We start from the raw sequence: 57495 nt of genomic DNA, 5'->3' as shown, positions 1-57495 counted from the left end.
GACGAACTTGATCGTCACATTCTCGAAGGCCGGCTTGCCGCCCCAGTAGTTGGGATTGGCTTTCAACCGCAGGAAGGCGTTGCGCTCGAATTTTTCGACCATGTAGGGGCCGGTACCGATCGGCGCCTTCTCGAAACCTTCGGCGCCGACCTTCTCGTAATAGGCCTTCGGCATGATGTAGCCGGTCAGGAACGACATCCATTTGAAATAGACCGGGTCGAACTGGACGACGTCGCCTGATATCTTGTTGCCGTCGATCTTGAAATTGCTGACGTTCTTCCAGACGAACTGGATCGGGTTCCCGGTCTTCTCGTCGCCCGCCCGCTGCAGCGACCAGACCACGTCTTCCGGTGTGAACGGCGAGCCGTCATGCCATTTCACGCCTTCGCGCACTGTCATCATGATCTTGGTGCGGTCCTCGTTCCAGCCCCATTCCGTCAAAAGGCCAGGCGCGAAGGACAGGTCAGGCTTCTGCGGGATGAACTGGTCGAACACCGACTGGTAGAGGCCCTGGATGGTCGGGTTGACGGCCGACGGTCCGGTGGTCGGATCCCAGGACGGCAGGTTGACGTTGTAGGCGATGGTCAGTTCGCCGGCGGCAGCCCGGGCGATCTTCGGCAGGCCGACGGCGGCCACGCCAAGTGCCGCGGCACTGTATCCCAGCAATTCGCGTCTGTTGATTGTCATGGTCGTTCCCCTTGTTGGTTATTGTCGTTGCGCAGCTTCGTCCGGTTATTGGTTCGGCTTCGTCGGCAGCAGCGCCTTGCCTCTCGTCGCCTTCATGAAATCGTCTGGCCTACCTCCCGCCAAGCTGTTGCGCGAGCATGAAGCCCGAGGCGGCACCCGTGCCGGCACCGGGCCATGTCGCGGCGCCGGTGAGATGCAGATTGCTGACCGGCGTGTTCCAGCCGGCATGGCCGCGCGCCGGACGGAACAAGAAGTTCTGCGCCAGATTGTGGCTGCCGCAGAGCTGGTCGCCACCGACGAGGTTCGGGTTCTCGCGCTCGAGATCGATGGGCGAAAACACCGCGCGATCGAGGATTTTTGCGCGCAGGCCGGGCGCGTAGGTTTCGATGATGTCGAGCACCCGGTCGGCGTAGGCCTCCTTGACCTCGTCCCAATGCGCTGGCGCGATCTTGGCCGAGGCGTCGCCCGCGATTTCGGCGGGCAGCATGCGCACCTGCACCCACAGAACATGTTTGCCTTCAGGTGCCCGGGAAGGGTCGACCGCCGTCGGCTGGCCGACGACCAGCACCGGTTCGTCAGGCAACATGCCTGCCACCGCCTGTTGATAGGTGCGCGACATCTGGTCGAGCGACGGCGCCAGATGCACATAGGCGAACTGGCGCAACTCTGCCCCGGCGCGCCAGTCCGGTAGATCGTCCAGCGCCAGGTGGATCATCATCGTGCCCGGCGCATGCCGAAACTTCTGCATCGCCATGTCGAAGCCGGTGTCGCCGGAACCGCCGGGCAGCAGCTTGCCGGACAGCGCCTTGGGCGCCACGCCTGCAATCACCGCCCTGGTGGCCGTATGCGTCTCGCCGGAAGCAAGCCGCACACCTGTCGCCTTGCCGCCGGAGACCGTGATCTCGGCCACCTCGGCGCTGGCAATGATCCTGCCGCCGGCGGATGTCACCATGCCGGCCAGCGCCCGGATGATCGTATCGGCGCCGCCCTTGCCCAGCACCATGCCAAAACTCTGGTTGGCCATCGATTCCAGATAGGGAAACACAGCACCGCCGGCGATGTCGGGCGCGAAGTCGAGATGCATGCCCCAGGTGGCGAGCGTCGCCCTGATGTGTGGAGACTCGAAATTTTCCTCCAGCCAGGCACGCGGCGAAGACAACAGCAGCCGGCCGGTGTCGAGCGCGCCCGAAACACCCTTCTTGCGCCACAGGTTCCATGCGGTGCCCGCAAGCGCCCGGGCGCTTATTGGCGATCCCAGCAGCTTGAACAAATGCTCGGCTTCGGCCGGGAAGGCGGCAACCAGCCTGCGCCATGTCGCGGCATCGGCGGCCGAAAAGGCAGCCATGCGGCCGGCGGTCTTTTCCAGATCGTTGCTGACGCCGAACCAGCGCCCATCCGGAAAGGTGCTGGCGAAACAGTCGGCGACCGGGGCGAATTCCAGCCCCTGCGCTTTCAATTCATTTGCATATTTCCGGTGGAACGCCGAGCCGGCGAACAGGCTCAGATTCATCGCGCCGAAATCGTGGCGGAAGCCTGGGAGGGTGAACTCGCGAGTCTGGACGGCGCCGCCGATTGTTGCGCCGCGTTCGAAAACCCCGGTTTTCCAGCCCTTGAGCGCCAGATGCGCGGCGCATGCCAGAGTGTTATGGCCCGCCCCGACAAAGATGGCGTCGAACTCGCTCACGCCCCGTTCCCATTTCCTTTATGCTTAAAGATAATTGCAGATGCATATGTTTTCGTCTAGTAGGATATTAAGGGCCGAGACGAGCCTTGATCATGTCAGCCAAGAGGGAACAGAGACCATGGACAGCCAAAAACTCCTCGGCGAAGTCGCCGCCCAGCTTCTTTCCGGCGCCATCAAGGTGGTCGACCTGACGGCGCCGCTCGGGCCGGACACACCGCTGATCAAGCTGCCGCCGGAACTTGCCGTCGACACGCCGAAGGTCGAGATTCATTCGATCTCCCGCTATGACAAGAACGGTCCATGGTGGGCGTGGAACTGGCTGAAGCTTGGCGAGCATTCCGGCACGCATTTCGACGCCCCGCAGCATTGGATCTCCGGCAAGGATTATCCGGACGGCGCCACCGACACCATTCCGGCGCAGAATTTCATCGGTCCGGTCAATGTCATCGACTGTTCGAAGGAGGCCGCCGCCGATCACGATTTCCTGCTCACCGTCGACCATATCAAGGCCTGGGAAGCCAGGCATGGCGCGATCAACGCCGGCGAGTGGGTGGTGATGCGCACCGACTGGTACAAGCGCAACGGCTCGGAAGCCGAATTCCTCAATGCCAACGAAACGGGCCCGCACACGCCCGGCCCGACGGCGGAAGCCATCCAGTTCCTGATCAGCAAGGACATCAAGGGCTGGGGCTCGGAGACCATCGGCACGGATGCCGGCAAGGCCGGCGGCATGGAGCCGCCATTCCCGGCGCATACGCTGATGCACAAGGCCAACCGCTACGGCCTTGCCAGCCTCTGCAATCTCGACCAACTGCCGCCGAAAGGCGCGATCCTGATCGCGGCCCCGCTCAAGATCGAGCACGGCACCGGCAGCCCGATCCGCGCACTGGCGCTGGTTTCGGGCAAATAGGGCGAGGGCGGTCTTCGGGAGAAGATCATGGTTGCAGGTGATGGTGTAGTGACAAAGGGAACAAAGGGAGAGCGCCGGCCGCGTGGCGCTGGCGCTCTACGGCACCCCCCTCTGTCCTGCCGGACAGTCCGGCAGGACAGAGGGGGGCGCGAAGGAAAGCAACCTCGCGCACTTGAACTCCGCCTCCCGGCGGGGAGCGACCTTCAATGAACGCCCCCGATCACATCATCGTCGGCAGCGGCATCAATGCGCTGGTCTGCGCGGCGATGCTCGGCGGCAAGGGCGCCAAGGTGCTCGTGCTGGAGCGCAACGACCGCATCGGCGGCTGCATGCGCACCGAGGAGATCACCGCGCCCGGCTTCATTCACGACGTGATGGCGACGACTTTCGTTCTGTTCATCACCTCTCCGGCATTCGCGGCACTGGGCGCCGATCTCGCCCGGCACGGGCTGGAGTTCTGCCATACCGGCACGCCGACCGGAGTGCTGCGGCCGGATGGCAGCCACGCGGTGCTCACCACCGACCGTGCCGCCAACATCGCCGCGCTTAACAGGATCGCTGCTGGCGACGGCGACCGCCACGCGGACGATGTCGGCGGCATCGAGCGCAATGCCGGCCTGCTGTTCGGCCTGCTCGGCGGCGCGCTCTGGTCCTATCCGACCGCGAAGCTGCTGGCCGGCGACGCCTGGCGGCGTGGTCCCCGCGGGCTTGCCGCCTTTCTCGGCGACGCGCTGGTGCCGGCGCGTAGCTGGCTGGAAAGCACTTATCAGTCGGAGATAGTCCGTGCGCTCTGGGCGCCGTGGGTGCTGCATGCCGGGCTTGGTCCCGAAGACGCCTTTTCCAGCCAGATCGCCAAGGTGATCGCCTTCGCGCTGGAGGCGGCCGGCGCGCCGATCGTCAAGGGCGGGGCGCAGAACCTGCTGTCGGCTTTCGAGGCGCTCATCAAGGAATGCGGCGGCGTCATTTCCACCGAAGCGGACGTTGCCTCCATCCTCATGGCCGGAGGTCGCGCCACGGGTGTGCGGCTGGCCTCGGGCGAAATGGTTCACGCCGCCAAGAGCGTCATCTGCTCGGTCACGCCGACGCAGCTTTACGGTCGCCTGCTCGGCAAGGACGCTCCGAAGGGCGACATCGAAGCGACGCGGAAGTACCGCTATGGCAAAGGCAATTTCCAGATCCACTACGCCCTCGACAAGCCGCCGTCCTGGCGCGGCGAGGGCCTCGACAAGGTGGCGCTGCTGCATCTGACGCCTGGACTGGACGGCGTGTCGAAGGCTTGCAACGAGGCGGCGTGCGGCATGCTGCCCGAAGTGCCGACCATTTGTGTCGGCCAGCCGCATGCGCTCGACCCGTCGCGCTGCCCGCAAGGCAAGGCGATCCTGTGGCTGCAACTGCCCGAGGCGCCGCGCCACATCAAGGGCGACGCCGCCGGCAAGCTGCAGGCACCGGCTGACGGGCAATGGACCGAGGCGCTGCGCGAGGCCTATGCCGATCGCGTCGAAGCGATCCTCGCCAGCCATATCGACGGCTTCAACGACAGCATCATTGCGCGCGGCGCCTATTCGCCGGCCGATCTCGAAACGATGAACATCAACCTGGTCGGCGGCGACCCTTATGGCGGCTCCTCTGCTATCGACCAGTCGTTCCTGTGGCGGCCGTTCAAGACCAGCCGCAACCACCAGACCGGCATCAAGAACCTCTACCATATCGGGGCCTCGACCCATCCCGGTGCCGGTCTCGGCGGCGGCTCCGGTTTCCTGCTGGCGGGGAAGCTGTGATGGAACAGAAGGTCGCCGAAAAACGCCAGCGCATTTCGACCCTCGGTCAGATCGGCCTGCAGCAATTCGCGCCCTATCTGATGAACCGCATCATGGGCCGCTACAACGCCACCCTGCGTGATGATTTCCGCAAGCAGGGCCTGACGATTTCGCAGGTGCGCACGCTCGCCGTGCTGTCGGTCGCCGACGGCGTCACCGTCAACGACCTCTCGGTCTATACTGTCATCGAGCAGTCGACCTTGAGCCGCACGCTGGACACGCTGGAGGGGCAAGGGTTCGTGCGGCGCGAGCAGGGCGTCACCGACAGCCGCATCCGCCACGTGTTCCTGACCGACGAGGGCCGAGCCGAGTTCACCCGCGCCTGGCCGGCCATGCATGACGCCTTCGAGGCCATGTTCGACGATATCGACGACGCCGAATATGCAGCACTTATCGCCACGCTTTTGAAGATGCTGAAGAACATTCGCAAGCACGACATCTAGATGTACGCGCCGCCGGCTGTCGGCGGCAACGGAAGGAGGCAGAGATGGCTGAACGGTCTTTTGCCAAGGAAGTCGAAAAGCTGAGGCTCGGCGCCGGCGAGGAATTTGCCGGCGAGGGCATTCTCGCCATCACCAAGGCGCTGCTGCAATGCGGCGTCGGCTATGTCGGAGGCTACCAGGGCGCGCCGATCAGCCATCTGATGGATGTGTTGGCCGATGCGCAGGACATTCTGGGCGAGCTCGGCGTGCATTTCGAGGCGAGCGCCTCGGAAGCCACCGCCACAGCCATGTTGGCGGCCTCGGTGCACTATCCGATCCGTGGTGCCGCGACCTTCAAGTCGACGGTCGGTACGAACGTTGCTTCCGACGCGTTGGCCAATCTCGCGTCCGGCGGCGTCACCGGCGGCGCGCTGATCATCGTCGGCGAGGATTATGGCGAGGGCTCCTCCATCATGCAGGAGCGCAGCCATGCCTTCGCCATGAAGAGCCAGGTCTGGCTGCTCGACCCGCGCCCCAATTTGCCATCCATCGTCAAGGCGGTGGAGGATGGTTTCGAGCTGTCGGAAATCTCCAACACGCCTGTCATGCTGCAGGTGCGCATTCGCTGCTGCCACGTGCATGGCCATTTCATCGCCAAGGACAACAAGCGTCCGTCGATGACGGTTGCCGATGCACTCGATGCGCCGCGCCGCGACACCGGACGCATCGTGCTGCCGCCCGCCTCCTTCCTGCACGAAAAGGAGAAGGTGCAAAAGCGCTGGCCGGCGGCGGTGGATTTCATCACCAGGAACAAGATCAACGAGTTCTTCGGCTCGGACCACGGCTCGGTCGGCATCGTCATGCAGGGTGGCATGTACAATTCGGTCATCCGTGCGCTGCAGCGGCTCGGACTTGCCGACACCTATGGCGACACGGATGTGCCGCTCTACGTGCTCAACGCCGTCTATCCGCTGATCGACGACGAGTTCCTCGCCTTTTGCGAGGGCAAGCAGGCGGTGCTGGTGGTCGAGGAAGGCCAGCCCAACTATATCGAGCAGGCCTTTGCCGCGATGCTGCACAAGGCGGGGCGCGGCACCAGGCTGGTCGGCAAGGAGCATCTGCCGATGGCCGGCGAATATACCGGCCAGGTCATGCTCGACGGCATCGGCGCCTTCCTGCGCGCAGAAGCCCCGCATCTTTTGCCGGGCGAGGTGCGCGCGCCCAACAAGGTTGGCGACGGCGTCGACACGGCTGATCTGATCAACGTCGTGCCAGGCCGTCCGCCCGGCTTCTGCATCGGTTGCCCCGAGCGGCCGATCTTCGCGGCGACCAAACTGGTCGAGCAGGAACTCGGCAAGCACCACATCGCTTCCGATATCGGTTGCCATTTGTTCTCGATCATGCCGCCTTTCGAGCTCGGCTCCACCACGATGGGCTACGGGCTGGGGCCCGCCTCGGCCTCGGCGTTCAATTCGCCCGACGCCAAGCGCCGCTCGATCTCCTTCGTCGGCGACGGCGGCTTCTGGCACAATGGCCTGACCTCCTCGATCGGCAATGCGGTGTTCAACAAGAATGACGGCGTCATCGTCATCGTCGATAATTTTTATTCGGCAGCCACCGGCGGGCAGGACATCCTGTCGTCGCGTGCCGGCAATAGGACCAAGTCGACCAAGCATCCGATCACCGAGGCGGTGAAAGGCATGGGCGTCAAATGGCTGCGCCATGTCGACCGCACCTACGATGTCGGCAAGATGCAGGACACGTTGCGCGAGGCGCTGACGACGGACGAGAAGGGGCCAAAAGTCATCGTCGCTTCGTCGGAGTGCATGCTCAATCGCCAGCGCCGCGAAAGGCCGCTGGTCGACAAGGCGATCAAGGGTGGGACGAGGGTCGTCAAGCCGAAGTTCGGCGTCGACGAGGACATCTGCACCGGCGATCACGCCTGCATGCGGCTCTCCGGCTGCCCGTCGCTGTCGGTGAAATCGCTCGACGATCCGCTGCGCGACGATCCGGTCGCATCGATCGACCAGAACTGCGTCGGCTGCGGCAATTGCGGCGAGGTGGCGGACGCCGCCGTGCTCTGCCCGTCCTTCTACCGTGCCGATGTCGTGCACAATCCAAGCCGCTGGGACCGTTTCCTGGAAGCGACGCGCCGCGCGACGATCGGCTTGCTGCAGAGGCGGCGCGAAAGCCGGCGCCTGATATTCGCCGATGCTTGAGCCTGTTCCTTCCTTGCATCCCAGGTCCGGTGCTGCCGATGAGCCGGTGATCAAGCTCGCCGTGCTGGCCGTTGGCGGCCAGGGCGGCGGCGTGCTGGCCGACTGGATCACCGATGTCGCCGAGCGCAATGGCTATGTCGCGCAATCGACCTCGGTCGCCGGCGTCGCCCAGCGCACCGGTGCCACCATCTACTATATCGAAATGGCCCGCGACACCGGCCGCCTGCCGGTCTTCGCGCTGTCGCCCTCGCAGGGCGATGTCGACATCTTGATCGCCGCCGAACTGATGGAAGCCGGCCGTGCGATCATCAGGGGGTTCGTCACCCCCAACCGCACGACGCTGATCGCTTCCTCGCATCGCATCGCCGCCGTGTCGGAAAAGATCGAACCGGGCGACGGCCGCGCCTCGTCGTCCAAGGTTCACGCCACGGCGGAAACCGCGTCGAAGCGCTTCATCGCTTTCGACATGGAAGAGATCGCCGCCGACAACGGCTCGATGATCTCGGCCAGCCTGCTTGGCGCGCTGGCCGGCTCCGACGCACTGCCGTTTACCCGTGAAAGTTATGAACAGGCGATCGGCACCGGCGGCCGTGGCGTCAAGGCCAGCCTCGCCGCCTTTAGCGCGGCGTTCGATCGCGCGCGGGGCTTGGCGGCAGCACCTTCGTCAAAGCCGGCGGAGCCAGCGATTGTCGAATCCGCCCAGGGTACTGGGCGCGTGAGCGGTCCGCAAAATCTGCTGCAGGGATGGCAGGCGCTGGTTGCTCGCATCGACCTGATGCCCCTGGCCGTGCGCGACATGGCGCTTCGCGGCCTGAGAAAGGTCGTCGACTATCAGGACATCGCCTATGGCCGCGAATATCTCGATCGGCTGGACAAGGCCGTCGCGCTGGACAGCGCCGGCCACGCTCATGTTCTGTCCATCGCCGCGGCCAAGCATCTGGCCAATGCCATGTGCTATGACGACATGATCCGCGTCGCCGATCTGAAAACGCGCTCGACCCGCGACAGGCGGGTGCGCAAGGAGGTTGGCATCAAGGCCGGTTCGGTCCTGCAAGTGACCGAGTATTTCCATCCGCGCATCGAGGAGTTCTGCGGCACGCTGCCGGCGGGGCTCGGCGGCTACATCGAGAACCGGCCCAAGCTCGCCGGCTTTCTCGACCGCCGCATCAACCGTGGCCGCCGCATCCGCACCGACAGTTTTGCCGGCTTTGCCGCCCTGTGGCTCATCGGCGGCCTGCGGCGCTGGCGCCGCGGCCTGCTGCGCCATAAGGTCGAGCTTGCCCATCTCGATCGCTGGTACACACTGGCGCTTGGCTACGTGCCGGCAGAGTACGCGCTTGCCATCGAAATCCTCAACTGCCGCCGGCTGATCAAAGGCTACAGCGACACCCATGTGCGCGCCCAGTCGAAATTCGACCGCGTACTCTCTGCTCTCGACCTGCTCGAGGGCCGCGACGATGCCGCCGACTGGATACGCCGCCTGCGCGAGGCGGCGCTGAAGGACGAGAAGGGCGACATGCTGGACGGCGCGCTGAAGACCGTGGCGACGCTGGGGTCATCTCCAGTCACCTGAGTTTCAGCGGGTGACCTCCGCCGATCGCGCCGTCCAACCGCCTTCGTGACTCTGGCCACGGCAACACGGCTGGCCGCCACCGCTGCATCTCCTCGCTCATCAATCCGCTCTCTTGTGAACGGCGTTCATTTTTAACTTGAACATTGTTCACATTGTGGTAAGTTGAGGCTATGAACATTGTTCATAGGGAGAAGCGGAAATGTTGAACGGCTCCACAACAGACACCGGGCAGGGCCGCTGGCCGAAACGAGCCTAGACTTGCGATCGCCGGGAAGATCAGACGCGGCAAGAAGTTTAACCAGCTCACATTATTACAACGATTGAAACAGCGCATGAAACCGCGGGGATCACCGGAGCATCGCCGCGTGGTTCCGCCCAAATGGGAAATCGCCATGAACACGCACCTCATGCTTTCGCGGCGCTTCGCGCCGCTTTTCTGGACGCAGTTCCTGTCCGCCTTCAACGACAATTTCCTCAAGAACACTCTGGTGTTCCTGATCCTCTTCGCACTAGCCGCCGATCAGGCGGCTTCGCTGGTCACCTTGGCCGGCACCGTGTTCATGGCTCCGTTCCTGCTCCTGTCGGCGCTGGGCGGCGAGATTGCCGACCGCTTCGACAAGGCGCTCATCGCCCGCCGGCTGAAATTTGCCGAGATCGGCGCCGCCGCCGTCGCGGTCGTCGGCATCGCGCTTTCGTCGATCCCGGTGTTGATGACGGCGTTGCTGATGTTCGGCGTCATCTCGGCGCTGTTTGGGCCGATTAAATACGGCATCCTGCCCGATCATCTCGAGCGCAGGGAATTGCCCCGCGCCAACGCCTGGATCGAGTCGGCGACCTTCGCCGCCATTCTTGGCGGCACGATTGTTGGCGGCGTGGTCTCCGCCGACGGCATTGGCGTCGCCGTCTTCGGCCCGATGATGATGATCCTGGCGGTCGGCTGCTGGGCCGTCAGCCGCTCTATCCCTTCGACCGGCTCCGCCGCGCCGAACCTTGTCATCGACTGGAACATCTTCCGCTCGACATGGCGGCAAGTCAGCGAATTGCGCACCGACACGCGCATCTGGCGCGCCGGATTGATGACCTCGTGGTTCTGGCTGATCGGCGCCATCGTGCTTTCGATCCTGCCCACGCTGATCAAGGATCAGCTCGGCGGCAACGAGATCGCGGTCACCGCCTATCTAGCGGTGTTCGCCGTCTCCATCGCCATCGGCTCGGCGATCGCCGCCTGGATGTCGCAGGGCCGCATGGTGCTGCTCCCGGCGCCGGTCGGAACGGCGCTGCTGGCGGTGTTCGGCTCGCACCTTGCCTGGACGATCTGGAGCATGCAGCCCTCGCCAAAAGCCGAAACCCTTGGCCTCTTCTTCGCAGGGCCAAACACGATCCGCCTTGCGATCGACCTTGCCGGCTTGGCCATTTCCAGCGCCTTCCTGGTGGTGCCGACCTTCGCCGCCGTGCAGGCCTGGTCGCCCGAGGCGCGCCGCGCCCGCGTCGTCGCCGCTGTCAGCATCGTCAACGCCGGCTTCATGACAATGGGCGGCGTCCTCGTCGCCGCCATTCAGGCCGCGGGCGTCTCTATTGCCAGCGTGCTGTTCGGGCTTGCCGCCTTCAATGCCGTGGCCGCCTGGCTGATGTTGAAATATCTGCCGACCAACGCTTTCCGCGACTTCGTCTCCATTCTCTTCCGTGCCTTCCATCGTCTGGAAGTGGAGGGCCTGGAAAACCTCAAGGCCGCGGGCCCGGCGCCGATCCTGGCGCTCAACCATGTCAGCTTCCTCGACGGCCCGCTGGCGCTGACGCTGACCGACGAAGAGCCGGTCTTCGCCATCGACTACACGATCGCGCAGGCATGGTGGATGAAGCCGTTCCTCAAATTGACCCGCGCCCTGCCGCTCAATCCGGCCAAGCCGATGTCGACGCGCACGCTGATCAAGATCGTGCAGAACGGCGACCCGCTGGTCATCTTTCCCGAGGGCCGCATCACCGTCACCGGCGGGCTGATGAAGGTCTATGACGGCGCCGCCATGGTGGCCGACAAGACCGGCTCGATGGTGGTGCCGATCCGTATCGAGGGCTTGGAGAAAAGCCCCTTCTCGCGGCTGACGGCGCAGCACGTGCGCCGCCGCCTGTTCCCGAAGGTCAAGGTGACCATACTGCCGCCGGTCAGGCTCAAGGTCGACGACGGGCTGAAGGGACGCAAGCGGCGCGCCGCCGCCGGTGCCGCGCTCTACCAGGTGATGTCAGATCTCGTCTTCCGCACCCAGCATATCGACAAGACCGTGCTCGAAAGGATCATCGAGACGGCGACCGAGCGCGGCATGAAGCAACTTGCCGTGCAGGATCCGGTCGCCGGCTCGCTGAGTTACGGCAAGCTGCTCACTGGCGTCGCGGTGCTCGGCGAGAAGTTCGAGACGCTTTATGCCGGGCAGGACACGCTCGGTATCATGCTGCCCAACGCCAATGGCGCCTGTGCCGCTCTGCTCGGCGTCATGTCCGCCGGCAAGGTCCCGGCGATGATCAACTTCACCGCCGGTGCCACCAACATCCTGTCCGCCTGCCAGGCGGCGCAGGTAACCACCATCCTGACCTCTCGGGCTTTTGTCGAGCAGGCCAAGCTTGGCGCAATCGTCGAGGAGGTCGGCCGGTCGGTCAACGTCGTCTGGCTCGATGATCTGCGTGCAACCATCGGCCTCAAGGACAAGCTGCTTGGCCTGTTGCGCAAGACTACGCCCAGGGTTGCCCGCAAGGCCACCGACCCGGCCGTGATCCTGTTCACCTCGGGCTCCGAAGGCACGCCGAAGGGCGTGGTGCTCACCCATCGCAACATCCTGGCCAATGCCGCGCAGGCCGCCTCGCGCATCGATTTTCATTCGGGCGACAAAGTGTTCAACGTACTGCCGATCTTCCATTCGTTCGGCCTGACGGCGGGCACGGTGCTGCCGCTGGTGTCCGGCGTTCCCGTCTATTTCTACCCGTCGCCGCTGCACTACCGCATCGTGCCGGAACTGGTCTATGCCTCGAACGCGACGATCATCTTCGGCACCGACACCTTCCTCAGCGGCTATGCGCGCACCGCCCATCCCTATGATTTCCGCTCGGTGCGCTATTGCTTTTCCGGTGCCGAGCCGGTCAAGGCCTCGACCCGTGAAACCTATATGGAGAAGTTCGGCCTGCGCATTCTCGAAGGCTATGGCGTTACCGAGACGGCGCCGGTGATCTCCATCAACACGCCGATGTACAACAAATCAGGCACGGTCGGAAAAATCATGCCCGGCATGGAATACCGCCTGGAACCGGTGATCGGCGTCGAAGGTGGCGGACGGCTGTTCGTGCGCGGCCCCAACGTCATGGCGGGCTATCTCAGGGCCGAAAAGCCTGGTGTGCTCGAGCCGCTGCAGGACGGCTGGCACGACACCGGCGACATCGTCAGCATCGACGATGCCGGCTTCGTCAGCATTCGCGGCCGCGCCAAGCGCTTTGCCAAGATCGGCGGCGAGATGATTTCGCTGGCTGCCGTCGAAGCATTGGCGGGCGAGCTGTGGAAAGGATCGCTCTCGGCGGTCGCGACAGTGCCGGACCTGCGCAAGGGCGAAAAGCTGGTGCTCATCACCGAAGCCGAAAAGGCGACGCGCGCCGAGTTTCTGGCCTTCGCCAAGGCAAACGGCGCCATGGACCTGATGGTGCCGGCCGAGGTGCGCGTCGTGGCGCATGTGCCGGTGCTTGGCTCGGGCAAGATCGATTTCGTCGGCGTGACCAGGCTGGTGCGCGGCGAAGACTTCGCGCCCGCCAAGGTCGAGGCCGCCTGATCACCGGCAACAGCGAGACGGCGCCGCGGCAGAAAACGCGGCGTCGCTAGACGTCAGACAATCAGGTTCATCATCGGCTTCACCGCACCTGAGTCCGGAAACACCTTCTCGCCGAGCACTGCGGCCGAAAGTCCGAACTGGTCGGCGAGCAGGCCTTTCAGCACCGCCCTGACATCGCTGGTCGGCGCAAGGTCGCGTTGCTGGTAGAGTTGCGCGGGCTTTAGCCCCGGCCAGTCGGCGATGACGCGCCCGCCCTTGATCGCGCCGCCGGCGAGCAGCACGACGGTGCCGGTGCCGTGGTCGGTGCCGACCGTGCCGTTGATCCGCGCCGTGCGGCCGAATTCGGTGATCGCGACGATCGCCGTATCCTTCCAGCGCTCGCCGAGACCTTTTTCGAATTCCTCGAACGCACCATCGAGGCCGCCGAGCAAGGTGGCGAGCCGGCCGGTCGCGCCACCCTCGTTGACATGCGTGTCCCAGCCGTCGAAGGCGAGTGCAGCGACGCGCGGCCCGTCATCGGCCGCGATCAGCCTGGCGGCACCTTGCGCGGCCTGCCGCATGCCGGCGGCGCTGTCGAGGCCGCCTCTAGGCTTCATCGCCTTAGCGCCGATCTGGTCGTCGAGCGCCATGCGATCGGCGTCGAGGCCCTTTCGCAGCGCCACCGCCAGCACCGGATCGCGGTGCTGATAGAGATCGAGAACCCGCGCCGCAAGGTCGCCTGCTGGCGCTGGCAGCGATTGCGGCGCCCAGCCGAGCACGGGGGCTGCGCCACGGATCACCAGCGGCGTCGATGGTCCGACGGCCAGGGCGCCAAGCGTCGCCACGCGGTCGCCTGCCGGCAGGTTCTCCAGCGCCCGGTTGAGCCAGCCGGTGGCGACATGGCCAGGGCCGGCAAAACCGCTTTCCAGCACATCCTGCCCATCGAAATGCGAGCGCTCGCGATAGCCGGTCGCCGCCGCGTGCACGACCGCCGCCTGGCTTGCCTTGAACAGGCGCGCAAACACCGGCATCGCCGGATTGACCGCGAAGAAAGCATCGAGCGGCAGCGCCGCATGCGGACCGGAAAGCGACAGGGCGATGTCGCCATGCAGGCCGGCATAGTCGGGGTCGCCGACCGGACCGACCGCCGACAGGCCGTCCAGCGCGCCGCGCAGCACGATGACGACCAGGCGCGGGTCGCGGTTGTCGGCGGCGCGGGCGAAGCGGGGCAGATGCGCCCAGGCAAACAGCGCGCCGCCGGTCACCAAGACGGCGCGGCGGGAAGGGTGAGGGGTTTCACACAGCAGGCTCATGACTTCGTCTCCATGGGAGTTGTCGGCGCCGGACCTATCGCTCGAGCTATCGGCGCTGGAATTCGGGCGCCATCAGCAGCAATGCCAGACCTTGCTGCTTGGACTCGGCGCGGGCGACCGCCTGCCGCGTCTCCGGCGAGGCGGAGGGCCCGATCACCGCGTCGAGCATGTCGTTGGGATTGCCGATATCTTTCACTTGCCTGGCGGCCTGCCATGCGATGTCGAGGCGGATCTTCATGCCTTCGGCCGATGCCCAGCTGTCCGCTTGGTCGGAAAAGCCGTTCGGTCCCGGCGGCTGCCAGAGCGGCTCGCCCAATGCGTTGAGCCAGTTGAGCGACTGGCCGGGATCGTTCGGTCCCGGGCCGGCCGCCCGCCTGATGGCAGCGACATAATCGAAGGGCGAGCGCATTTTGGCCAGGGGCGTCGACCACGCCTCCGGCAGGTCGATGAGCGCCGCCGCCAGTGCCCTGAGATGGCCGTCGTTCTTGACGAACACCTTTGCGAGACGGGCGACCGCCGCCGGCGGCGGGTCATCGGCTATGAAATGCCGGGCAAGTTGCGTGGCGATGTGTTGCGCGGTCGCCGGATGACGGGCGATGTCATTGAGCGCGGTCTCGGCCTGGCCCATGCCGCCGGCCGGATAGTTCTTGCCGAGCAGCACCGCGTCGCCCGGCTCGTGCGCATTGGCGTTGAAGACGGAACTGCCGGGTTCGCCCAGCCGTCCTTCCCGCCCGGCCATCGTCCAGCCGGTCAGGATGCGCGCGAAGCTGGTGACGTCGGCCTGGCTATAGCCGCTGCCGACACCGAGCGTGTGCAGTTCCAGGATCTCGCGGGCGAGGTTCTCGTTGAGGCCGCGCTGCCGGTTCTTGCCGGCGCGGGAGTCCGGGCCGATCGACTGCTGGTTGTCGAGATAGAACAGCATCGCCGGATGCCGCTCCACCGCCACGAGCATGTCGGCGAAGCGGCCGAGCACGAAGGGCCGGATCGCTTCCCGTTCGAAGGCCCCGGCGCTGGCGCGCACGATGTTGGCCTTGGCCACGGAGACGCAGAAATGGTTCGACCAGAAATAGACGAGGCGCTCGACGAAGCCGGCCCCGGCCTGCATTGCCATGTCGAAGCGCGCCTGTGCCTCGGCCCGAAACAACGTGACTTCGACAGGCGGCACGGCGGGTTTGATCTTGGCAGCGGCCGGGGCAGCGGGCGGCGACATGCCCGATGCTGCGGGTGGTGGCATGGCCGAAGCCGAGGCTGGCGTGCCCGTTGCCGGCTGCCCTGTCGCCGTTCGCTCCCGGTCCAGCTTGCGTTGGAGATTCGCCGCCATGCTGGCCTGGATGGCAGGCGTGCTTCCCTTGAGATCGGCATAGGTGGGGTCGTCGAGCGATATCATGGCGGCGTCGAGCCGCCGCAGTTCCGCCTTGAGATAGCCGCGTGGGTCGTTCGCCAGCCTGTCGCGGTAGCCGGGTCGGGCTCCGAGGCCGAAGCGGTTGAAGGCGATCAGGGCGGGATCCGGCGGCGCGGAATCTTTAGCCTGAGCTGCCATGTCAGCGCTCCATGGTTGGATCTCATGCGAGGTGTGCGACGCCCGATTGGGCTGTTTCCCCAGCTTAAACCGGCGGCCGGGCAGGCGGGTGCCGCCCGGCCCTTCCCACGCGCTTACCAGCGGCTCCAGCGGTGCCAGTGGCGGTGCGGATGCCAGCCGTAATAAGCCGGGCCGTGCCAATAGCGGTAGCGCGGATACACCACGACACGGTTGGGAACGCAGCGCCCCCAGGGATTGGGATGCCAGCCGGGCCCGCAACCCCAGGCCACATGCTCGATCAGTGCCGGGGCGGCCGGTTGTGCCACCATCGGCATGGCGGCGGAGGTCGCAACGGTTGCTGCGGTTCCGGTCAAGGCGAGGACGGCTGCTGCCGCATACTGTGTCAGGCGGTTCATGACGTTACTCCGAATGTTCTCCGAGAAATGAAGACCTGTTCGCACCGATTGGTCTGGCAGGTCTGCCCTTCTCCCGGTTAAACGGCCTTGCGGGCGTTTTCCGTCGGTCGTCATGGTTGTTTTTTTGGCTCTGCCTTCGGCTGCGGCCCGGCCCGCCTGGCCAGCCCTTCCGCCAGCACGGCGCGATCCGCGGCCGAACCCGCCGCCGCGAATTCGATGATGCGCTGCTCAAGCCGCGTGCGCACGGCGATGTCGGCGTTGCGGGCCCGCTCCAGCGCGGCCGATAGGGCCGCCGTGTCGACAACCGGCTGGCGCAGCAGGTCGGCTGCCTCGCGCCTGGCCTGCTGACCATCGAGGATGGCCTGGCGGGATTCGCGCCGCACTTCGCGCAGTGCCTTGCGGAACAGCATGCGCTCCTGGTCTGGAAGCCGGCCGCCGGCGGCCTCCAGCGAATAGCCCTGGCCGGACTTGCCGCTTCTTATCCAGACGGCCCCGCCGGCAAGCGCCCCGGCCAAGAAGACATTCAGCACCACCGATGCGATGATGAGATTGCGGCCCGTGCTCATAGGCTCTCCTCGCCGTTTTCGGCATCGGGCCCGGCATCGCCAAACGCCGTTACATTGGCATCCAGCACATAGTGATCCGATCCGGCTTCCGGCGTGACGATGCTCACCAGGGCCAATCCGGCGACGGCGCCCGCCAGACCAATGCCGGCGAGTCCCAGACCCAGCCACCAGAACCGATGGCGCCGGCGCTGGACGAGGTGCCGGCCGGCTGCGCGTAGGATGTTGCCGTGCAGCGCCTTGCCGGGATGCTGGACGCTATAGCTGTCGAGCAGGGCGTCAAGTGTGCCGGCCTGTCGCGAAATGGCCTGGCCCGCTTCGCTTGAAGCAAAAGCTGCGGCGGCTTCACGTTCCGCTTCCGGCCAGCGGCGCAAATCGCCGCCATAGGCATCCGCCAGCGCCGCGAAACGCTTGGCATCCATTGCCGGCCCGTCTTCGATGTCTTCAGCCATTTGTTTTCCCCTTGCACCTCGGTGCCGCGTGCCCACGCGGGTCGGAAACAACGCAGACCAACCGGACGCCCGCGAGGCGGGTTGAACGTACAGTATACGGGCGCGCGCGTTTCTCAGTCATGGCCGCCATCTCCAGCCAGCATCGTCTGCAGTGACCGCCGGCCGCGCGACAGCAGGCTCTCCAGGGCATCGACACTGATCTCCAGGGTCGCGGCCGCCTCGATGTTGGACATCTCCTGATAGTAGACCAGGATGATCGCCTCGCGCTGGCGTGGCGCGATTGCCTGTAAGGCCCGCTCGACCCGATGCCCCTCTTCGCCAGGATGGGAATCGGGAAGCGGAGCGGGGTCGACAATGTCCGGCATCTCGTCGGTCACCAATTCGCGGCGCCGGCGCAGCCGGTCGTAGCAAAGGTTGAGCGTGACTCGGTGAACCCAGGTGTCGAAGCGTGCATTGCCACGCCGCCACTTCGAGGCATGACGCCAGATGCGCACGAAGGTTTCCTGCGCGACATCCTCGGCCTCCGCCGCATCGCCCAGCATGCGCACGGCAAGCGAAAGGATGCGCGGCAGCTTGCGCGCGACGAGCGCCTGCACCGCTGCGGGATCGCCAGCACCGACCCGACGAACCAGCTCCTCGTCCGGATCGGCGCTCATCGGCTGGCGCACTCCCGATATGCATCACACGTCATAGCCTCTTGGTCACTGCTCCGGTTTGGGAGCGGATTTGTGGCTCGGCCTCTCGTCGGCCGTCAGAATGCCGTCGCCATTCTTGTCGAGCCTGGCAAAGCGCTTGGCGAAGAACGCATCGAGCTCGGCCCGGTCGATGAAGCCGTCATGATTGGAATCGATGCGCGCGAAGGATTTGGCCCGGTCGCGCCTGACGTTGCGCTTGGCCTGAAAGGCCTCCCATTCCAGCAGGCTGATCTTGCCGTCGCCGTCCGTGTCGGCGGCCATGATCGCCTTCTCCCGCCGTTTCTGGAACTTGGCCAGTGTGATGTCGGACTTGGCGGCCGACGATGTGCCGGCCGACGATGTGCCAGCCGACGATGTGGCAGCGGGCGACGCGGCGGCCGGTGGCTGTATCGCTGTCTGAGCCAGAGCCGCGGTGGTCAGCACGCTCAAGGCAGTGGCAAGGATCGAACGGCGTATCATGCTTCACGTCTCCGGTTGGCGCATTGCCATGGCCCAATGCCACGGTCACGCTTCAGCCGTTAAACGTCGTGATCATAAAAATCCGTCGGTCACCAATGTCGATCACGCCGCTTGCCGGCCATGACGGACCGTGGCGGTCCCGGAAGCGGAAGAACACTTCGTCCGGTGCGTCTGGAGTCGCGCCGGCCCGGCCATCCCTTGGCGAAGCGGGAATTACGTCGATTGGTCGGCGGCTACCAGCTGCTCCTGCTTGAATCCCGCATGTTGCGGGGTCCACACATCGCCCTCGCGGTTGAACCAGTGGCAGAGATACATGCCGGAAGCGGCGCCGTCGCTGACCGTCATCCTCGGGCCTCCCGACCTCAGCTTGACGACGTCTCCGGTCTTGAAAGTGTTGGGCATTTGGACCTCCCATGCTGACACCGCGAGTTTCACATCAAACCCCGGTCTCGACAATGGCGGATATGCTTCGCCGGTGTCGCGATCCACTGCACGGGCAGTGACGCAGGTGCTGATTGCAGCATGCAGGTGGACAAGAGGAACTGGTGCCGCTTAGGTGACTCGAACACCTGACCCCATCATTACGAATGATGTGCTCTACCAACTGAGCTAAAGCGGCCCGGGAGGCCAAGGCCTCCAAGATGGGCTGGGTGATAGACTCAACCGGCCGCGAATTCAAGATGCGACTTGGCAAATCATGCAGGAGGCCCGCCGCGATCGAACCGGGGGCTCTGGCGTCCCTGCATGCTGGAATCGCCGACAGATTCCGATTTTGTTTGCCGGAACATCGCGGAGATGGACTTTGAACGGCCCATCGAGGCAGAATGCGGCTGCCCGCCCGTTGATTGATTGGTCGCCTGCCGCTAACCATCATGAAAGCTTGTGGCAATTTGCAGAGGGACCTCGCTTGGACGCGATCGAAAAAGCGATCCGGAACGCCTTGGAAAAGGGCAACGCCGAGGACCGCGCGTTTCGCGAGAGGGTCTATCGTGCGGCCTTCGCCGCGCTCGACCGTGCGCTCCAGGCCAATCCCGGCGTGACCGTGGAAGTCGCCATCAAGCGCCGCAAGGCTATCCAGGCGAAAATCACCGAAATCGAATCCGAGTATCTGCCGGCGGTGCCCGGCGTTGCCCCGCAGATCGACACGCCGGCGGGCGAGGCCGAGGGCGGCGCAGCGCCGGCGATCGAGGCCGGCCCGAGGGTGCCATCGCCCGCCGTCGCCGTCGACGGCCCCGTGCAGCCCGGATCCGACGCGCCGCGCTCGCGCGTGCTGCCGGTGGTTCCCGACATAATGCCGGACGCCAGTCTTCCCGGCGCGCCAGCCATCGACATGTCGGCTCCCGCCACGCCGGGAGCCGCGACGGAAGTGGCGCCCGACCGCGATGAGCGGCGCATACGCGGCCGGCGCCTGCCGTTGACCGCCATTTTCTTCACGGTCACGCTGCTCGCGGCGATTGGTATCGGACTGTACTTCGCCATGCAGACCGGTGTGTTCAAAACGGCCGCGCAGCTCAATACCGCGCCGCCGGAAGCGCCGCCGACGGTCGAGGACGACGATTTTACCCCGGCCGACGGCGCCAATGCACCGGCAAAGCCCGGTGCCGCGGATCAGTCGCGCGATTGGATCAATGTGTTTTCGCCGACCGACCCGACCCATGTCGCCGCCCCGTCGGACGCCAAGGCCGAGGTGATGAAGGACGACAGCGGGCCGTTCCTGCGCATCCAGTCCGGCGCCTCCGGCTCGGCGATCGCCTTCGACGTCGGGCAAGGCGTGCTGGAAAAGCTCGCCGGCAAGCACGCCGTGTTCGACATCATCGCCCGCGCCGAGGACGGCAAGGACACGCAGATCTCCGTCGACTGCAATTTCGGCGAACTCGGCGACTGCGGCCGCAAGCGCTACGCGGTCGGCCAGCAGAAAAACGAATATCTGTTCGACGTGAAGTTCCCCGACAAGCATCCCGGCTCAGCCGGAACCATCGCCATCAATTCCGATTTCGACAAACAGGGCAAGGCGGTCAACGTCTACGAGATCCGCGTCTCGATCGAACCCTGAACCGTTGCGACCGACATATCGGCCGCTCCTAGCGGTCGAGCAGCGCCTGCAGGGTTTCTATGCGGTCGGCCTCGTTGGCCGGCTTGTCCCAGCGCAGCCGTGAAATCCTGGGGAAACGCATGGCGACGCCCGATTTGTGCCGGGTCGAGCGGTTGAGCCCCTCGAAGGCGACTTCCAGCACCAGGCCGTTGTCGCGGTCGGCGCGCACCGAGCGCACCGGCCCAAAGCGCTCGATCGTGTTGTCGCGGACATATTTGTCGATCTGCCTCAGTTCCTCGTCGGTAAAGCCGAAATAGGCCTTGCCGACCGGCACCAGTTCCTCCGCGCCCTCGGCTCCGGACCAGACGCCGAATGTATAGTCGGAATAGAAGCTCGAGCGCTTGCCGTGGCCGCGCTGGGCATACATCAGCACGGCGTCCACCGTGTGCGGATCGCGCTTCCATTTGAACCACGGACCCTTCGGCCGGCCCGCGACATAGGGCGAATCCCAGCGCTTCAGCATCACGCCTTCGATGATCGGATGCGGCGGCGTACGACGCAGGTCTTCGAGCGCCTGCCAGTCCGTGAACTCGACGAAGGGGGAGAGATCGAAGCGGCTGGGATCGAGCGTCCCGATGAAGGCTTCGAGACGGCCGCGCCGCTCGCGGAAGGACAGTCCGCGCAGGTCCTCCGCGCCGATCTGCAGCAGATCGTAACAGCGCATGAAGGCCGGATACTGCTGCTGCATCTTCGGCGTCACCGTCTTGCGGTTCAGCCGCTGCTGCAGGTCCGAGAAGGTTCCCGTCGCCTCTCGCGGATCGCCGACCAGCAGCTCGCCATCGAGCGTCGCGGAAAAATGCATGGCGTCGGCGAGATCTGGAAAGGCGCCCGAGACATCGTCGCCGGTGCGCGAATAGAGCCTGCGGATGCCGCCTTCGGCCACCGCCTGGACGCGGATCCCGTCCCATTTCCACTCGGCCGCATAGTCCACCGGATCGAGCTTTTCGAGGTCGCCGTCGCCGATCGGATTCGATAGCATGACCGGGCGGAACAGCGCCATCGCCGTGTTGCGCGGTTTTTCGGCCTTGCCTTCCAGCCAGGCGAACAGCGCCGTGTAGGGCGGCGACAGCCCATGCCAAAGCTCCTCGATCTCGGCGACGTCGACTTTGCCGAAATCGGCCAGCGCCTGTTTGGCCAGCCGCGCCGAGACGCCGATGCGCAGGCCGCCGGTCACCAGCTTGATGATGGCAAAGCGCGCCGAGATGCCGGCGCTGTCGAGCAGCCCTGTGAGCACCTTCGGTCCGTCGGAGCGGCTTGCCGCCTGCAGCTTGGCCACCACCTCGCCAAGCGTCGGCTCGCGGTTCGCGATCCTGCCAGGCGTTTGCGGCCAGACCAGCGACACCGTCTCGGCGAGATCGCCGACATAGTCGTAGGAATAGCCGAACAGCACCGGGTCCATGCGTTCGATGACCAGCGTGCGCAGCATGGCCGGCTTGACCGCGGCGATCCTGAGATCGCCGGTGATGGCCGCCAGCGCCAGGCCGCGATCGGGATCCTCGACGCTGCGGAAATAATCGGTCAAAAGCGTCAGCTTGCCGTTGCGCGACGGCGTCAGCACCAGGCGGTCGAGAAGTTCGGCGAAGCGGTTCATGGCGATGAAGACCGCACGAAGGGGAGAGGTCTGCGCGAGGCGCCCCCCTCTGTCCTGCCGGACATCTCCCCCTCCAAGAGGGAGATCGGATGTTGTGACAGCTTTCGCCAATCTCCAAAATCGCAGGAATGAGCGCAGCGTCGAAGCTGCCAATCTCCCCCCTTGCGGGGGAGATGGCCGGCAGGCCAGAGGGGGGTGGGAAGGATCGCGGCGCCGGTGATTAGCGGATCAGCAATTGCCATCAATCGCCCTCGTCCTCATAGCCCACCAGATGCAGCGGCCGCGCGGCGATGCCTTCCAACTCGCACCAGCGCACCAGCGCTTCCTCGCGGCCGTGCGTGACCCAAATTTCCTCGGCGCCGGTCTCCTTGATGGTGATGATCAGTTCGTCCCAGTCGGCATGGTCCGAGATGATCAGCGGCAGCTCGACGCCGCCTTGCTTGGCGCGCTGGCGGATGCGCATCCAGCCCGACGCGAAGCACGAGATCGGATCGGGAAAGCGCCGCGCCCAGCGGTCGGCGAAGGCCGATGGCGGGCCGACCACGATGGCGCCGGCGAAATCCTGCTTGCCGCCGCTCTCCACCGTCGCCGGCTCGAGTTCGCCGAGATCGATACCCTGGCTCTGATAGTATTCGCTGAGCCTGGCCAGCGCGCCATGGATGTAGAGCGGCTTGTCGTAGCCGGCGTCGCGCAGCAGCCGCATCACCCGCTGCGCCTTGCCCAGCGCGTAGGCCCCGACCAGATGCGAACGCTCCGGGAATTGCGCCGCCGATTTCAAGAGGCGGGCGATCTCTTCCGTGTCGGGCGGATGGCGAAACACCGGCAGGCCGAAGGTCGCCTCGGTTATGAAGATGTCGCAGGCGATCGGCTCGAACGGCGCACAGGTCGCGTCCTTCTGCCGCTTGTAGTCGCCGGAGGCGACGATGCGCCTGCCCTGGTGCTCGACCGATATCTGCGCTGAGCCCAGCACATGGCCGGCCGGATGAAAGCTGACATCGACGCCGTCGATGGCAATCGTCTCGCCGAACGCAGCTGCCTGCGTCGTCCCGGCAAAGTCCTCGCCATAGCGCAGCCCCATGATGCCGAGCGTCTGCTGCGTCGCAAGCACCGAGCCGTGGCCGGAACGCGCATGGTCGGAATGGCCGTGCGTGATCAGCGCCCGGTTCACCGGTCGCACCGGGTCGATGAAGAAATCTCCCGGCGGGCAATAGAGGCCTTCGGGCCGGGGATGAAGCAGGTCGCTGGCGCGCATGATGCCAAGATAGGATATAATTCCGCCGCGGGAAGCCTGTTGCCCGAGACTGCTGACTCCAGGGCAAAGCCCGCTCAATTCGGTTCAGCTTCGGCATGCTTTGCTCTACAGAGATGGGCGGCCGGCTACTCTGCCGGTGGAACCATCATCATGAAACCGCTTCAGACCTCGTCGGGCGACCCGAACGCCGATCGCCGTGCAGATTATGCCGAAATGCTCTTTGCCTCCGGTGATCACACTGCCGCGGCCGAGTTGCTGCTCGGCGCGCTGGAACTGGCGCCGCAATGGGCAATGGGCTGGTTTCGGCTCGGCGAGATGCAGGAGGCATCAGGCAGGCTCGATCTGGCGGCGCAAGCCTGGACGACGTCGATGAAACTCGATCCGGCCGATCGCCAGGGCGCGGCTCTCAAACTGCATCTGATCGGCAAGGGTCCGGCCTCAATGGCACCGCCCAGCGCCTTTGTCGAGACGCTGTTCGACCACTATGCCGAGACGTTCGAGGAGATGCTGGTCGGTAAGCTCGACTACCGGCTGCCCGAGGTGCTCGACGCCGCCATCCGCAAGGCAAGGCCGGGCCGCTTCCGCCTGGCGCTCGACCTGGGCTGCGGCACCGGACTGATGGGCGAGAGGCTGAGGCCGATCGTCGACCGGCTGGAGGGCGTCGATATTTCGGCAAGGATGCTGAGGAAAGCGCGGGCGAAAAATATCTATGACGCGCTGAGAAAAGCGGATTTGCAGGATTTTTCCTATTCGGGCGACAAGGCCGATCTGGTGACGTCGGCCGATGTGCTGATCTACATCGGCGGGCTCGAAGGTTTTATGGGAACGGTCGCCGGCCTGCTCGCCCAGGACGGCCTGTTCGCCTTTTCCGTCGAGAGCCTGGCGGATGGCGGCGACTTGGCACTGCAGCCGTCGCGGCGCTACGCCCATTCGGATGGCTATGTCAGGCGGACCCTCGAGGCCAACGGCCTCTCGATCGTGGCGTTGGAGCCAGCAAGCATCCGCCAGGATCGCCGCGAGCCCGTCAAAGGGCTGGCCGTCGTGGCACGGAAGGCGCACGCGGCTTGAAGTCTGATGATACTCACGGCGGTGATTCCGACACTGCTTTGTACTGCTGCGAAAAAGTCCGATTTGCGTGCGCGATTGATATTTGCGATCTGGTCGCATCAGGGCGGGATATCAGGAGGAGCACTTCGATGCGCTGGAACATGATGATCTTGGCGTCTTGCCTGGCAACCGCCGGCTGCGTCGGCAATTCAGCGTCCGAGCGGCAGGACGCCAACATCGAATCCTCGCTGCAATATGACAGCGTGCCATGCGATCAGTTGCTGGCGCAGCGCAACGGATTGGCGCAGCAATATAATCTCCCGACCACCGCCAAGCCGACCTTCTCCAATCCCGCCATGGGATTCGGCCCGTTCACGCCCGACATGCGCTCCAAGGCCCAGCGCGACAGCGACAAGGCGTCAGGCGAAATCGATGCCATGAACCGGTCCATCGGCCGCCGCGACTGCGGCAAGCCGGACAAGCAGAAGAAGTTCGCTCTACCCCGCTGATGACCAATCGTCCATCTTGCTAGGATCCATCCGGTGAACCTCTCGGACCTCGGCGATCGCATCTGCATTTTGGGGCCGTCCAACAGCGGCAAGTCGACGCTTGCCGACGCTATCGCGCGCAAGCGTGGCCTGACGCCTATCCATCTCGATCTGCTCTTTCATCTGCCCAACACGGATTGGGAGCAGCGTCCGAGGGACGAGTTCATTGCCTTGCATGACGCCGCGATCGCCGGTGAGCGGTGGGTGATGGACGGAAACTACTCGGTCTGCATGCCGCAACGCTTCCAGCGCGCGACGGGATTGATCCTGCTGGACATCTCCACTTCGGCAAGTCTGCTGCGTTATTTCAGGCGAACCCTGTTCGAGAGGGAGAGGCGCGGTGGCTTGGAAGGCGGGCGCGACAGCATCAAATGGGACATGATCCACCACATCGCCGTGGCCACGCCGAAAAACCGGCAGAGATACAGGGCGATGTTGGAGCAGATCGACCTGCAGAAGCTGCAGCTGTCTTCGGTTCGGGCGATCAAGAAATGTTTTCAGGACTGGGACTTGGCCAGGTGACGACGATGTCTGGTTAATATCCCGCCTTGCGGTCCACCAGATTGTCGAGCTTCTCGCCGCGCTCGAAAGCGTCCATCTGGCGCAGCATGATCGGCGCCAGGTGCACGGGATCGGAGGTCGCCGCGGCATGCGGCGTCACGAACACTTTCGGATGGCGCCACAGCGGACTGGTCTTCGGCAGCGGTTCGACCTCGAACACGTCGAGGCTCGCTTCCTTCAGCGTGCCGTCGTCCAATGCCCGCACGATGTCGGCGTCCTTCTGCAGGCGCCCACGCCCAGCGTTGATCAGCACCGAGCCGCCAAGCCCGTTGCGCTTGCGCAACTCCTTCAGCACGCCGTAATTGATGATGCCTTGCGTATCCGGCGTCAACGGCAGAAGCACCACCAGAATGTCGGTGGCATTGAGGAACGGGATCAGGCCTGCTTCGCCGGAATAGGTGGCCACCCCGTTCATCGGCCGGTCGGTGCGCGACCAGCCATTGACCGCGAAGCCGAGCGACAGAAGTACCGAGGCCGCGGCCCGGCCGAGACTGCCGAGACCCATGATGCCGACGGAAATGTCGCCGGCCGGCCTCTGTTGCGGTTCGTGCCAGATATTCTTCAGCTGCTGCGACCTGTAGAGCAGGCCCTGCCGATGATGGTCGAGCACCCGCCAGACGACGTACTCGGTCATGTACTGCGTGAGGTTGTCGGCGACGACCTTGACGATCGGCACGTCGGGCAGGCCGGGATCGGCGAAGATATGATCGACGCCGGCGCCGATCGAGAAGATGGCGCGCAGATTGGGCAGCGACGACATCAGGTTGGGCTTGTGCTTCCAGACCACAGCATAGGTGATCGAGGGATCCTTGGCGCCGTCCGGCTCCAGCACCACCTCGCGCTCGGCCGACAACAGGTCGCGCCAGCGCTGCGGATGAAAGCCGGTGACGGCAAGCAGGATGCGGCCTTTTTCCATCGCGGTTCGTTCAGTCCTTCCTTATGCGGATCACTCGCTGACCACGCCTGTCGGCGCCGTCTCGATCTTGAAGGCGGCCGAGATCAGCGCCCGAGTATAGTCGGTTTGCGGATTTCCAAAAATCTGTTCGGAAGGGCCGGCTTCGACGATCTGGCCGTTGCGCATGACGATGACGTCATTGGCCAGCGCCCGGATGACCTTGAGGTCATGGCTGATGAAGAGATAGGCGAGGTCGTGCTTGGCCTGCAAATTGCGCAGGAGATCGACGACCTGCGCCTGCACGCTCATGTCGAGCGCCGATGTCGGCTCGTCCAGCATGACGAAGCGCGGGTTGAGCACCATGGCGCGCGCGATGGCGACACGCTGGCGCTGGCCGCCGGAAAATTCGTGCGGATAGCGGTTTCGGGTCGCCGGGTCGAGGCCGACTTCCTTCAGCACGGCGGCCACCTTGTCATCGCGCTCGTCGGGCGACAGCTTCGGCTCGTGGATCTTCAGGCCTTCCTCGATGATCTCGGCGATCGACATGCGCGGGCTGAGCGAACCGAACGGGTCCTGGAAGACGATCTGCAGTTCGCGCCTGAGCGGCCGCATCGCGTTGAAGGTGAGCTGGTTGATGTCGCGGCCGTTGAACTTGATGGTTCCGGTCGACGAGATCATGCGCGCCAGCGCCAGGCCGAGCGTGGTCTTGCCGGAGCCGGATTCTCCGACCACGCCCAGCGTCTGGCCGGCGCGCACCGTGACGTCGATGCCGTCGACCGCCTTCACATGATCGACAGTGCGCCGGAAGAAGCCCTGCTTGATCGGAAACCAGACCTTGATGTCCTTGCCGGTCATGACAGGCTTGGCTTCGGCATTGGCGGCTGGTGGCTTGCCTTTCGGCTCTGCGGCCAGAAGATGACGCGTATAGGGGTGGCGCGGGCTAGTGAAGATGTCCTTGGTCGGTCCGGTCTCGACGATCTTGCCCTTGGTCATCACGCAGACCCGATCGGCGATCTTGCGTACGATGCCGAGGTCATGAGTGATGAACAGCATCGACATGCCCTTGCGGCTTTTGAGGCCCGCGAGCAGTTCGAGGATCTGTGCCTGAACAGTGACGTCGAGCGCCGTCGTCGGCTCGTCGGCGATCAACAGTTCCGGCTCGTTGGCGAGCGCCATGGCGATCATGACGCGTTGGCGCTGGCCGCCCGAAAGCTGGTGCGGATAGGCATCGAGCCGTTTTTCCGGATCGCGGATGCCGACCTCTTTCAGCAGGGCCAGCGTGCGCGCCTTGGCCGGACGGTCGCTCATGCCTTGATGCAGCTTCAGGATCTCGACGATCTGGTGCTCGATCGTGTGCAACGGATTGAGCGAGGTCATCGGCTCCTGGAAGATCATGGTGATCTTGTTGCCGCGCACCTGCCGCAATTGCTTCTCGCTCATGGCCAGCAGGTCGGCGCCCTGGAACAGGATCTTGCCCGATGGGTGGCTGGCGCTGGGGTAGGGCAGCAGCTTCAGCACCGATAGCGCCGAGACCGATTTGCCGGAGCCGGATTCGCCGACAAGCGCCACCGTCTCGCCCCTGGCGATGTCGAACGATATATGGTCGACGGCGACAGACTGGCCGCCGTCCTGGCTGAAGGCGACGCTGAGGTCCTGGACGCTGAGCAAGGGGGCTTCGCTCATTTGAACGTCTTGCGCGGATCGAAGGCGTCGCGCGTCGCCTCGCCGACAAAGACCAGCAGCGACAGCATCAGCGAGATGACGACGAAGCCGGATATGCCGAGCCAAGGCGCATTGAGGTTGCGCTGCGCCTGCTTGAGCAGTTCGCCGAGCGAGGCGGAGCCGGGCGGCAGGCCGAAGCCGAGATAGTCGAGCGAGGTCAGCGTCGAGATCGATCCGCTCAGCAAAAAGGGCAGGAAGGTCAATGTCGCCACCATCGCGTTGGGCAGCAGGTGCCGGAACATGATGGTGCGGTTGCGCACGCCGAGCGCGCGCGCCGCGTTGACATATTCGAAGTTGCGGGCGCGCAGGAACTCGGCTCGCACCACGCCTACCAGCGCCACCCAGGAGAACAGCAGCATCAGGCCAAGCAGGATGAAGAAGCCCGGCGGCAGGATGGCGGCGACGATGAGCAGCAGATAAAGCACGGGAATCGCCGACCAGATCTCGATGAAGCGTTGGAACAGCAGATCGGTCCAGCCGCCGAAATAGCCCTGCAACGCACCGGCGCCGACGCCGATCAGCGCCGAGCCCGCGGTCAGGATCAGGCCGAACAGCACCGAAATGCGGAAACCGTAGATGACGCGCGCCAGCACGTCGCGCGCCTGGTCGTCGGTGCCGAGCCAGTTCCAGTTACCGACATTGCAGGCGGGGTCATCGGCTCCTTGTGGATATTGGTTGCAGCGCGTCTTGGCGTCATATTCCCACGACGGCTTGGCGGGTGCCGCTTCGGGAATGGCGTTGTTGACGGTCTGGTAGGAATAGCGGATCGGCGGCCAGATCATCCAGCCATGGGCATTGATCTCGTCCTGGATTACCGGGTCGCGATAGTCAGTGACGGCATAGAAGCCGCCGAATTTTTCCTCGGGGTAAGCGACCATCACCGGGAAAAGGATTTCGCCCTTGTAGGAAGCGATGATCGGCTTGTCGTTGGCGATGAATTCGGCAAACAGCGACAGGACGAACAGAACGAGGAAAATCCACAGCGACCAGTAGCCGCGCCGGTTGGCCTTGAAATTCTGCAGGCGACGCTTGTTGAGCGGCGACAGGAACGGGCGTGGGAGCCGCTCCGGCAAGACACCGGCGGTAACGCTTGCCTCCGACATCAGACGTCTCTCCGCTCGAAATCGATGCGCGGATCGACCCAGGTGTACATCAGGTCGGACAGGAGCCCGACGAACAGGCCAAGCAGCGAGAAGATATAGAGGTTGGCGAACACCACGGGATAGTCGCGCTCGACCACCGACCGGAAGCCGAGCAGGCCGAGCCCGTCGAGGGAAAAGATGTTCTCGATCAGCAGCGAGCCGGTGAAGAAGGCCGAGATGAAGGCGCCCGGGAAGCCGGCGATGACGATCAGCATGGCGTTGCGGAAGACGTGCCCGTAAAGCACCTGCCGTTCCGACAGGCCCTTGGCGCGCGCCGTCACCACATACTGCTTGCGGATTTCCTCCAGGAACGAGTTCTTGGTCAAAAGCGTCGTCGTGGCGAAGGCCGACAGCACCAGCGCCGTCAGCGGCAAGGTCATGTGCCAGAAATAATCGGCAATCCTGGCCGGCCAGGACAACTGGTCCCAATTGTCGGAAACGATGCCGCGCAATGGGAACCAGTCCCAGAACGAGCCGCCGGCAAACAGCACCATCAAAAGGATGCCGAACAGGAAGCCCGGAATGGCATAGCCGACAATGACGACGCCGCTGGTCCAGACGTCGAAGGGGCTGCCGTCCTTCACAGCCTTGCGAATGCCGAGCGGGATCGAGATCAGATAGGACAACAACGTGATCCAGAGCCCGATCGAAATCGAAACGGGCATCTTCTCAAGTATCAGGTCGAGCACGGAAATATCGCGGAAATAGCTGTTGCCGAAATCGAACCTGGCGTAATTCCACAGCATCATGCCGAAGCGTTCGAGCGGCGGCTTGTCGAAGCCGAACTGCTTTTCCAGCTTCTTGATGAATTCGGGGTCGAGACCCTGGGCGCCGCGATATTTCGAACCGACATCGCCGGCAGCATCGAAATTGGAGCCGCCCGCGTCGCCGCCACCGCCGCCGAGGCGGTCGCTGCCGCCCTGGTTGGTCAGCTTGGCGATGACTTGCTCGACCGGGCCGCCTGGGGCGAACTGGATGACGGCGAAGGATATCGCCATGATGCCGAACAGGGTCGGGATCATCAAAAGGATACGGCGCAGTATATAGGCGCCCATCAGGCCTCGCGTCCTGCTCGTGCGAACATCTCAGCCTTTGCCAATTTTTGCCGCCTTGCCCTTATCGAACCACCACAGCGTCTCGACCGGAAAGCCGAAATCGGGCTTTTGCTCGACAAAGCCGAACATATCCCAATAGGCGACGCGGTGATTCGCCAGGAACCAACTAGGAATCCAATCGCATCGCGCGCGCAAGACCCGGTCGAGCGCACGCATGGCCACGGTCAGGTTTTCACGGTCCTTTGCCGCGCCCACTGCGTTGATCAGCGCATCGACCGCGGGATCGGAGATACCCGGCAAGTTACGGGAACCGGAGACGCCGGCGGTGCTCGAATGGAAGAAGACTTCGAGATCATCGCGAGTTGGCGTCGCGCTGAACGAAAAAGCAGCAGACAAGAGGTCGAAGTCGAAACTCGCCTGTCTCGCCTGGTATTGCGCCGAATCGACCAGCCGGATCGTGGCGTCGATGCCGATCGCCTTCATATTGGCGACCCAGGGCGAATAGACCTGAACGAAGGTATCGTCGTCGACCATAAACTCGGCCGAAAGCCTGCCACCCTTGGCATTGACAACGAAGTCACCCGACCGTTTCCAGCCGGCCGCGGACAGAAGCTTTGCCGCCTGGCCAAGCAGCTTGCGGTCACGGCCGGAGCCGTCGGATGCGGGCTGGGTCACTGCCTTGCCGAAGACCTCTGCCGGGAGATGGCTTCGCAGCGGCTCCAACAAAGCGAGTTCCTGCGGCGAGGGCAGCCCTTCGGCGCGAAAATCCGATTTCTCGAAACACGATTGCGAGCGCTCGTAGGAGCCGTAGAAGAAGTTGCGGCGAGTCCATTCGAAGTCGAAGCACAGCGCAATCGCCTGCCTCACCCTGGGATCGCGAAATTGCTCGCGCCGCTGGTTGACGGCCGTGGCCTGCATGGACGGCCGCTTCTCGGCCGGGAATTCGTGCTTGATCACCTTGCCGGCGGCCAAGGCCGGAAAGTCATAGCCGGTGGCCCAAACGCGTGACACGAATTCCTCGCGATACGTGATCTCACCCTTCTTGAAGGCTTCGAATCCGGCGTTGCGGTTCTGGTAGAACTCGATGCGGATACGGTCGAAATTGTTCTGGCCGCGATTGACCGCAAGGTCGCGGCCCCAATAGTCCGCCACCCGGTCGTATTCGATCCACGCCCCGGCCGAAAGGCGCCCCACCTTATAGGCACCTGAGCCGAGCGGCGCGTTCAATTGCGAGGAATCGAATGGATTTGCCGTGTAGAAGGCTTTGGACAGGATCGGGAATTCCACCACGTTGAGCACGGTGCGGGCGGATTGCTTGCCGGAAAAAGTAAGCCGCAGCGTGCGGTCATCGACGGCAACGGCATCGACCATATGCGTCAGCGACAGCGATAGGTCGGGATGGCCCTTCTCCTTGTAGAGCTTGAAGGTGAAAGCTGCGTCCTGCGCCGTCAGCGGCGTGCCGTCATGGAAACGCACCTCGGGCCGAAGCGAGAAGGTGAAGCCATTGCGGTCGTCGGAGAGCGTCACGCCATCCGCGATCTGGCCATAGACCGCGTCGGGTTCGTCGAGCGCCCGCACCATCAGCGCGTCGAAACACATCTCCATGCGCGGCGGCGCGTCGCCCTTGTTGGCGAAGGAGTTCAGCGTGTTGAAGGTCTGGGTATCCTGATTGTAGCCCCAATTCGGCGGCGAGAAATTGAAGATGCCGCCAACAGGCGCGTCGACATTGACATAGTCGAAATGCGGGAAATCAGGCTTGTATTTGAGATCGCCGAAGGCGGACAGACCGTGCAGCTTGGTGCCGGTCGCAATATCGGCGAAAGCCTTGCGCGGCAGCAAGGCGGCGGCAGTGGCAGCCGCGCCAAGGGCGAGAAAATCGCGGCGGGGCAGCACCGCCATTGATTTTCTACCCATCAATTGCCGCCCTTGTATTTGGCCGCCAGCGCTTTTTCCTTGTCGAGATCGACCCACCAGGAATCGATATCGGCGCCTACATAGGCAGGCTGCTTGTCGGGGAACTTGAACTTGTTCCAATAGGCCAGCCAGACCGCGGAACGGTAATATTGCGGCACCACATAGAAGTTCCACAGCAGGACGCGGTCGAGTGCGTGTGTGGCGGCGACGAGATCATCGCGATCGGTGGCGAAGATGATACGATCGACCAGCGCGTCGACGATTGGATCCTTGATGCCCATCAGGTTGCGCGAACCAGGCGCATCGGCCGCCTTGGAACTCCAGAAATCGCGCTGCTCGTTGCCGGGCGAATCCGACTGGCCGAACAGACCCGTCACGACATCGAAATCAAAGTTGTTGACGCGGTTGATGTACTGCGTCTGGTCGATGATGCGCAGAGTAGCGTCGACGCCGATCTTGCGCAGATTGGCTATGTAGGGGCTGGCGATCACCTGGTCTGTGTCATTCCAGCCGAGGATCTCGAACTTGAACGGTGCGCCTGTCTTGGCGTTGACCATCTTGCCGCCCTTGATGACCCATCCGGCCTTGGCGAAGAGATCGACGGCCTGCTTCAGGTACTTTCGCTCCGCTTGCGGAGAGTCGTAGACAGGCAGCTTGAATTCCTGGGTAAAGAGTTCCGGCGGCAGCTTGTCGCGGTATTTTTCCAGGATTTCCAGTTCCTTGCCCTGCGGCAATCCGCTGGATGCTAGTTCGGTACCCTGGAAATAGCTTGATGTTCGGGTATTGAAACCGAAGAACAGCGTACGATTCATGCTTTCGAAATCGAACGGTATGGTCAGTGCTTCGCGGATCAGCCGGTCTTGGAACAGCGGCCGCCTCTGGTTGAGAGCAAAGCCCTGCATCGGCTGTGGCGAGTGGGTCTGGAAATCCTTCTTGATGACGTCGCCGGCCTTGATGGCCGGGAAATTATAGGCCGTCGCCCATTTGCGGGAACTGTATTCACGGTTGATGTCTTCCAGCCCGCCCTTGGTGAAGGCAAGCCAGGCGGCATTGTCGTCGAGGATGTAGGTGTATCGGCGCGTGTCGAAATTCTCGCGGCCTACCTTCACCGGCAGCTTGGCCGCCCAATAGTCCGGTACGCGCTGCCAGACGATCTCCGAACCCGGCTTGAAGCTGGCGATCTTGTAGGCGGCCGAGCCGAGCGGGATTTCCAACGTCGGCCTGGTGATGTCGCGCTTCTTGCCGCTGGCGTCCGTGCCTTCCCACCAGTGTTTCGGCAGCACGGCAAGGTCGCCCATGATCTTGGGCAGTTCGCGGTTGCCCTTCTGGTTGAAATGGAATTCGACCTCGCGGTCGGAGATTGCCACCGCATCGGTGACGTTCTCGAAATAGCGGCTGTATTGCGGGCTGTTCGCCTTCAGCACCTTGAACGACCAGATCACGTCGTCGACGGTGATCGGCTGGCCGTCATGCCATTTGGCGCGCGGATCGAGCCGGTACGTCGCCGAGGAATAGTCAGCCGGGTATTTGTAGGCGTCGGCGATCAGGGGATGGCTGACGCTGCCCTCATCGGTCGCCTGCTCCATCAGCGTGTCGTAGAGCAGGCCGCCGCCGTATCCGACGAGACCCGCCGCCGGCGATCCCTGGACGATATAGGGATTGAAGCTGTCATAGGTGCCAAGCAGCACCGAATTCAGCGTGCCGCCCTTCGGCGCGTTCGGATTGACGTAGTCATAGTGCTGGAAATTGTCGCCGTATTTGGATTCGCCGATCAGCGATGAGGTGGTCCGCCACTCGTCGGCCCGGGTTGCCTGCAACCCCGCCGCCAGCAGGGCCGCCGCCAGCAACGACCTTAGAAGCGTTCGGCCAACCGTCATGCACTGTCCTCTTCGCCATGCCTGCGGATCATCCAGACGCAATCTAGATGATTTGGCGCTCGTGAAAACCGCCATGCGCGGCTTTGTCGCCGCACCATGCGTTTTCCCTGACGAAAAAGCCGGGCAGAACCCGGCTTTTTCAAGATGACCATGGTATTTCCGGTTATTTTGCCGGTGCGGCCGGCGCAGGCGCTGCCGGAGCGGCAGGCGCCGCAGGCTTTGCCGGGGCGGCTCCATCAGCTGGCTTGGCGGGCGCGGAGGCGTCCGCGGCGGCGCCCGGCGCCGGCAGCGGCTTGGGATTGTCCGACAGCGTGCGCAGATAGGCGATGACGTTGGCGCGGTCTTCTTCCTTCGGCAGGCCAGCAAAGCCCATCGCCGTGCCCTTCACGAATTTCTTCGGCGAAGTGATGAAGTGGTTGATGTTGTCGTAGGTCCACTTCTCGGAGCCGCCCTTGGAGAATTCCTTCATGCCGGCCGAATACGCGAAGCCTTCATGCTCGGCGACCGGGCGGTCGACGAGATCCCAAAGATCGGGGCCGACCTTGTTTGGGCCGCCCTTTTCGCCGGAATGGCAGGCCTGGCACTTCTTGAAGATGGCAGCGCCCTGGTCGACGCTGGCACTGGCCAGCAGGTCGGCGATCGGCTTTTCGGCTGCTGCCGGCGCAGCCGCGCCGCCTTCGGCAGGTTCGGTCGCCTCGATGGCGAAGCCGGGTTTTTCCGGGGCCGGCGAGGCAAACAGCGCGTCCGACACCAGGCCGACCGAGAAAACGACGAAGACAGTTCCGAGCAATCCGGCGAGCAGTTTGTTGACTTCGTTGGAATCCATTCGCCCCTTGCTCCCTTTTCCGGCGGACTGATCCGTCCACTCCGTCCGTCGGTATCGAGACCTGCCCTCCAGAGCCGGTCAAATCGGGCGGAAACTAGGTCTTTTGCTCGGGCGTTGCAACACCTATAAGGGCGCTGCCAGTGAGACCTTTTGCCACTTTTCCCCTCCTCATTTCGGACGCCTTGCCAGACCGATGTCCACCTTGATCCTGATACCGGCCCGCATGGCCTCGACCCGCCTGCCGGGCAAGCCGCTGGCCGATATATCAGGCGCGCCGATGATCGTGCATGTCGCCCGCCGCGCGGCCGAAGCCGGCCTTGGCCGGGTGGTGGTGGCGACCGACACGCAGAGCGTGGCCGAGGCGGTGCGCGCGCATGGCTTCGAGGCGGTGATGACGCGCATGGATCATGAGTCCGGCTCGGATCGCATCCACGAGGCGTTGGTTGCTCTTGATCCCCTGGGCAAGATCGAAACGATTGTCAATGTGCAGGGCGACCTGCCGACCATCGATCCTGCCATCATCGCCGCCTCGCTCAGGCCGTTCGAGGACGCCACGGTGGATATCGCCACGCTCGGCGTCGAGATCGTCCGCGAGGAGGAAAAGACCAATTCCAACGTCGTCAAGATCGTCGGCTCGCCGCTCTCCGGCACGCGGTTGCGGGCGCTCTATTTCACCCGGGCCACGGCACCGTGGGGCGAGGGGCCGCTCTATCATCATATCGGTCTCTACGCCTATCGCCGCGCCGCGCTCGAGCGTTTCGTCGCGCTGAAGCCGTCGCCGCTGGAGCGCCGCGAGCGGCTGGAGCAGCTGCGGGCACTGGAGGCCGGCATGCGCATCGACGCCGAGATCGTGCAGTCGCTGCCGCTTGGCGTCGACACGCCGCATGACCTGGAACGCGCCAGGGAAATTCTTTCAAACTGAGATATCCGCATGCCTGAAAAGACCAACAGAATATCCTTCCAGGGCGAGCCGGGCGCCAATTCCGACACCGCCTGCCGCAACGTCTATCCCTCGATGGAGCCGTTGCCTTGCCCGACCTTCGAGGACGCGTTCAATGCCGTCGAGACCGGCAAGGCCGATCTCGCCATGATCCCGATCGAAAACACCATCGCCGGACGCGTCGCCGACATCCACCATCTTCTGCCGGAATCGAGGATGCACATTGTCGGCGAATATTTCCTGCCGATCCATTTCCAGCTGATGGTGCTGCCCGGCGTCAGGCGCGACGAGATCAAGACCGTGCACACCCACATCCACGCCCTCGGCCAGTGCCGCAAATACATTCGCAAGAACGGCTGGAAGGGAGTAGTCGCGGGGGACACGGCGGGCGCCGCCAAGATGGTCTCCGAGGTCAAGGACCGCACCATGGCCGCGCTGGCCCCGGCGCTGGCCGCGACGCTCTACGGGCTCGACGTCATCGAGGAGAATGTCGAGGACACCGACAGCAACGTCACCCGCTTCGTGGTCCTGACCAAGAGCAAGCAATGGGCCGAGCGCCCGGCACCCGACGTCAAGATGATGACGACCTTCATCTTTCGCGTCCGCAACGTGCCGGCCGCGCTCTACAAGGCCATGGGCGGCTTCGCCACCAACGGCATCAACATGACCAAGCTGGAGAGCTATCAGCTCGGCGCCTTCACTGCGACGCTGTTCTACGCCGACATCGAGGGCCACCCAGACGATCCGCTGGTCAAGCTGGCGCTGGACGAGCTTCGCTTCTTCTCGCGGGAAGTGCGGATCCTCGGCGTCTATCCGGCCAGTGAGTCACGCGAGCAGTGGAAGGTGGCGGATTGAGCTACCAGCCCAGTGGCACGTAGTCGATTTCCATGAAGGTCTCGACCTCCGGTACCCAGCGGTCGCGCACGAAAGCGACATGATCGGGATGGTCATTGTACCTGGTGTAGGCGGCCTGGTCGGCGAACTCCATCGAGAAGCCGAACCGATAATCGTTCTTGGGGCTGATCTGCCGCAATTGCTCGAAATGCGTGACGCCCCGGATCGCCGAGAGGATTTTCCTGGCGTCGACGAGAAATCGCTTTTCCTCCAGCGAATGCGGCGGGTGCTTCAGCGTGAAGACGACGGTGTGACGGATCATTTGTCTCTCCTGCAATGACTTCGATATTCACAATTCGCTGTCGACCCAGGCACGGATGAGGTGATGCGCGATGGCGCCTTTCGGCGGCGTGACCAGGGCGTGGGGGTGCGCACGGTCCAGCATCAGGCGCACCTCGTCGCGCAAAAACCAGCGGCAGTCCTCCAACTCGTCGAGATCGGCCTGGATGTCGTCGTTGAGCGGCTCGCCGAAGCAGCCGATCATCAGCGAATAGGGAAACGGCCAGGGTTGGCTGGCGTGGTAGACGACGCGGCCGAGCCGTATTCCGGCTTCCTCCAGCGTTTCGCGGCGCACCGCCGCCTCGATCGTCTCGCCCGGCTCGATGAAGCCGGCAAGCGCCGAATACATGCCCGGCCCGAAATGCCGGCCGCGCCCGAGCAGGCATTTCTCCCGCGTCGCCGTCAGCATGATCGCCACCGGGTCGGTGCGCGGAAAATGCTCGGTGCCGCAATTGGGGCAATGGCGTTTGTAGCCACCCGCCCGCATCTGCGATTCGGTGCCGCATTTGCTGCAGAAGCGGTGGCTGGCGTGCCAAGCCAGCAGGGCCGCCCCTTGCGCCATCGCGCCGGCGGCGGCCTCGTCGATCAGCCCTTGCATATAGACCGAGCGGTAATCGATCGCCTTGACGGTTTCAGGCAACTGTTCGGCATCGATGCCGGCCAAGACCGCCAGTACCGGCCCCTGTTCGGAAAACCCGAGCAGGACACTTTGGTCGAAGGAAGGGCGGAAGGGCTCGCTCTCGGCGACGCGGTACCAAGGGTCGAAACCGCCATCCGCCAGTTTCAGGTGGAGCCGGCCGCCATTCATCAAAAGCAGCCGTGTCGTCGGATCGGCCAGCGCCTTGTCGACCGAATCGTCTGCGCGGTTCTCGGATTGCCGGTCGATCGTGTTGCCGGCAAAGCCGACGAACTGGCTTGGCTCGCGCAGGGGCGCGTCAAACAGACGGAAGCTCATAGGGACTCTGCTGCTTTGGGATGGACATGCTTGGGATGGACACGGGGAAGGCTTATAGCGCTGCCCTTATCGTTTCGGCAAACCGGCGCAGGTCGGAACGCTCATACGGCTCTCGCAGGCCATGTCCCCACACCGGGCCGGGCCAGCCGGGGTCGCCCTCGGACCGTGCGACGATGTGGACATGCAGTTGGCGCACGATGTTGCCGAGCGCGCCGGTGTTGATCTTGGTGCAGCCGCTCACCTTCTTCAGCGCCTGCGCCACCATGTTGGTCTCGAAGGTCAGCATCGCCTGGTCGAGCGGCGTCATGTCGTGGATTTCCTCCGCGCCCGGGCGCTGCGGCACGAGGAGCAGCCATGGCCAGCGGCGGTCGTTCATCACCCGCAATTCGCACAGCCCAAGCCACATCAACTGCTCGCTGTCAGCCTCCAGCCGGGCATCCAGCGTGAATCCGGCCTTCAGGCCCGGCAGCATCGGCGTTTCCCTTGCTTTTCTTGGCTTCCTCAAACCCTGAACGCTAAAGCGGCTGCACCGGGGCTGCAAGCGAATCTCGTGGTTCGCGGTGCCGATTTGCCTGCGCACTTGCATTTCGTCGCGCAATTGCCGATATGGACAGCGGGAGGTTGGTGGTGGACGATCCACTCGCCAACCGGGTCAGGTCCGGAAGGAAGCAGCCCTAACGAGCCCGGAACGGGTCATTGTTCCAGCCTCCCACCTCATCGGCCCTCCTCGCGACATTGACGACGCATTGCAGCGCGGGCGAGACTATGCGCAGGAATCGGCGCCTTTGGGCGGCCTTTTGGAGCTTAACGGGCGAATGAGCGAAGCCGGAAATTCGGGGCCCGATAGTCTGGCGACGGGCAAGGCCGCTGCCTATCGCGTGCTGGCGCGCAAATACCGTCCGTCGAATTTCTCCGAGCTCGTCGGCCAGGAGCCGATGGTGCGCACCCTCACCAACGCCTTTGCCACTGGCCGCATTGCCCAGGCCTGGATGCTGACCGGCGTGCGTGGCGTCGGCAAGACCACGACGGCGCGCATACTGGCGCGTGCCCTGAATTATAAAACCGCCACCGTTGACCAGCCCTCGGTCGACCTCGCCGTGCTTGGCGAGCATTGCCAGGCGATCATGGAAGGCCGCCATGTCGACGTCATCGAGATGGATGCCGCCTCGCACACCGGTATCGACGACATTAGGGACATCATCGAGCGCGTGCGCTATGCGCCCGTCTCGGCTCGCTACAAGGTCTACATCATCGATGAAGTGCACATGCTGTCCACGCAGGCCTTCAACGGCCTGCTGAAGACGCTGGAAGAACCGCCGCCGCACGTCAAGTTCATCTTCGCCACCACCGAGATCCGCAAGGTTCCGATCACCGTCCTGTCGCGCTGCCAGCGTTTCGACCTGCGGCGCATCGACGCCGGCGCGCTGGTCGCGCATCTCTCCTCGGTCGCCGGCAAGGAAGGCATTTCAGTCGACGACGACGCGCTGGCCATGATCGCGCGCGCTGCGGAAGGTTCCGCCCGCGATTCGCTCTCCATTCTCGACCAGGCGATCGCCCATGGCGCCGGCTCCGTCAGCGCCGAGGCCGTTCGCGCCATGCTTGGCCTGGCCGACCGCGCCCGCATCGTCGATCTGTTCGAATATGTGATGAAGGGCGATGTGGCGGCAGCACTCGGCGAATTCCGCGCGCAATACGACACCGGTGCCGATCCGGCCGCCGTGCTCACCGATCTGGCCGAGTTCAACCACCTCGTCACCCGTTTGCGCTTCGTGCCGACCGCCATGGACGATGCCTCGCTGTCGCAGGACGAGCGCCAGCGCGGCGCCGATTTCGCCAGGGCGCTGTCGGTCCGCGTGCTGTCACGGACCTGGCAGATGCTGCTCAAGGGCATTCCCGAAGTGCAGTCCTCCAACCGGCCGGTCAGTGCCGCCGAAATGGTGTTGATCCGGCTGGCGCACGCCGCCGACCTGCCGACATTGGACGAGGCGCTGAGATCGCTGGAGAACGGTGCTTCGACGACTGGCGCCGCGCCGCGCCCGAACGGCGCGCCCGTGAACCCCGGCAATGGCGGTGCAGGCGGCAATGGCGCCAGCGCCGTGGCGCAGGCGCGCATTCCTGGCGGGTCGGGCGGCGCGCAGACCATGCGGCTGGTCGAGGCCACGCCCGCTCCGGCCGCCTTCGTAGCGCCCCCGCAACCTGCGCCGGAGACGCAAGCCGTACCGCTGAAATCGCTGGCCGACATCGTTGCCCTCGCCGACGCGCAGCGCGACATCGCCTTCAAGGTGCTGGTCAAGCGCTGCATCCGTCTGGTGCACATCGAACCCGGCCGCATCGACGTCAGCCTGACCGATGACGCGCCCAAGATGCTGCTCAACGAGCTGACGACGAAACTGCGCGCCTGGACCGGCCGCAGCTGGCTGGTGTCGCTGTCGAAGGAAGACGGCGGCCAGACGTTGGCCGAAATGGAATCGACGAAGCGTGAAAACGCCTTCCTCGACGCCAGGAACGACCCGACCGTGGCCGCCATCCTGGCCCGCTTTCCCGGCGCCAAGATCATCGATGTGCGAATTCCCGATACGCCGGACGCCGACGCGACCGACGCCGAAATACCGGTCGAGCCGCCGGCCGATGACGACGAACCCTGATATCCAGCACTAATCCGCAAAGGATCGGACCATGAAAGATCTTCTCGGCCTGATGGGCAAGGCGAAGGAAATGCAGGCCAAGTTCCAGGCCATGCAGGATGAGATCGCCACGGTCGAAGCCGTCGGCCAGGCCGGCGGCGGCTTGGTCAGCATCACGTTGAGCGGAAAGTTCGACATCAAGTCGCTGAAGATCGACCCCTCTTTGTTTAGGGAAGACGAGGTCGAAATCCTCGAGGATTTGATTCTTGCCGCGCACAATGACGCCAAGGCCAAGGTCGAGCAGATCATGCAGGAAAAAACCAAGGCGTTGACCGCCGGCCTGCCCATCCCGCCGGGAATGAAACTGCCTTTTTAGGCGTTCGGTGCGCCCATGATCGGCGAGCCGTCAGAAAGACTGATCGAGCAGCGTATCCGCAACAGGATCTACGAGATTCTGGAGATCCTCGCCGACTGCGATGCAGGTGTCGATCTCGTCGGCATCAAGGGCTACTTCAATCTCTTCGAGGATTTCGTGCACCGCCCGTCGATCGAGGCCGGCACGTCGGCGCTTTCGAAGGATGAACGCGCCATCGTGCTGGAAATCGCCGAGTTCCTGGAGGCGGCCTCCGAAACAAATCCTGATTTCACCAAGGCCGAGTTCATCGACAGCGACTGGCCGGGCAAGATCGCGCCGACGGCCAGGGAGGCGCGGGCGCTGTTTCTCAGGCGGGGCCTGTTTTCAGACACGATCGAAGAGATCGAACCCGGTTGGCCGGCAGCAATCGCCGCCGGGCGATAGACTGTTCTGGGAAGCCGTGGCGCGCTCTTCCCGGCAAAAAGCGTATGGCGTTTACCCCAGCGGAATTGCGGCAAAACGAAGAAAAGGCGGTCATCGTCGGTGTGAAACGACGGCCCGATCCATCTGGAAAGCCTCGATTTGTGTCAATTAGGCAACAGTCCGCCGTTAATAACGTTTTGGCCATCATTTTGCCCGAAAGTGTCTCATTCTTGCCGCAGCCTGGGGGCGGGCATTGAAGTGAGAGGGTTACCTGTTGATAGCCACGCGATGGAAGACGCCGCTATTGCTCGGCGTCGTCACGTCTCCCCTTTTCTTGGCCGCTTGCAGCCAGACCACCTCGCACGGCATGTCGGTCGCCAGCCTGACCGACGCCATCACGCCGAGCTTCCTGAGTTCGCGCGGCTACAGCCATACGCCGAAGGACAGGGAATGCCTGGAACGGGCGATGTTCTTCGAATCCAACCGGTCGAGCCGCGATGGCATGATCGCCGTCGGCACGGTGGTGATGAACCGGCTGCGCTCGGGCAATCATGGCAGCACCATCTGCCAGGTGGTGGGCGAGCCCGGGCAGTTCGCGCCGGGCGTCATGACCAGGGCGATGAATTCACGTGCAATGCCCGATGTCGAGGAGGCCGCCGACGCCGTGCTCAAGGGCGAGCGCAAGGCCAAGCTCAAGAACACGATGTATTTCCACACCGCCGGCCTGCGCTTCCCCTACAACAACATGCACTACACCATGGTTGCCGGCGGCAATGCCTTCTACGAAAAGCGCGGCCGCAACTGGCAGCCGCTGCCGGATGAGCCGATGGTCGCGTCGGCCGAGTCGCCAGCCGCGTTGCCGGGAGTACCCGCGACGCGTGTCGCGTCCGTCGAGATGGTGCGCCCGGCCAAGGCGACCGCCCGCAATGCCCCGGCAGAACAGGTCTACATGACCGCAGCGGCGGAACCGGCCAAGCCGGCGCCCGCTCGCACTGCCCCCGCGCAGCAGACCTATCTGACCGCATCCGCGGCGCCGTCGGCAAAGTCCGCGCGAGTCCAGGCGAAGCCAATCGAAATTGCGATGCAGGAGCCGATGGAAGAGCCGGACGCCGCCCGTTTTGGCGGAACCTTGAACAGCGGAACCTCGAACAAAAGGGTCATCTCCTCGGTCCAGGACGCTCCGCAGGAAGCATCGATGGGATTCCAGTCGACGCCTGAGAACACCGACGCCATAGGCGCGATGATCGTCAGCCAGGGTCGCCCGCTCGAAACCAACTGATTCTCGCATGGCAGCATGGCGGACCGTGCGTCGACAGGGATGTTTCAAACCGCTCTGAAAAATCCTAGATCAGTGCGATGTCCAAGCGAATCGCCGGTCCCGAGATTGAACGCCTGATCCAGCTTCTGGCCAAGGTGCCGGGGCTTGGCCCCCGTTCAGCTAGGCGCGCGGCGCTGCACCTGATCAAGAAGAAGGAACAACTGCTGTCGCCGCTCGCCGCCGCCATGGGCGAGGCCGCCGACAAGGTGCGCATCTGCTCGACCTGCGGCAATGTCGACACCTCGGACCCCTGCATGATCTGCACGGACCCACGCCGCGATGCCGCCACCCTGATCGTCGTCGAGGACGTCTCGGATCTCTGGGCGCTGGAGCGGGCGGCGGCGATGAATGTGCGCTACCATGTGCTCGGCGGCACGCTGTCGCCGCTCGACGGCATCGGCCCCGATCAGCTCAACATCCGTTCGCTGGTCGACCGCATAGCCGGCGGCGAGGTCAAGGAGGTCATCCTCGCCGTCAACGCGACGGTCGAGGGCCAGACCACCGCGCACTATCTCACCGATCAGCTCTCCGGCTTCGAGGTCAAGATAACGCGTCTGGCGCACGGCGTGCCGGTCGGCGGTGAACTCGACTATCTCGACGAAGGTACTCTGGCCGCCGCGCTGCGCTCGCGCACGGCGTTTTGACCAGATCGGCGGAGAGGATGCGCACGATGACCGTCACGCATCTTTCGAGGCAGGTGGTGCACGCCCGCCAACCTCACAGGTTGGCTTTGCTTTCCTTTCTGGCCGCACTCCTCGCCGTCCTCCTCACCATCCCCGCATCCGCCGCCAAGATCGACGACCAGTTCCGCGCATGGCTCCAATCCGACCTCTGGCCCGACGCCAAGGCGAAAGGCATTTCCAAAAGCACGTTCGACGCTGCGTTCACCGGCATCGAGCCCAATCTCGATCTCCCTGACCTTGTCTTGCCAGGCGAGAAGCCGAAGACGCCGCAAAAGCAGCACCAGGCCGAGTTCGGTTCGCCCGGCGCCTATTTTGCCGAGAAGACGGTTCGTGCGGTGACATCGGGTGGACGCACCCGCGAAGCCGCCAATGCCCGCACGCTTGCCGCGATCGAAAAGCGTTACGGCGTGCCGGGTGAAATCCTTCTGGCGATCTGGGGCCGCGAGACCGGATTCGGCGCGGCGAAGATGCCCTACGACGCCTTCGAGGTGCTGGGCACCAAGGCGTTCATGTCGACGAAAAAGGATTTCTTCCGCACCGAGCTGCTGGCGGCGCTGGAAATCGTCGAACGCGGGCTGGCCCCGGTCGGCGCGATGAAATCGTCCTGGGCCGGCGCGCTCGGCCAGCCGCAATTCATGCCGACCTCTTTCCTGAAACATGCTGTGGATTTCGACGGCGACGGCCGCGTCGACATCTGGAATTCGACGCCTGACGTGCTGGCCTCGATCGCAAATTACCTTGTCCATTATGGCTGGGTGAGGGGGCGCGGTTGGGGTTTCGAGGTGACCGTTCCCGAGAGCGTCTCCTGTTCGCTGGAAGGCCCGGACCAGGGCAAAAAGATTTCGCAATGGGCCGCCATGGGCATCAAGCGCGTGGGCGGCAAAGCGTTCCCGGCGAGCGAGCTGAAGACGGAAGGCTTCCTGCTGATGCCGGCCGGCCGCAGCGGCCCGGCCTTCATCGCCACCCCCAATTTCTACGTGCTGAAGGAATACAACACCAGCGACCTCTATGCGCTGTTCATCGGCCACGGCGCCGACCGCATTGCCCATGGCGATCAGAATTTTTCCGGTAACTGGGGTCCGGTCGGCGATCTCCACCGCTCCGATATCGCCGCCTTGCAGCGGACCCTTGAAGCCAAGGGCTATGATGTTGGCAGCGCCGACGGCCTGCCTGGCTTCAAGACCCGCCGCTCGATCGGCAGATGGCAGGAAAAGAATGGTCAGGCTGCCACCTGTTTTCCTGATGCCGGTCTGGTCGCCGCGCTGAAATAGCTTCGAAATTTTAGCAGATTTTTCACGATCCGCGGCGTCATTTGGCCGCGCATGCGTCGACACGCCGCCGTGCATTCTGCTCCACTGAGGCTGTCTCGCAAATCCTCGTTGCCGGGCCGGGTGTCGCCGGATAAGGTATTGACCAACTGGACAAAAACCACGACGTTGGTGGCTCAGAGGCTCTCGTCGAGCCTTGAAAGAACACCGCAACCCTGAGCCGGGAACTCAGGTCAACAAACAACAAAACAGGGAACAATCATCATGATGATGGAAAAGCTTGCTCTACGATCCCGCACCTTGCTTGCGGGCGCCGCGGTGTCGGCGCTGCTTCTGGCCGGCGCGCCGGCTGGCGCAGTCACGCCCGCCGACACGCTTGTCGAAGGTTTTGCCATCGACGACATCATCTCGATGGATCCGGGCGAGGCGTTCGAGCTGTCGACCGCCGAAGTCACCGGCAACACCTATGACCTTCTTGTCCGCCTCGACCTCAGCGACACCTCCAAGGTCAAGCCCGACCTCGCCGCAAGCTGGACCGTCTCCGACGATGGCCTGACCTATACGTTCAAGCTCAAGCCGGGCCTGAAATTCGCTTCCGGCAACCCGATCACCGCCGCCGACGTCGCCTGGTCGTTCGAGCGCGCCGTCAAGCTGGACAAGAGCCCGGCCTTCATCATCGATCAGTTCGGCATCAGCGGCGACAACGTCACTGAAAAGGCCAAGGCGGTCGACGACACCACCTTCCAGTTCACCGTCGACAAGGCTTACGCGCCAAGTTTCGTCCTGAACTGCCTGTCGGCCACCGTCGCCTCCGTTGTCGACGCCAAGCTGGTCAAGGAACATGTCGCGGCGGTGACGCCGAGCGCCGACTACAAATGGGATAATGACTTCGGCAATGCCTGGCTGAAGACAGGCTATGCCGGCTCGGGCGCCTACAAGCTGCGTGAATGGCGTGCCAACGAGGCGGTCGTCATGGAGCGCAACGACAATTATTACGGCGAAAAGGCCAAGCTCGCCCGCGTCATCTACCGCAACATGAAGGAAAGCTCGGCCCAGCGCCTGGCGCTTGAAGCCGGCGACATCGACGTTGCCCGCAATCTCGAGCCGAATGACCTCGACGCCATCGCCAAGAACGCCGACCTCACCACCACCAGCGCGCCGAAAGGCACCGTCTACTACATCAGCCTCAACCAGAAGAACCCGAACCTCGCCAAACCCGAGGTCCGTCAGGCCTTCAAATACCTTGTCGACTATGATGCCTTGAGCTCGACCATCCTCAAGGGCATTGGCGAAATCCACCAGACCTTCCTGCCCAAGGGCGTGCTCGGCGAACTGGACGAAAACCCGTTCAAGCTCGACGTCGCCAAGGCCAAGGAACTGCTGGCCAAGGCAGGCCTGCCCGACGGCTTCAGCGTCACGATGGATGTACGCACCGGCCAGCCGACCACCGGCATGGCGGAATCGATCCAGCAGACGCTCGGCCAGGCTGGCATCAAACTGGAGATCATTCCGGGTGACGGCAAGCAGACGCTGACCAAATACCGCGCCCGCAACCACGACATTTATATCGGCAATTGGGGCCAGGACTATTTCGATCCGAACTCCAACGCGCAGACCTTTGCCTCGAACCCGGACAATTCGGATGCAGGCAAGTCCCACACGCTCGCCTGGCGCAATAGCTGGGACATTCCGGATCTGACCAAGGAAACGGAAGCGGCACTCCTGGAGAAGGATTCGGGCAAGCGCGCCGATATGTACAAGGATCTTGAGAAAAAGATTCTCGACACCAGCCCCTTCGTCATCATCCACCAGCAGCTGGAAGTCGCGGGTCTGCGCAAGAACCTCAAGGGCTTCGCGCTCGGTCCGAGCTTCGACACCAACTTCGTCGGGCCGGTTTCCAAGGAATAGTGTTCGCGGACACGCCGCATGAGCGCGATTGAAAACGAGGGCGGGCGCGGCAGCGCCCGCGCCGTCGCCCTTGCATCATCGCTCGGCCGTTTCCTGGTCATTGCGGTGACCACCTATCTTGGTCTTCTTGCGGTCACCTTCTTCATTGGCCGCGTCATCCCGATCGACCCGGTGCTCGCCGTTCTGGGCGACCGGGCACCCGCCAATGTCGTGGAGCGCACGCGCCGCGAGATGGGCCTCGACCTGCCGTTGATCGAGCAGTTCTATATCTATGTGAAACACGCGCTGAGCGGCGATTTCGGTATCTCGGTGCTGACCACAAACCCCGTCATGACCGACATCCGCCGCGCTCTTCCCGCAACGACGGAACTTGCGACATTGGGGACACTGATCGGCGCGCTGTTCGGTGTGCCGCTCGGGGTGCTGGCCGCGGTCAAACGCGGCAGTCTCATCGATCAGATCGTGCGCATCATAGGCCTGATCGGCTATTCCGTACCCATCTTCTGGCTGGGTCTGCTGGCTTTGGTGCTGTTCTACGCCAAGCTGCAGTGGGTGGCCTTCCCCGCACGGCTCGACATCGTCTACGAATACACTTTCACGCCGATCACCGGTTTCTACCTCCTCGACTCCGCGATGCAGGGACAGTGGGACGTCTTTTACGATGCCTTCCGCCACATCATCCTGCCGGCCTCGCTGCTCGGCTATTTCTCGCTCGCCTATATCAGCCGCATGACGCGCTCGTTCATGCTCAATGAGCTCGCCCAGGAATATGTCGTCGCGGCGCGCGCCAAGGGCCTGTCGGAAACGCGCATCATCTGGGGCCACGCGTTGCGCAATGCCGCCGTGCCGATGGTGACCGTGATCGCGCTGTCCTATGCCGGGCTGCTCGAGGGCTCGGTACTCACCGAGACCGTCTTCTCCTGGCCGGGCATCGGCCTCTACATCACCAACTCGCTGCAGAACGCCGACATGAACGCGGTGCTCGGCGGTACCATCGTCATCGGCTCGGTGTTCATCGGCATCAACCTTCTGTCCGACCTGCTCTACCGTGTGCTCGATCCGAGGACCAAGACAGGATGAGTAGAGGTATTTCGGGCTTGGCTGCGGCTAGTCACCCTCACTCCGGCCCTTCGGGCCACCTCTCCCCCTGCCAGGGGGAGAGGAAAAGGCGGTCGCATGCTTGGCCCCTTTCCTTTCCCCCGTCGAACCGGCGAGAGGTGGTCTGCGAAGCAGACCGGAGCGGGGGTCGACAGCTTCAAGGGGCATCGTCATGACCGCCTCCGACGCCCGCCCCTTCTCCCGTCGCGCATGGTTGCTGTCGGAGCGGCCGGCATCGCGCATGCAGGCAAGGCTCGGTCGCGCCTATGTCGCGTGGCGGCGCTTTTCCGCCAATCATCTGGCCTTTGTCGGTCTGCTGATCATCATCGCCCTGCTGCTCGTCGCCGCCCTTGCCAGTGTGCTGGCGCCGTATTCGCCGACCTTCGGTGACTTGAAGAACGCGCGGCTGCTGGCGCCGAGTGCGCAACACTGGTTCGGCACCGACGACCTCGGCCGCGACATCCTTTCGCGCATTCTCTACGGTTCGCGTTGGACCCTCTATGTGGTCATTCTGGTCGCCATCATCGCGGCTCCCATCGGTCTTCTGGTCGGCACCGTCGCCGGCTACGCCGGCGGCTGGACCGATGCCATCCTGATGCGCATCACCGACATCTTCCTCGCTTTCCCCAAGCTGATCCTGGCGCTGGCCTTTGTCGCCGCCCTCGGTCCCGGCATCGAGAACGCGGTGCTCGCCATCGCCATCACCTCCTGGCCGCCCTATGCCCGAATTGCCCGCGCGGAAACGCTGACCGTGCGCAATTCGGATTACATCAAGGCGGTGCAACTGATGGGCGCCTCGCCCTTCCGTATCGTGCTGCGCCACATCATGCCGCTCTGCATCTCCTCGCTGATCATCCGCGTCACGCTCGACATGGCCGGCATTATCCTGACCGCCGCCGGCCTCGGCTTCCTCGGCCTTGGCGCGCAGCCGCCACAGCCCGAATGGGGCACGATGATCGCGTCGGGGCGCCGCTTCGTGCTCGACCAATGGTGGGTGGCCGGTGCGCCGGGCTTCGCCATCCTCATCGTCAGCCTCGGCTTCAACCTGCTTGGCGACGGCCTGCGCGACGCACTCGATCCCCGGAGCGGTGACCAATGAGCGGCCAGACGGGGACACTGCTTGAGGTAGATGATCTGCGCGTCACCTTTCCGACCCGTACCGGCATGATCGAGGCGGTGCGCGGCGTCTCCTTTTCGCTCGGCCGCGAACGGCTCGGCATTGTCGGCGAGTCCGGCTCGGGCAAGTCGCAGACGGGCCGCGCCATCATGGGCCTGACACCGCCGCAGGCCCGGATATCAGCCAGCAAATTGACCTTCGACGGCATCGACCTGCTCGGCGTCTCGCCACGCCAACGCCGGGCGCTGCGCGGCAACCGCATCGCCATGATCCTGCAGGATCCGAAATATTCGCTCGACCCGGTGATGAGCATCGGCCGCCAGATCGTCGAGACTTTGCGCACCCATGAAAAGGTCGGCAAGGCCGAGGCGCGCGAGCGCGCGCTGGCCATGCTGGAGGCGGTACAGATCCGCGATCCCAAACGTGTCTTCGACCTGCATCCGCACGAAGTGTCCGGCGGCATGGGCCAGCGTGCCATGATCGCCATGATGCTGATCGCCGGGCCGGAAATGATGATCGCCGACGAGCCGACCTCGGCGCTTGATGTCACGGTGCAGCTCGACGTGCTCGGCATTCTCGACAGGCTGGTCGCAGAGCGCGGCATGGGGCTGATCTTCATCTCGCACGATCTGCGTCTGGTCTCGTCCTTCTGCGACCGCGTCATCGTCATGTATGCCGGCAAAGTGGTCGAGCAGCTCAAGGCTTCGGAACTCAGCCAGGCGCAGCATCCCTACACGCGCGGCCTGCTCAACTGCATGCCCAAGATCGGCGCCGACCGTCACCCGCTGCCGGTGCTCGACCGCAAGCCGGAGTGGGCGGCATGACTTCCGCGATTGCCGTCGACAGGCTGGAGGTGATCTTCGACCGCTTCCGCGCGTTGAAGGGCGTCAGCCTCGATGTGCAGCCGGGTGAATCCTTCGGCCTGGTCGGTGAATCCGGCTCAGGCAAATCGACACTGCTGCGAGCCATAGCCGGCCTTGCGCCGGTCGCCTCGGGCAGCATCACCGTCAACGGCAAGACGCTCGGCACGCGCCGCGACAAGGCTTTTTACCGCGAAGTGCAGATGGTTTTTCAGGATCCGTATGGCTCGCTGCATCCGCGCCAGACCGTCGACCGCCTGCTGCAGGAGCCGCTTGCCATCCACGGCTTTGCCGATGGCGAAAAGCGGATTGAACGCGCACTCGACGAGGTCGGCCTCGGCAACGGTTTTCGCTTCCGTTATGCGCACCAATTGTCGGGCGGCCAGCGCCAGCGCGTGGCGATCGCGCGCGCGCTCATCCTCGAGCCCTCGATCCTGCTGCTCGACGAGCCGACCTCGGCGCTCGACGCCTCGGTTCAGGCCGAAGTGCTCAACCTGCTGGAGGAAGTCCGCCGGCGGCGCAAGCTGACCTTCCTGATGGTCAGCCACGACCTCGCCATCATCACCCACATGTGCGAGCGGCTGATGGTGATGCAGGGCGGCGAGGCGGTGGAGAATCTGGTGGCGAACGACCTCGTCGAGCGCCGCGTGACGAAGGACTATACGCGCAACCTGCTCAGGGCGAGCGACGGGTTTGTGAGAACCGCCTCCGATCAAGTTTGACGATAGTTGTCCGACGCGACGATAGTTGTCCGACGCAAAGTGTATTTCCCGCCTCAGGCCGCTCCGCTCTCCGGCAGGACCTCATCCTGCTGCGCTTCGCCTTCCGCCGCGTCTTTCGGCTCCTTGATCCTGAACCACGTCACATAAAGCGCCGGCAGGAACAGCAGCGTGATTGCGGTACCCGCAATGATGCCGCCCATCATCGCGTAGGCCATCGGCCCCCAGAACACTTCGCGGGCGATCGGGATCAGGGCCAGGCTGGCCGCGGCGGCGGTCAGCGCGATCGGCCGCATGCGGTGCTCTGTCGCTTCGATGACCGCGGCCCAGCGATCCCTGCCCCCGGCGACAAGGTCCTCGATCTGGACGATCAGGATGACCGAGTTGCGGATCAGGATGCCGATCAGCGCCAGCACGCCGAGGATGGCGACGAAGCCGAGCGGCGCGCCGCTTGGCACCAGGGCCGCCACAACGCCAATCAGGCCCAGCGGCGCCACCGCCACCACCAGGAACAGGCGCTGGAAGCTCTGCAACTGCACCATCAGGATGGTCGCCATGACGAACAGCATCAGCGGCACCACGGCCGCGATTGGTCCCTGGCTCTTGGCGCTTTCCTCGACCGAGCCGGCGGTCTCGACCGAATAGCCAGGCGGCAGCTTGGCGATGAAGGCGTCGACCGACGGCTTCAACTCGTTGACGACGGTCGCCGGCAGTACGTCGCCAACCAAGCCGGCGCGCACCGTGATAGTCGGGATGCGGTCGCGCCGCCAGACGGTGGGCTGCTCCAGATCGTAGCGAAAATTGGCGACCGCGGCGAGGGGGATCGCCTCGCCATTGCCGGTCGGCAGCTGGATGTTCTGCAGCGTCTCGATCGAGCCGCGCTCGGCTTCGCGCGAACGTGCCACGACGTTGATGAGGTATGTCGCGTCACGCACCTGTGTGATGGTCGCGCCGCCCACCGTGCTGTTCAGCGTGCTGGCGATGTCGGACGAGGTGATGCCGAGCTGGCGCGCCTTGTCCTGCAGTACGTCGACCCTCAGCACACGCTGCGGTTCGTTCCAGTCGAAGGTCGGTGCTGCGAGCTTCGGATTGGCTGAGATCACACCGGCGAATTGCTGCGCCAGTTCTCGAACCGTCTGGATGTCAGGGCCGCCGACGCGGTACTGTACAGGCGTCCAACCGGTGGTCCGAGCTCAAGCGGCTTGACGAAGGCGTCGGTGCCGACAAACTCCGCGCGCAGCAACTTCTCCAGCGCCGGCTTCACCCGGTTGCGCGCCTCAATGCTCTTGGTGACAATCACCGTCTGGCCGAAATAGGGGTTGGCCGGCTGCACGTCATAGGCCAGCACGAAGCGCACCGCGCCCTGACCGATATAGGAGGAAAAATGGTCGATGTCGGGATTGCCGACCAGCGCCCGCTGTTCGAAGCGCTCCACCTGGTCGCGTGTTTCGGCAATCGAGGAGTTCTGAGGCAGGTTCCAGTCGACGATCAGCTCCGGCCGGTCGGAAGGCGGGAAGAACTGCTGTTGCACTAGGCCGAAGCCGGCGATCGAGGCAGCGAACAGAAGCACGGTCACGATGATCGTCAGCCAATGCCGGCGCACCGAGCCGACAAGCACGCGCCGGAACAGCGACGTGAAGCGGCCCGGCCGGTCGTGATGCTTGGTCTTCATTGTCGCCGGCAGGATGGTGACACCGAGCAGCGGCGCGAACAGCACCGCCACGATCCATGACACCAGCAGCGATACGGCGATGACGACGAACAGCGTGAAGGTGTATTCGCCGGCAGCACTCGAGTTGAGCCCGATCGGGATGAAGCCTGCGACCGTCACCAGCGTGCCGGTCAGCATCGGGAAGGCGGTCGAGGTGTAGACATAGGTCGCCGCCTTGCGCAGATTGTCACCAACCTCCAGCCGCGCCACCATCATTTCGACCGCGATCATCGCATCGTCGACCAGCAGTCCGAGCGCGATGATCAGCGCGCCCAGTGAAATGCGCTGCAGCGATATCCCCAGATACTCCATGACCGTGAAGGTGATGGCCAGCACCAGCGGGATCGACAGCGCCACGACGAAGCCGGCGCGCATGCCGAGGCTGATGAACGACACAGCGAGCACGATGGCCACCGCCTCGAACAGCGCACGCGTGAAACCCGAGACCGCCTCCTCGACGATGACAGGCTGGTCGGCGACCAGATGCACGCCGACGCCGACCGGCAAGTCGGCCAGCACCTTGTTCATCTCCTCGTGCAGTGCCTCGCCGAATTTGAGCAGATTGGCATTGGGCTTCATGCCGATGGCAAGCCCGATCGCGTTTTGGCCGTTGAAGCGGAACAAGGCCGTCGGCGGGTCGACGTAACCGCGGGTGATCGTCGCCACGTCGCTCAGCCGGAAGAACCGATCGTTGACGCGCAGATTGATGGCGCGCAGGCTCTCCTCGGAAGTGAATTGGCCGCCGACGCGCACGCTGATGCGCTCCGGCCCGGACTGGATCACGCCGGACGGCGTGATCGCATTCTGCGCCTGCAGGCTGGCGACGATTTGCTGCTGGTTGAGGCCAAGCGCCGCTATCTGGCGCGTCGAGAATTCGAGATAGATGGCCTCGTCCTGCGCGCCGACCAGATCGACCTTGCCGGCATTGGGCACGGTCAGGATTTTTGTCCTGATATCCTCCACATAGTCGCGCAATTGACGTTGTGTCAGCCCGTCTGCGGTGAAGGCATAGATGTTGCCGTAGACATCGCCGAAGCGGTCGTTGAAGAACGGGCCTTGCACGCCTTGCGGAAATTGCGCCTTGATGTCGTTGACCATGTTGCGCACCTGAAGCCAGTTCGGCACGACGTCGCGCGCCCTGGTGGTGTCCTTCAGGTTGACGAAGATGACAGTCTGGCCGGCTGTGGTGACTGATTTGGTGTAGTCGAGGCTGTCGAGTTCCTCGAGCTTCTTCTCGATGCGGTCGGTCACCTGCCGCACCGTTTCATTGACCGATGCGCCCGGCCAGTTGGCCTGGATGATCATGGTCTTGATGGTGAAGGCCGGATCTTCCTCGCGGCCGAGATTGAGATAGGAAAACACGCCAGCCACCACGAAGACCAGCATGAAATACCAGACCAGCGAGCGGTGGTTGAGCGCCCAGTCGGAGAGATTGAAGCCTTTCATGAGGCCCCTCCCTCTGGCACTTTGACCTTCTGGCCCTCGCTCAGGTTGTGGACGCCCGCCGTGACGACGCGCATCCCGGCTTCGAGCCCTTCGGCCACCGTGAAGGTGCCGCCGGCCTTCGACGCGACCTTGATATCGCGCATGCTCACGCTGGAGGTCTGCGGGTCGACGATCCACACTTTTTCGGAACCATTCTTGTCGAGCAAAGCCGAGATGGGCAGCTCGATCCTTGGTCCGACCTTGGTCATGCGGATCGCCGTTACCGTCGAGCCGAGCCTGAAGGCCTGCGGCGGATCGGTCAGCGTCAGCTTGACGCGGCGCGTTCGGGTCGAGCCCTCGGCCTGGGGCGCGATCTCGCGCAGCTTGGCCTCGGTCTGAATTGTCGGCAGCGACTGCAGGATGACATGGAACGGCGTGCCGGCCGTTAGATCGCCGGTCAACTGGTCGGGAATGTCGACGACTGCCTCGCGCGGGTCCGAGCGCGCCACAGTGACGACCGTCTGCCCGGGTGAGACCGTCTGGCCGACCTCGGCACCGACGGCGGTGACGACGCCATCGAAATCCGAGAACAGCCTGGCATAGCCGAGTTGCTCCTGGGATTTGGCCAGCGAAGCCTTGGCCCGCTCGACACTGGCTTCCGCGGCTTTGCGTGCCTGCTGCGCGGCATCGAAGACCGATTGCGACGTATTGGCGGACGTGAGCAACTGGCGCTGGCGCTCCTCGCTGGCGGCGGCATTGGCGAATTGCGCCTCGGCATTGGAGAGTTCGGCCTTGGCCGCCTGGACGGCCAACTCCAGCGCGGTTGGGTCGAGTGCCGCGATCGTCGTGCCCTTGCTGACGATGTCGCCGACCTTGACGTCGCGCGAGACGACGCGACCGAGCAGGCGGAAGGCAAGATCGGCGCTGACTTGCGGTTCGACCGAGCCGGCGAAACCGAAGGTTTGCGTGGTGCGCGGCTCGACCACCACCGACAGCACCGGCCGGACGATCTCCGGCGGCTTCTCGTCCGATTTCGAACAGGCGGCAAGCGCGGCAAGGCCAAGCAGGACGGGTAGCAGCCGCTTCATTGCGCCGCTCCCGATATCTCGACCGTCTGGCCGGGGCTGAGCAATTGCCCGCCTGATGTAACGACGCTCTGGCCTTCGTTCAGTCCCTTGGCGATGACGACGGTACCCGAATCGAACGCCAGCACCTCCACCGGCGTCGTCGCGACTGCCTTGGACGCGGGATCGACGATCCAGACCGCCGGCTTGCCGGCACTGGATGTCAGGGCCTGCCAAGGCAACAGGATCGCCTTCGCCGGCTTGGCGCCGACCGAGCCGATCACGGCTGCCCCGAGCGGCATGCCGGCGGGCGTGTCGGGAATGGCGACCTTGACCCTTATCGAGCCTGAAGCCGGGTCGACCGCCGGCGAGATTTCGCGCACCTTGCCTGTTGCCCTGACCTGCGGGTCGGACAACAGCGTGATCGTCACCGCCGGAGAGTCCGGCGTCCTGGCGACCAGCGTCTCCTGCACATTGAACACCGCGTCGCGGTCGCCATCCTCGGCGACGGTGAAGACGGTCTGCGCCGCCTGCACCACCTGGCCGGTTTCGACCTGCCGGGCGGTGATCACGCCGGCCGCACCGGCCTTGAGTTCGGTGAAGGACAGGTTCTGCTGGGCATTGGTGAGCGCGCTCCGCGCGGCATCGACGCTGCCTTGCGCCACCTTCAGCGTCTGGTCGGCCACGTCATAGTCGCGCCTGGTGGTGAAGCCCTGGGCAAGCAGCGTCTTTTGCCGCTCGAAAGTGGCCGCGGCCTGTGTCAATTGCGCCTGCGCGGCATCGAGATCGGCCTGCGCCGAACGCAGATCGGATTCCTGCTCCTGCGGATCGATGCGGGCAAGCACTGTCCCCTGATCGACATGCTGGCCGACATCGACAAGCCGCTCCGCGACGCGTCCGCCAACCCGGAACGAAAGATTGTTCAACGTACGCGCCGCGATCACCCCGGTCAGCGAGGTTCTCGGCGCATAATCGGCCATCGCCACCGTCTCGGTGCGCACCATGACCGGCAGCTTTTTTTCCGCCGCCTCCTGCTTCTGGCAACCGGCGAGCAGCACCAGGGCCGTGCAGGCGAGAATCGAAGCGGCTGGACAAGACAAAGGGGGAGTTTTGGCGGATCGCGGCGAGATGGACGATGTCGCGTTCCTGCTCATGATTCCCTCGGTCGCGCGCCGGTCGCTGATCGCGATCCCCTCCCGGATATCAGGAGGATAATCGATCCCGAAGAAAAGGAAACCGGTGAATCGCCGGACTGGTTAAGTCAGGCCCAATCGACCCGGTGACGGTGCCGACTTGAGGAAAATCTGAAATAAGGCCAGAAGGGGAATTCAACGACATCAAACAGAACGGGCGCCGGCCCGGTAAGGGACATCATGAAGAACTCCGCCATTTCCGAACGCAAGAACCAGTCGATCTCGCGCGGCGTCGGCATGACCACGCAGATCTACGCCGATCGGGCTGAAAATTCGGAAATCTGGGATGTCGAGGGCCGCCGCTATATCGACTTCTCCTCGGGCATCGCCGTCGTCAACACCGGCCACCGCCATCCCAGGGTGATCGAGGCAGTCAAGGCGCAGCTCGACCGCTTCACCCACACCTGCCACCAGGTCGTGCCTTATGAAAGCTATGTGCGGCTGGCCGAACGGCTGAACGCCATGCTGCCCGGCAAGTTCGAGAAGAAGACCATCTTCGTCACCACCGGCGCCGAGGCGGTGGAGAATGCCATCAAGATCGCTCGCAACGCCACCGGCCGCCAGGCCGTCATCGCCTTTGGCGGCGGCTTCCACGGCCGCACCTTCATGGGCATGGCGCTGACCGGCAAGGTCGTGCCCTACAAGGTTGGCTTCGGAGCCATGCCGGGCGACGTCTACCACGTGCCGTTCCCCGTGCAACTGCATGGTGTCTCGGTCGCCGATTCGCTGGCCGCGCTCGACAAGCTGTTCAAGGCGGATGTCGATCCGGCCCGCGTCGCCGCGATCATCATCGAGCCGGTTCAGGGCGAGGGCGGCTTCTACGACGCGCCGCGTGAACTCCTGACGGCGCTGCGCAAGCTCTGCGACCAGCACGGCATGCTGCTCATCGCCGACGAAGTGCAGACCGGCTTTGCCCGCACCGGCAAGATGTTCGCCATGGACCACCATGAGGTGGCGGCCGACATCACCACCATGGCCAAGAGCCTCGCCGGCGGCTTCCCGCTGTCGGCGGTAACCGGCCGCGCCGAGATCATGGATGCGCCCAGCCCCGGCGGCCTCGGCGGCACCTATGGCGGCAGCCCGATCGGCGTCGCCGCGGCACATGCCGTGCTTGACGTCATCGAGGACGAAAAGCTCTGCGACCGCGCCAACACGCTGGGTGCGAGGCTGAAGCAGCGTCTGCAGTCGATCCGTGACGACGTGCCCGAGATTGTCGACATCAGGGGTTTGGGCTTCATGAACGCGGTGGAGTTCAACGACGCCAAGAAGGGCCTGCCGTCGGCCGAGATCGCCAATGCGATCCGCCTGAAGGCGCTCGACAAGGGTCTGATCCTGTTGACCTGCGGCGTCTACGGCAACGTCATCCGCTTCCTGGCGCCGATCACCATCCAGGACGAGGTCATGAACGAAGCGCTCGACATTCTGGAAAGCTCGATCCGCGAAGTCTGCGCCGCCTGAACCACGTTACCTCCCCCTCGTGGGGAGGTCGGACCGCAGGTCCGGGTGGGGGGCTTGGCGCCGACCCCACCCCGCCGCTGCTTCGCAGCGACCCTCCCACAAGGGGCCCGTTGCGCAATATTGCGGGAGGCTTGTTGTGAGGATTGAGGGCGGCCATTTTCGTTGCTTTG

Annotated in this window: 48 protein-coding genes, 1 tRNA gene, 1 other RNA gene and 1 pseudogene (1 of these 51 only partly in view); 25 read left to right on the top strand and 26 right to left on the bottom strand. The window is 64.1% G+C overall.

Annotation, left to right across the window (positions count from 1 at the left end):
* Both FJ492_RS24960 and FJ492_RS24955 read right to left on the bottom strand, forming a co-directional pair.
* Nucleotides 1-687, bottom strand: the 5' portion of a protein-coding gene (locus FJ492_RS24960) for an ABC transporter substrate-binding protein (protein WP_140746382.1). It extends 843 nt beyond the left edge of the window; only the first 687 of its 1530 coding nucleotides appear in the window; its start codon is at nt 685-687; the stop codon falls past the left edge of the window.
* A 109-nt stretch (nt 688-796) separates the two neighbouring features.
* Nucleotides 797-2371, bottom strand: a complete 1575-nt coding sequence (locus tag FJ492_RS24955) for an NAD(P)/FAD-dependent oxidoreductase (RefSeq protein ID WP_140772748.1) — start codon at nt 2369-2371, stop codon at nt 797-799.
* Between the two features lie 118 nt (nt 2372-2489).
* Between FJ492_RS24955 and FJ492_RS24950 the strand changes: the two genes are divergently transcribed.
* From FJ492_RS24950 to FJ492_RS24925, 6 genes are all read left to right on the top strand, one after another.
* Nucleotides 2490-3281: a cyclase family protein gene (locus FJ492_RS24950; protein WP_140772746.1), complete on the top strand. Its 792-nt coding sequence runs from the start codon at nt 2490-2492 to the stop codon at nt 3279-3281.
* 206 nt (nt 3282-3487) lie between these two features.
* Nucleotides 3488-5059, top strand: coding sequence for an NAD(P)/FAD-dependent oxidoreductase (locus FJ492_RS24945; RefSeq protein ID WP_140772744.1), 1572 nt, complete (start codon nt 3488-3490; stop codon nt 5057-5059).
* Nucleotides 5059-5541: a MarR family transcriptional regulator gene (locus FJ492_RS24940; RefSeq protein WP_140510587.1), complete on the top strand. Its 483-nt coding sequence runs from the start codon at nt 5059-5061 to the stop codon at nt 5539-5541. The genes FJ492_RS24945 and FJ492_RS24940 overlap by 1 nt, the downstream gene beginning before the upstream one ends.
* A gap of 44 nt (nt 5542-5585) precedes the next feature.
* Nucleotides 5586-7739 (top strand): indolepyruvate ferredoxin oxidoreductase subunit alpha, encoded by a 2154-nt coding sequence (locus FJ492_RS24935; protein ID WP_140718482.1) that lies wholly within the window; start codon nt 5586-5588, stop codon nt 7737-7739.
* Nucleotides 7732-9312 (top strand): indolepyruvate oxidoreductase subunit beta family protein, encoded by a 1581-nt coding sequence (locus FJ492_RS24930; RefSeq protein ID WP_140772742.1) that lies wholly within the window; start codon nt 7732-7734, stop codon nt 9310-9312. The genes FJ492_RS24935 and FJ492_RS24930 overlap by 8 nt, the downstream gene beginning before the upstream one ends.
* Nucleotides 9313-9704: 392 nt before the next feature.
* Nucleotides 9705-13115, top strand: a complete 3411-nt coding sequence (locus FJ492_RS24925; protein WP_140772740.1) for an acyl-[ACP]--phospholipid O-acyltransferase — start codon at nt 9705-9707, stop codon at nt 13113-13115.
* Nucleotides 13116-13168: 53 nt separating this feature from the next.
* On the opposite strand, the gene FJ492_RS24920 is transcribed toward FJ492_RS24925, so the two are convergent.
* The 9 genes from FJ492_RS24920 to FJ492_RS24880 form a co-directional block, all read right to left on the bottom strand.
* Complete coding sequence (locus tag FJ492_RS24920) at nt 13169-14407, bottom strand: DUF1501 domain-containing protein (RefSeq protein WP_140772738.1); 1239 nt, start codon at nt 14405-14407, stop codon at nt 13169-13171.
* A 46-nt stretch (nt 14408-14453) separates the two neighbouring features.
* Nucleotides 14454-15947 (bottom strand): DUF1800 family protein, encoded by a 1494-nt coding sequence (locus FJ492_RS24915; RefSeq protein WP_140772736.1) that lies wholly within the window; start codon nt 15945-15947, stop codon nt 14454-14456.
* Nucleotides 15948-16060: 113 nt separating this feature from the next.
* The gene (locus tag FJ492_RS24910; RefSeq protein ID WP_140746409.1) at nt 16061-16342 is read right to left on the bottom strand and encodes a hypothetical protein; all 282 of its coding nucleotides are present in this window, start codon (nt 16340-16342) and stop codon (nt 16061-16063) included.
* Between the two features lie 110 nt (nt 16343-16452).
* Nucleotides 16453-16908, bottom strand: coding sequence for a periplasmic heavy metal sensor (locus FJ492_RS24905; protein ID WP_140772734.1), 456 nt, complete (start codon nt 16906-16908; stop codon nt 16453-16455).
* Nucleotides 16905-17357 (bottom strand): hypothetical protein, encoded by a 453-nt coding sequence (locus tag FJ492_RS24900; RefSeq protein WP_140772732.1) that lies wholly within the window; start codon nt 17355-17357, stop codon nt 16905-16907. The genes FJ492_RS24905 and FJ492_RS24900 overlap by 4 nt, the downstream gene beginning before the upstream one ends.
* 113 nt (nt 17358-17470) lie before the next feature.
* Nucleotides 17471-18013 (bottom strand): RNA polymerase sigma factor, encoded by a 543-nt coding sequence (locus FJ492_RS24895; RefSeq protein ID WP_140718490.1) that lies wholly within the window; start codon nt 18011-18013, stop codon nt 17471-17473.
* 45 nt (nt 18014-18058) lie between these two features.
* On the bottom strand, nt 18059-18511 hold the full coding sequence (locus FJ492_RS24890; protein WP_140746418.1) for an acid-shock protein: 453 nt from the start codon (nt 18509-18511) through the stop codon (nt 18059-18061).
* 213 nt (nt 18512-18724) lie between these two features.
* Nucleotides 18725-18913, bottom strand: a complete 189-nt coding sequence (locus FJ492_RS24885) for a DUF2158 domain-containing protein (protein ID WP_027142105.1) — start codon at nt 18911-18913, stop codon at nt 18725-18727.
* A 141-nt stretch (nt 18914-19054) separates the two neighbouring features.
* Nucleotides 19055-19130, bottom strand: a tRNA-Thr gene (locus FJ492_RS24880).
* 288 nt (nt 19131-19418) lie between these two features.
* Between FJ492_RS24880 and FJ492_RS24875 the strand changes: the two genes are divergently transcribed.
* On the top strand, nt 19419-20564 hold the full coding sequence (locus FJ492_RS24875; RefSeq protein ID WP_140772730.1) for a hypothetical protein: 1146 nt from the start codon (nt 19419-19421) through the stop codon (nt 20562-20564).
* 28 nt (nt 20565-20592) lie between these two features.
* Here the strand turns inward: FJ492_RS24875 and FJ492_RS24870 are convergent, their stop codons facing one another.
* Both FJ492_RS24870 and FJ492_RS24860 read right to left on the bottom strand, forming a co-directional pair.
* Nucleotides 20593-22194 carry a cisplatin damage response ATP-dependent DNA ligase gene (locus FJ492_RS24870; RefSeq protein ID WP_140772728.1) on the bottom strand — a complete coding sequence of 534 codons (1602 nt, stop codon included), beginning with the start codon at nt 22192-22194 and terminating at the stop codon, nt 20593-20595.
* A gap of 241 nt (nt 22195-22435) precedes the next feature.
* A complete protein-coding gene (locus FJ492_RS24860) occupies nt 22436-23446 on the bottom strand; it encodes a ligase-associated DNA damage response exonuclease (RefSeq protein ID WP_140507732.1) in 1011 nt (336 codons plus the stop codon).
* A gap of 150 nt (nt 23447-23596) precedes the next feature.
* Between FJ492_RS24860 and FJ492_RS24855 the strand changes: the two genes are divergently transcribed.
* The 3 genes from FJ492_RS24855 to FJ492_RS24845 are packed head-to-tail and all read left to right on the top strand — an operon-like array spanning nt 23597 to nt 25563.
* Nucleotides 23597-24514 carry a methyltransferase domain-containing protein gene (locus tag FJ492_RS24855; protein WP_140772726.1) on the top strand — a complete coding sequence of 306 codons (918 nt, stop codon included), beginning with the start codon at nt 23597-23599 and terminating at the stop codon, nt 24512-24514.
* Nucleotides 24511-25002: a hypothetical protein gene (locus FJ492_RS24850; RefSeq protein ID WP_246676117.1), complete on the top strand. Its 492-nt coding sequence runs from the start codon at nt 24511-24513 to the stop codon at nt 25000-25002. Before FJ492_RS24855 ends, FJ492_RS24850 begins: the two co-directional genes overlap by 4 nt.
* A 33-nt stretch (nt 25003-25035) precedes the next feature.
* On the top strand, nt 25036-25563 hold the full coding sequence (locus FJ492_RS24845) for an AAA family ATPase (RefSeq protein WP_140772724.1): 528 nt from the start codon (nt 25036-25038) through the stop codon (nt 25561-25563).
* Between the two features lie 13 nt (nt 25564-25576).
* On the opposite strand, the gene FJ492_RS24840 is transcribed toward FJ492_RS24845, so the two are convergent.
* The 7 genes from FJ492_RS24840 to FJ492_RS24810 form a co-directional block, all read right to left on the bottom strand.
* The gene (locus tag FJ492_RS24840) at nt 25577-26518 is read right to left on the bottom strand and encodes a glyoxylate/hydroxypyruvate reductase A (RefSeq protein WP_140772722.1); all 942 of its coding nucleotides are present in this window, start codon (nt 26516-26518) and stop codon (nt 25577-25579) included.
* 30 nt (nt 26519-26548) lie between these two features.
* Nucleotides 26549-28180, bottom strand: a complete 1632-nt coding sequence (locus FJ492_RS24835) for an ABC transporter ATP-binding protein (RefSeq protein WP_140772720.1) — start codon at nt 28178-28180, stop codon at nt 26549-26551.
* The gene (locus FJ492_RS24830; protein WP_140507725.1) at nt 28177-29322 is read right to left on the bottom strand and encodes an ABC transporter permease; all 1146 of its coding nucleotides are present in this window, start codon (nt 29320-29322) and stop codon (nt 28177-28179) included. The genes FJ492_RS24835 and FJ492_RS24830 overlap by 4 nt, the downstream gene beginning before the upstream one ends.
* Nucleotides 29322-30416: a microcin C ABC transporter permease YejB gene (locus FJ492_RS24825; protein WP_027142081.1), complete on the bottom strand. Its 1095-nt coding sequence runs from the start codon at nt 30414-30416 to the stop codon at nt 29322-29324. The genes FJ492_RS24830 and FJ492_RS24825 overlap by 1 nt, the downstream gene beginning before the upstream one ends.
* Before the next feature lie 30 nt (nt 30417-30446).
* Entirely contained in the window at nt 30447-32315 is a 1869-nt protein-coding gene (locus tag FJ492_RS24820; RefSeq protein ID WP_140772764.1) for an extracellular solute-binding protein, read from the bottom strand.
* A gap of 14 nt (nt 32316-32329) precedes the next feature.
* A complete protein-coding gene (locus tag FJ492_RS24815) occupies nt 32330-34207 on the bottom strand; it encodes an extracellular solute-binding protein (RefSeq protein WP_140772718.1) in 1878 nt (625 codons plus the stop codon).
* A gap of 163 nt (nt 34208-34370) precedes the next feature.
* A complete protein-coding gene (locus FJ492_RS24810) occupies nt 34371-35033 on the bottom strand; it encodes a cytochrome c family protein (RefSeq protein ID WP_140716056.1) in 663 nt (220 codons plus the stop codon).
* A 193-nt stretch (nt 35034-35226) separates the two neighbouring features.
* On the opposite strand from FJ492_RS24810, the gene FJ492_RS24805 reads away from it, so the two are divergent.
* Nucleotides 35227-35955: a 3-deoxy-manno-octulosonate cytidylyltransferase gene (locus FJ492_RS24805; protein ID WP_140772716.1), complete on the top strand. Its 729-nt coding sequence runs from the start codon at nt 35227-35229 to the stop codon at nt 35953-35955.
* A gap of 9 nt (nt 35956-35964) precedes the next feature.
* Complete coding sequence (locus tag FJ492_RS24800) at nt 35965-36828, top strand: prephenate dehydratase (protein ID WP_140507718.1); 864 nt, start codon at nt 35965-35967, stop codon at nt 36826-36828.
* Nucleotide 36829: 1 nt separating this feature from the next.
* Here FJ492_RS24800 and FJ492_RS24795 read toward each other — a convergent pair whose 3' ends face one another.
* The 3 genes from FJ492_RS24795 to FJ492_RS24785 are packed head-to-tail and all read right to left on the bottom strand — an operon-like array spanning nt 36830 to nt 38573.
* Complete coding sequence (locus tag FJ492_RS24795; protein WP_140507716.1) at nt 36830-37129, bottom strand: Dabb family protein; 300 nt, start codon at nt 37127-37129, stop codon at nt 36830-36832.
* 27 nt (nt 37130-37156) lie between these two features.
* The gene (nudC, locus tag FJ492_RS24790) at nt 37157-38101 is read right to left on the bottom strand and encodes an NAD(+) diphosphatase (RefSeq protein WP_140507714.1); all 945 of its coding nucleotides are present in this window, start codon (nt 38099-38101) and stop codon (nt 37157-37159) included.
* A gap of 52 nt (nt 38102-38153) precedes the next feature.
* Nucleotides 38154-38573, bottom strand: coding sequence for an HIT family protein (locus tag FJ492_RS24785; protein WP_140716064.1), 420 nt, complete (start codon nt 38571-38573; stop codon nt 38154-38156).
* A gap of 144 nt (nt 38574-38717) precedes the next feature.
* Here FJ492_RS24785 and ffs point away from each other — a divergent pair.
* From ffs to FJ492_RS24725, 12 genes are all read left to right on the top strand, one after another.
* Nucleotides 38718-38814, top strand: an RNA gene (gene ffs, locus FJ492_RS24780) — signal recognition particle sRNA small type.
* 102 nt (nt 38815-38916) lie between these two features.
* Nucleotides 38917-40746, top strand: coding sequence for a DNA polymerase III subunit gamma/tau (locus FJ492_RS24775; protein WP_140772714.1), 1830 nt, complete (start codon nt 38917-38919; stop codon nt 40744-40746).
* Nucleotides 40747-40777: 31 nt separating this feature from the next.
* A complete protein-coding gene (locus FJ492_RS24770) occupies nt 40778-41101 on the top strand; it encodes a YbaB/EbfC family nucleoid-associated protein (RefSeq protein ID WP_027142071.1) in 324 nt (107 codons plus the stop codon).
* 15 nt (nt 41102-41116) lie between these two features.
* Nucleotides 41117-41524: a hypothetical protein gene (locus FJ492_RS24765; RefSeq protein ID WP_140507708.1), complete on the top strand. Its 408-nt coding sequence runs from the start codon at nt 41117-41119 to the stop codon at nt 41522-41524.
* A 253-nt stretch (nt 41525-41777) separates the two neighbouring features.
* Complete coding sequence (locus tag FJ492_RS24760; RefSeq protein ID WP_140772712.1) at nt 41778-42782, top strand: cell wall hydrolase; 1005 nt, start codon at nt 41778-41780, stop codon at nt 42780-42782.
* 77 nt (nt 42783-42859) lie between these two features.
* Complete coding sequence (gene recR, locus FJ492_RS24755; RefSeq protein ID WP_027142068.1) at nt 42860-43465, top strand: recombination mediator RecR; 606 nt, start codon at nt 42860-42862, stop codon at nt 43463-43465.
* Nucleotides 43466-43491: 26 nt separating this feature from the next.
* Nucleotides 43492-44775 (top strand): lytic murein transglycosylase, encoded by a 1284-nt coding sequence (locus tag FJ492_RS24750; protein ID WP_246676116.1) that lies wholly within the window; start codon nt 43492-43494, stop codon nt 44773-44775.
* Nucleotides 44776-45036: 261 nt separating this feature from the next.
* The gene (locus tag FJ492_RS24745; protein ID WP_140507704.1) at nt 45037-46680 is read left to right on the top strand and encodes an ABC transporter substrate-binding protein; all 1644 of its coding nucleotides are present in this window, start codon (nt 45037-45039) and stop codon (nt 46678-46680) included.
* Nucleotides 46681-46698: 18 nt separating this feature from the next.
* Entirely contained in the window at nt 46699-47760 is a 1062-nt protein-coding gene (locus FJ492_RS24740; protein ID WP_140716072.1) for an ABC transporter permease, read from the top strand.
* A gap of 190 nt (nt 47761-47950) precedes the next feature.
* Entirely contained in the window at nt 47951-48877 is a 927-nt protein-coding gene (gene nikC / locus FJ492_RS24735) for a nickel transporter permease (protein ID WP_140772710.1), read from the top strand.
* A complete protein-coding gene (locus FJ492_RS24730; RefSeq protein ID WP_140507699.1) occupies nt 48874-49719 on the top strand; it encodes an ABC transporter ATP-binding protein in 846 nt (281 codons plus the stop codon). Before nikC ends, FJ492_RS24730 begins: the two co-directional genes overlap by 4 nt.
* A complete protein-coding gene (locus FJ492_RS24725; RefSeq protein ID WP_140716076.1) occupies nt 49716-50477 on the top strand; it encodes an ABC transporter ATP-binding protein in 762 nt (253 codons plus the stop codon). Before FJ492_RS24730 ends, FJ492_RS24725 begins: the two co-directional genes overlap by 4 nt.
* A gap of 53 nt (nt 50478-50530) precedes the next feature.
* Here FJ492_RS24725 and FJ492_RS24720 read toward each other — a convergent pair.
* The 3 genes and pseudogenes from FJ492_RS24720 to FJ492_RS24710 form a co-directional block, all read right to left on the bottom strand.
* Nucleotides 50531-53631, bottom strand: a pseudogene (locus tag FJ492_RS24720) (efflux RND transporter permease subunit).
* Nucleotides 53628-54698, bottom strand: coding sequence for an efflux RND transporter periplasmic adaptor subunit (locus tag FJ492_RS24715; RefSeq protein WP_140716080.1), 1071 nt, complete (start codon nt 54696-54698; stop codon nt 53628-53630). The pseudogene FJ492_RS24720 and the gene FJ492_RS24715 overlap by 4 nt, the downstream one beginning before the upstream one ends.
* Nucleotides 54695-55828: an efflux RND transporter periplasmic adaptor subunit gene (locus FJ492_RS24710; protein WP_140716082.1), complete on the bottom strand. Its 1134-nt coding sequence runs from the start codon at nt 55826-55828 to the stop codon at nt 54695-54697. Before FJ492_RS24710 ends, FJ492_RS24715 begins: the two co-directional genes overlap by 4 nt.
* A gap of 219 nt (nt 55829-56047) precedes the next feature.
* On the opposite strand from FJ492_RS24710, the gene FJ492_RS24705 reads away from it, so the two are divergent.
* The gene (locus FJ492_RS24705; RefSeq protein ID WP_140507689.1) at nt 56048-57325 is read left to right on the top strand and encodes a 4-aminobutyrate--2-oxoglutarate transaminase; all 1278 of its coding nucleotides are present in this window, start codon (nt 56048-56050) and stop codon (nt 57323-57325) included.
* Nucleotides 57326-57495 lie beyond the last annotated feature (170 nt).

The sequence above is a fragment of the Mesorhizobium sp. B2-5-4 genome, assembly GCF_006441095.1.
Lineage (GTDB): Bacteria > Pseudomonadota > Alphaproteobacteria > Rhizobiales > Rhizobiaceae > Mesorhizobium > Mesorhizobium salmacidum.
The sequence above is the reverse complement of the archived record's forward strand: the minus strand, read 5'-3'. Positions and strand labels throughout refer to the sequence as shown.

What these genes read in the sequence shown, in the direction of transcription:
- FJ492_RS24950 (WP_140772746.1), top strand. Translation starts at nt 2,490, where the DNA reads ATGGACAGCCAAAAACTCCTCGGCGAAGTCGCCGCCCAGCTTCTTTCC.
- FJ492_RS24945 (WP_140772744.1), top strand. Translation starts at nt 3,488, where the DNA reads ATGAACGCCCCCGATCACATCATCGTCGGCAGCGGCATCAATGCGCTG.
- FJ492_RS24940 (WP_140510587.1), top strand. Translation starts at nt 5,059, where the DNA reads ATGGAACAGAAGGTCGCCGAAAAACGCCAGCGCATTTCGACCCTCGGT.
- FJ492_RS24935 (WP_140718482.1), top strand. Translation starts at nt 5,586, where the DNA reads ATGGCTGAACGGTCTTTTGCCAAGGAAGTCGAAAAGCTGAGGCTCGGC.
- FJ492_RS24930 (WP_140772742.1), top strand. Translation starts at nt 7,732, where the DNA reads ATGCTTGAGCCTGTTCCTTCCTTGCATCCCAGGTCCGGTGCTGCCGAT.
- FJ492_RS24925 (WP_140772740.1), top strand. Translation starts at nt 9,705, where the DNA reads ATGAACACGCACCTCATGCTTTCGCGGCGCTTCGCGCCGCTTTTCTGG.
- FJ492_RS24920 (WP_140772738.1), bottom strand. Translation starts at nt 14,407, where the DNA reads ATGAGCCTGCTGTGTGAAACCCCTCACCCTTCCCGCCGCGCCGTCTTG.
- FJ492_RS24915 (WP_140772736.1), bottom strand. Translation starts at nt 15,947, where the DNA reads ATGGCAGCTCAGGCTAAAGATTCCGCGCCGCCGGATCCCGCCCTGATC.
- FJ492_RS24910 (WP_140746409.1), bottom strand. Translation starts at nt 16,342, where the DNA reads ATGAACCGCCTGACACAGTATGCGGCAGCAGCCGTCCTCGCCTTGACC.
- FJ492_RS24905 (WP_140772734.1), bottom strand. Translation starts at nt 16,908, where the DNA reads ATGAGCACGGGCCGCAATCTCATCATCGCATCGGTGGTGCTGAATGTC.
- FJ492_RS24900 (WP_140772732.1), bottom strand. Translation starts at nt 17,357, where the DNA reads ATGGCTGAAGACATCGAAGACGGGCCGGCAATGGATGCCAAGCGTTTC.
- FJ492_RS24895 (WP_140718490.1), bottom strand. Translation starts at nt 18,013, where the DNA reads ATGAGCGCCGATCCGGACGAGGAGCTGGTTCGTCGGGTCGGTGCTGGC.
- FJ492_RS24890 (WP_140746418.1), bottom strand. Translation starts at nt 18,511, where the DNA reads ATGATACGCCGTTCGATCCTTGCCACTGCCTTGAGCGTGCTGACCACC.
- FJ492_RS24885 (WP_027142105.1), bottom strand. Translation starts at nt 18,913, where the DNA reads ATGCCCAACACTTTCAAGACCGGAGACGTCGTCAAGCTGAGGTCGGGA.
- FJ492_RS24870 (WP_140772728.1), bottom strand. Translation starts at nt 22,194, where the DNA reads ATGAACCGCTTCGCCGAACTTCTCGACCGCCTGGTGCTGACGCCGTCG.
- FJ492_RS24860 (WP_140507732.1), bottom strand. Translation starts at nt 23,446, where the DNA reads ATGCGCGCCAGCGACCTGCTTCATCCCCGGCCCGAAGGCCTCTATTGC.
- FJ492_RS24855 (WP_140772726.1), top strand. Translation starts at nt 23,597, where the DNA reads ATGAAACCGCTTCAGACCTCGTCGGGCGACCCGAACGCCGATCGCCGT.
- FJ492_RS24840 (WP_140772722.1), bottom strand. Translation starts at nt 26,518, where the DNA reads ATGGAAAAAGGCCGCATCCTGCTTGCCGTCACCGGCTTTCATCCGCAG.
- FJ492_RS24835 (WP_140772720.1), bottom strand. Translation starts at nt 28,180, where the DNA reads ATGAGCGAAGCCCCCTTGCTCAGCGTCCAGGACCTCAGCGTCGCCTTC.
- FJ492_RS24830 (WP_140507725.1), bottom strand. Translation starts at nt 29,322, where the DNA reads ATGTCGGAGGCAAGCGTTACCGCCGGTGTCTTGCCGGAGCGGCTCCCA.
- FJ492_RS24825 (WP_027142081.1), bottom strand. Translation starts at nt 30,416, where the DNA reads ATGGGCGCCTATATACTGCGCCGTATCCTTTTGATGATCCCGACCCTG.
- FJ492_RS24820 (WP_140772764.1), bottom strand. Translation starts at nt 32,315, where the DNA reads ATGGCGGTGCTGCCCCGCCGCGATTTTCTCGCCCTTGGCGCGGCTGCC.
- FJ492_RS24815 (WP_140772718.1), bottom strand. Translation starts at nt 34,207, where the DNA reads ATGACGGTTGGCCGAACGCTTCTAAGGTCGTTGCTGGCGGCGGCCCTG.
- FJ492_RS24810 (WP_140716056.1), bottom strand. Translation starts at nt 35,033, where the DNA reads ATGGATTCCAACGAAGTCAACAAACTGCTCGCCGGATTGCTCGGAACT.
- FJ492_RS24805 (WP_140772716.1), top strand. Translation starts at nt 35,227, where the DNA reads ATGTCCACCTTGATCCTGATACCGGCCCGCATGGCCTCGACCCGCCTG.
- FJ492_RS24800 (WP_140507718.1), top strand. Translation starts at nt 35,965, where the DNA reads ATGCCTGAAAAGACCAACAGAATATCCTTCCAGGGCGAGCCGGGCGCC.
- FJ492_RS24795 (WP_140507716.1), bottom strand. Translation starts at nt 37,129, where the DNA reads ATGATCCGTCACACCGTCGTCTTCACGCTGAAGCACCCGCCGCATTCG.
- nudC (WP_140507714.1), bottom strand. Translation starts at nt 38,101, where the DNA reads ATGAGCTTCCGTCTGTTTGACGCGCCCCTGCGCGAGCCAAGCCAGTTC.
- FJ492_RS24785 (WP_140716064.1), bottom strand. Translation starts at nt 38,573, where the DNA reads ATGCTGCCGGGCCTGAAGGCCGGATTCACGCTGGATGCCCGGCTGGAG.
- FJ492_RS24775 (WP_140772714.1), top strand. Translation starts at nt 38,917, where the DNA reads ATGAGCGAAGCCGGAAATTCGGGGCCCGATAGTCTGGCGACGGGCAAG.
- FJ492_RS24770 (WP_027142071.1), top strand. Translation starts at nt 40,778, where the DNA reads ATGAAAGATCTTCTCGGCCTGATGGGCAAGGCGAAGGAAATGCAGGCC.
- FJ492_RS24765 (WP_140507708.1), top strand. Translation starts at nt 41,117, where the DNA reads ATGATCGGCGAGCCGTCAGAAAGACTGATCGAGCAGCGTATCCGCAAC.
- recR (WP_027142068.1), top strand. Translation starts at nt 42,860, where the DNA reads ATGTCCAAGCGAATCGCCGGTCCCGAGATTGAACGCCTGATCCAGCTT.
- FJ492_RS24750 (WP_246676116.1), top strand. Translation starts at nt 43,492, where the DNA reads ATGACCGTCACGCATCTTTCGAGGCAGGTGGTGCACGCCCGCCAACCT.
- FJ492_RS24745 (WP_140507704.1), top strand. Translation starts at nt 45,037, where the DNA reads ATGATGATGGAAAAGCTTGCTCTACGATCCCGCACCTTGCTTGCGGGC.
- FJ492_RS24740 (WP_140716072.1), top strand. Translation starts at nt 46,699, where the DNA reads ATGAGCGCGATTGAAAACGAGGGCGGGCGCGGCAGCGCCCGCGCCGTC.
- nikC (WP_140772710.1), top strand. Translation starts at nt 47,951, where the DNA reads ATGACCGCCTCCGACGCCCGCCCCTTCTCCCGTCGCGCATGGTTGCTG.
- FJ492_RS24730 (WP_140507699.1), top strand. Translation starts at nt 48,874, where the DNA reads ATGAGCGGCCAGACGGGGACACTGCTTGAGGTAGATGATCTGCGCGTC.
- FJ492_RS24725 (WP_140716076.1), top strand. Translation starts at nt 49,716, where the DNA reads ATGACTTCCGCGATTGCCGTCGACAGGCTGGAGGTGATCTTCGACCGC.
- FJ492_RS24715 (WP_140716080.1), bottom strand. Translation starts at nt 54,698, where the DNA reads ATGAAGCGGCTGCTACCCGTCCTGCTTGGCCTTGCCGCGCTTGCCGCC.
- FJ492_RS24710 (WP_140716082.1), bottom strand. Translation starts at nt 55,828, where the DNA reads ATGAGCAGGAACGCGACATCGTCCATCTCGCCGCGATCCGCCAAAACT.
- FJ492_RS24705 (WP_140507689.1), top strand. Translation starts at nt 56,048, where the DNA reads ATGAAGAACTCCGCCATTTCCGAACGCAAGAACCAGTCGATCTCGCGC.